We start from the raw sequence: 54557 nt of genomic DNA, 5'->3' as shown, positions 1-54557 counted from the left end.
TGTCGGCCCGCTTGATGGGGCTCGACAGTCTGGGCGTCGCCTCGTACCTGCTGACGCTGTACCACTCCTGCGCCGTTCTGACCGACGACGCACTGGGTGTGCTGGAAAACGTCGAAGTCGGCTACTACCACGACTACGATCATCGGCAAAGCAAAGTCAAGTAAAGCGCCGTTAGGTGAATCGTCTACGAGCGGCCCTTAGTCGGAGCAATCATTGTGGAAGAGATCACTCCCGATTTGATCGCGCAGCTGGCTTCGCGCATCTATAACGAGGCACCTCAGGGCAATGCGGCTCCGTCGCCGAGCGCCGTGCCGGGCGAGATACCGTCGTCGCCGGCGTCGCTTCCGTCCCATTTGGGAAGCATCCCCGTTTCGATCAGTTCGTTGCCGCACCTCTCGGCGATTCCGCGGGTTCCTGGCGCAGAGCCGTCAGAGCACAGCGCGGCCCCCAGCATCCCCTCGTTTTATGAATCGGCGTCTATTCCGGCGCCCGTCGAGACGATGGCGCCGGCCCCCAACTCGTCGGCCGGCATCAGCGCGTTCGTGCAGAAGATCCGTCGCGCACAGCATGCGGGCGTTGACCCCGGAATGGACGTGTTAGGGCAAGATCGCTATCAGCGGGTATTCACTTCGGCAGCGGCTCGCACCGTGGGTAGCAGTCGCCCGCTGGATATCCCTGCGATCCGCGAAGATTTTCCGATCCTACGGCAACGCATTCACGGCCAACCGTTGGCCTGGCTGGATAATGCCGCCACGACCCAAAAGCCGCAATGCGTGATCGACGCCTTATCGCGGTTTTACGAACAAGACAACTCCAATATTCATCGTGGTGCGCACACGCTGGCCGCCAGGGCTACGGACGCCTACGAAAAAGCCCGCGAGAAGATCCAATCGTTTATCGGGGCCTCTTCGGTCAAGGAGATTGTCTTCGTGCGCGGGACGACCGAGGGGATCAATCTGATCACGCAAACGTACGGTCGTAAGTTCCTGCAACCTGGGGACGAAGTCGTGCTCTCGATGCTGGAGCACCATGCCAATATCGTTCCTTGGCAAATGATGGCCAAAGAAAAGGGAGCCACGTTGCGGGTCATTCCGGTGAACGACCGTGGTGAGATTATGCTCGAGGACTATGAAAAAATCCTCGGCCCACGCACCAAGGTCGTCGCGCTAACGCAAGCATCGAATAGTTTGGGCACCATTTTGCCCGTTGCGGAAATGACCCATATGGCGAAGCGCTACGGCGCCCGAGTGTTGATCGACGGTGCCCAATCGGTGGCCCACATTCCTGTCAACGTGCAGCAGATGGGTTGCGACTTCTTTGTTTTCTCGGGACACAAGATTTTCGGACCGACCGGCATCGGGGCCGTTTACGTCAATGAAGAAATGCACGACATTCTTCCCCCGTGGCAAGGGGGCGGCAATATGATCCGCAACGTCACCTTTGAGGAAACAACGTATGCCGACTCGCCGGCCAAGTTCGAAGCCGGCACGCCCAACATCGCCGATGCCGTGGGCTTGGGGGCCGCGCTCGACTATGTCAATCGCCTGGGGTTGTCGAACATCGCCGCCTACGAGCATTCGCTGCTCGAGTACGCGACTGAAGGGCTGTCGCAGGTCAACGGCCTGCGCTTGATCGGTACGGCCCGCGAGAAGGTTGGCGTGCTATCGTTTGTGCTGCCGAATCGCCGCACCGAAGATGTCGGCCGGCTGCTCGATCAAGAAGGCATTGCCGTCCGCGCCGGCCACCATTGTTCGCAACCATCGCTACGGCGCTTTGGTGTCGAGACCACAGTGCGACCATCGTTATCGATCTATAACACGACGGGCGAGATCGACCGGTTGGTAGACGCGCTGAAGCGCATCCAGCACATCTCGACGCGCTAGTCTTGGTCGCGCGACTTAGACGCACAACAATGTGCTGCGGCGCAGGTTGTCGTCGGAACGGATGGCGAAACGCCGCGTTCCTGCGATATTTTGTCGCGACGATCGTCCGCTCAGGCAAAAATATCCCAAGCCACATTGCCGGCTACATCGGTGAGACGGAAATCCCGTCCGGCGTAGCGATAGGTTAGTTGCTCGTGGTCCAAGCCCATGAGCGCCAGCAGCGTCGCATGCAGGTCGTTGGTATGCATGCGGCCTTCGGTGGCATGTATGCCAAATTCGTCAGTGGCACCGTACGAGAAGCCGCGTTTCACGCCTGCCCCGGCAAGCCACATGGGATAGCCGGTAATGTTGTGATCGCGGCCATCGGCTCCCTGCGCCGTCGACATGCGGCCGAACTCGCTGCCAAACAGCACCAGCGTCTCGTCGAGTAGTCCACGGCGTTGCAAATCGTTCAGCAGGGCTGCCGTGGGCTGGTCCGTGGCGGCGCAATTATTGATCAGCCCTTTGTGCAAATTGTTGTGATGGTCCCAGCCGGGCTGGCAAATTTCGACGAACCGCACACCGGCTTCGCTCAGGCGGCGCGCCATCAGGCACTGCCGGGCGAAGCTGCCCGCGGCCCCAGGCTTTACGCCGTACTCGTCCAAGATGTGCTGCGGTTCTTGCGATAAATCCAACAGCTCCGGCACCTTGCCCTGCATCTTGAATGCCAGCTCATAGGACTGAATGACGCCATCGAGCTCGTCTGGTGCGCCCGGCGTGCGCGCCAAATCGCGATTCATGGCTTGGATCAAATCGATTTGCTTGCGCTGTAAAGACGTGGCGACCTGCGGCTTCAAATTGGGCAGGTAGCCCATATCGTTGATCTTTGTCCCTTGGAAGTGGGCGGGCAGGAACGCACTGCCGTAGTTTGCAGCGCCACCGAAATTGGGGGGCGGATTAATCGTGATGTACCCCGGCAGGTCCTGATTGTCTGTTCCCAGCCCGTACATCAGCCAAGCCCCCATCGAGGGGCGCGTCAAAGAGACGATCGCCGCACCGGTGTGCAATTGCATGACCGCTTCGGGGTGAGCGGGCGTGTCGGTGTGCAATCCGCGCACAAAGCATAAATCGTCGACGTGCTTCGCCAGGTGCGGATAAAGCTCCGAGACCCACGTGCCGGTCTGGCCATGTTGCGCGAACTTGAATTTCGACCCGGTGACGGTGCCGCCGCCGGGCCCAACCTTACCATCGTCCTGCTGAACCCGCGGCTTGTACTCCCAGGTATCCATTTGCGAGATCGCTCCCTGCATAAACAGGAATATGATCCGCTTGGCCTTGGCCGGAAAATGAGGCGGCTTGGGCGCTAACGGCGCCAAGGCATTTGGTTTGCTGGTTGCCGCGCTAGCCGCACTTGTGCCCTGATTGCCCATCATGCCCGCAAGTGCCAGATAACCAAAGCCGGCGCTGGCGGTTTGCAAAGCCCGGCGGCGCGTGAGCGGAACGTCGCTTGCGATTTTGGAGAGGCGAATATTTGGCATGTATATCCTGCAAGAATACTTGAGTCGGTGCAAAGTCATGCGCGGCGCGGCTTAACTACTTTTCTACTTGAGATATCGGAATTCGGCCGAGCCAAAGAGCGCCTGGCAAAAACTTGCCCAGGCGGATGCTCTAGGGTTCGTGGCTTGAACCTTCTCGGCAATCACAGGTTCGTCGGTTTGGTCCGCTTCATCGGGATTGGCCGGCGCCGGCTTGGCCGCTACTGCGACAGTATTGGCATCGGGCGCGGCCGGTGCGGGGGTTGGTGAAAACAAGTCCTTGGCCACGTTCTCGTAGTCCATGAGGTAGGCCTTGGTCCGTTCGATTTCTTCGGTCGTAGCCCCACGACCGAGCGTGAAGCGATAAGCCCAATCAACGCGCGACGTATCATCGAGATCGTCGCGACGGAGCAATCGCTCGGCGAGGTTCAGCGATTGGCGCAACACGAAGGGATCGTTCAGCAGGTACAGTGCTTGCGGCGCCACAGTGGTCGTATCACGATGCCCGGTGACCATGCCTTGCTCGGCGAAGTCGAAGGCGGCAAGAGCCGTAGGTGTTAGATCGCGCAGCAAAGGAAGATAGATGCTGCGTCCCACATTTGCGGCCACGATACTGGCAAGTTTTCGTGCCTCGGGGCCATTGTTGCGCAACTCGGTCACTGGGAGGTCTTGGGCAGGCGAACCGGTGGGGGGCACCAAATCCAGCTTGCCGCCCATGGCCAACAGGGCATCGCGGATCTCTTCGGCGCCGAGTCGTCGCGGATTGTGCCGCCACACGAATCGGGCACTGGGATCAACGGCCATGTTGCCTGGCAGCTCATCGCTGCTCAGTCGATAGGTATGGGTCAGGACGATCGCACGTACGAGCTTTTTGGTGGACCAACCATCAGCGATAAATCGCGCCGCCAGCAGATCAAGCAACTCGGGGTGCGATGGCGCGTCGCCCGTCACACCAAAGTTGTCGACACTCTTTACCAAGCCTTGGCCGAAGAGATGATTCCAAACACGGTTGACGAACACGCGCGGTGTCAGCGGATTCTGCGGACTGGTCAACCAATATGCCAACTCCAGGCGGCCGCTGTGCAGGGGATCTATTCCCGGTACACCGGGAACGGCAAGCAGGCTGAGAAACCCTCTCGGCACTGCGGGACCAAGCTTTTCGGCTTCGCCGCGGACGCGGATCTCGGTGTCGCCGATGGTCTTGGCATCGCGAATGCCTAGCGCTAGTGGACGACCATTGGCGGCCGGATCGGTGAGGGCACTCAATTCGAGTTGTAATTTGCGCAGTTTCTGCCGGGCCATGGCACGCTTCGGACGGCCATTGGGGCCTGGCTCGTCTCCGGCCGGACTGCCGCGCAGTGCCTCGAACTCTTCGCGGGCCGCGGCGACAGCACTCTTAGCGGTGTCGATTTTTATTAGCACCTCGGGGTCAGGTGCTCGTTCCGGACCGAGTGGCAGCAGCATCTGAGAATCGTAATAGTCCAGTCCTCCGCCCCCCATCTTGTTGCGCAAGCCGGAGCATAGATCGCTACTATGAAAGATGCCAGCCAGGGCGTAGTAGTCCTCTGTGGGAATCGGATCGAACTTATGGTCATGGCAACGAGCACAACTGGCCGTCAGCCCGAGCACGGCGCGACTTACGGTATCGATCTGCTCATCAATATTGTCCATCACGAAGCGAACTTTGTAGCGTTGATTGACATCCTTGACTCCGAGAGCCAAAAAGCCGGTCGCGGTGAGTTGTTCGTCACGCTGCGTAGCCGAGTCGGCCGGCAGAAGATCCCCGGCGATTTGCTCGCGCACGAATTGATCGTAGGCCTTGTCTTTGTGGAGGGCATCGATCACGTAGTCGCGATAACGCCAGGCGTGAGGGTACGGCAAATTGCGAGATGAGCCAGTCGATTCGCCGTAGCGAGCCACGTCCAACCAATGCCGTCCCCAATGCTCGCCGAAAGCATGCGACGCCAACAGTCGATCGACGAGCCGCTCGTAGGCATCGCTCGCCGCGTCCCACAAGAAGGCATCGATCTCCTGGGGCGTCGGCGGTAAACCCGTGAGGTCAAACGTCAGGCGGCGGATAAGTGTTTTCTTGTCGGCTTCGGCGACAGGCCTTAGGCCATGCGCCGTGAGTTGCTCGTAGAGGAGGACATCAATGGGACTGTTGCCCCAATCCGGATCGCTTGCCACCGGGACGTGCGGCGCGCGAATCGGCTGCCACGACCAATGCGATTTGCGCAAGGAATCGTATTCGGGATTCGGCTCGCCGATCGGCACCTGGACGCGCGAACCCGGCCACAGGGCGCCATCTTTGACCCACTGCGTCAGGTCGGCCACCTGATCGGTTGAAAGCCGTTTCTTGGGGGGCATTTTCAGATCGCCGTCGGTGTGACTGACGGCGCGAATTAGCACGCTGTTTTCCGGATCACCCGGTACGATCGCCGGACCGCGATCACCGCCGACTAGGAGACCGTTGCGATCGTCGGCGCGCAGACCTCCTTGAGAATTGGTGCTGGCCGAATGGCAGTTGTAGCAATTGTCGACAAGCAGGGGCCGGATCTTCTTCTCGAAGAACTCTTCGGCCGCCGCGTTGTCTGTGGATGGCGTTTCGGCCCACAACGCGCGTGAGAACGCGACACATAGTATCAACAGAGTCGATGCGGCAAACGACAAACGAGCGACCATGAACGGCCTTTCTGGAATACAATCACGCACAGACTTAAGGCAACTTGCGCAATAACACTAATTGAACAAACTACCAGCGCGAGGACGACAAAGCGCCTAGCCAGGCATCAGGCGACAATGGGGACAGCGAGTATGAGGGCGATGAGCTGCCCACAGAAGGTAGCGACGAGCTGCCAACAAGAGCTTGAAAAGGACCGAACGATTGAGACATGACATGCTGCTTCCTTGTGAGAAGACCGCGTGTGCCTCCGGATGCTCCAGTCAGCTACGCTTGGTTGCGAAAAGCGAAGATGCTCCCCCGAACAATTCGTCGAATGATCATTAAGTTGATCAAGTAGTGATTATTGCCATTTCGCGGCGAATGTCAATAGTGGTTCGCACTTCTAACGTCAACGCGTCAAAGGGAATGCACCGGCCGGGTAGATTCGTGCTCATTCCCTTTACGGTGACTCGCGGCAGTCCGAGATCATCTCGGTATTGCCTCGTCGATAGGAAGATGATATTCCATGCGCCGCGCAACGCCGCCGCGACAAATGCACGTCCCAACGAGACTGAACCACCGCTTGCATCCGCGCTGCTGAATGCAGTGGCCATGTCAAGCCGGACGTCTCGACACATCGGGCGATTTCGGGTGCAGAGTTCAAAGCGGGACGGCGGTGCGCTGACCACCAATTTTTGGGCGACGCAGGGATTCCCTCGCCGCTCAAAGCACTTCTCTATCGCCACTTTCTTCAGTTCGATCGCCTACGGCGGTGACGTCGATGGTTGTTCATTTCCATTGCAGGATTCATCACAGGAATGCCGCACCGTGTTTAGTCTGCGTTCAGTCGGCATCGTTTACGAAAATCAACGCCGACACCGAGCCTTGACGGCGCGCCGTTGCGGCCCCTTTTCTGATTTCCAGACGCATTCTCTTCATAGATCGCTGAGCCTATGAAACGCCTCTTTTGGTCAAAGCGTGCGGCTGCCAGGCATCATCCGAAGCGCCGCTTGAGATTCGAAGAATTCGAGCCGCGGCATATGTTTTCGGCTGCCGGGCTGACTGCTCCGAACGCCAGTGGTTCGATTGACCCGCCGGGCATCGTGGGCATGTCCGCCGCGCAATTGCAACAAAGCGCGTCTGGTTTAGTAGTGCCTGGCGCAGCTACTAGCGACGATTTAGTCGCTATGTCGGCGCCCGGCAGCTTTACGGGGGGCGCTGTTTCGCCGACGCAGATCTCGCTGACGTGGACGGCATCGGGCGGCGCAACCGGATATAGCCTGTACGAGATGGAAAAAGGCCTGCCGGTTCTACTCAATACCTATTCGTCGTCGACAACCTCGGCCGCGATCAACGGGCTGGCGCCGGCAACCGCTTACCAATTCAACCTGGTGGCCTTTAGCAATAGCGAAGCGGCCGCGACGTCGTGGATTAGCGCAGCCACCGATGGGGGCTTGGCGGCACCTGGCGATCTGACGGCAAGTGCAATTTCGGGCACTCAGATCGGCTTGACCTGGACCGCTTCTAGCAACATCAACGGATACAGCCTGTACGGATTGGAAAATGGGCAACCGGTTCTGATTAATACATACTCTCCCACAACGACGTCGGCCACGGTAAGCGGGCTTTCGCCTGCCACCGCCTACCAGTTTAACCTGGTGGCCTTTAACAACAGTACTTCGGCCGCGACGCCGTGGACAGGTGCGGCCACTGCCGGAGGCGTGTCAGCGCCCGGGTATCCCATTGCCACCGCGATGTCGAACACCGAGATGGGCTTGAGCTGGACGCCATCTGCCGGCGCCACTGGTTATAGCTTGTATGAACTGGAGAATGGGCAGCCGGTGCTTCTCAACACGTATTCGCCGACGACCACCTGGGCGACGATCAGCGGACTCTCGCCGAGCACCACGTACGCATTCAACCTGGTGGCCATCAACGACAGTACATCGGCGGCCACACCGTGGATTTACGGAGTGACCCCCGGCGCGGTGTCGGTTCCGCTCGATACAACAGCCACGGCCGTATCGACGAATCAAATTGGATTCACCTGGACCGCTTCAAGCGGCGCCACAGGATACAGCCTGTATGAATTGGAGAATGGGCATCCGGTACTAATCAATACTTATCCCGCGTCAACCACGTCAGCAACGGTCGGGTTCCTTTCGCCCGCCTCGACGTACCAATTCAACTTGGTGGCCTTCAACGACAGCACGTCGGCGGCTACGCCATGGATCAGCGGCACCACGGACAGTATCGTTTCGGCGCCCGACAGCTTTGCAGGCACCGCATTATCGACAACCCAGATCAGCCTGAACTGGACGGCAGCCAATGGCGCCACGAGTTACAGTCTGTACGAACTCGTGAACAGGCAGCCCGTCCTGATTAATACCTATACCGCATCGACCACCTCGGCAACGATTAGCGGACTTGCGCCTGCGTCGGCGTATCAATTCAATCTGGTCGCCTCGAACGGTACCGTGGTGGCGGCCACACCGTGGATCGGCGCAACCACGTCCGGCGGTGTGTCGGCGCCCGACGGGTTTACCGCCACGGCGACTTCGACGACACAAATCAGCTTGAATTGGACGGCGGCGGCTGGTGGCACCGGCCTTAGCCTCTACGAGCTTGAAAACGGACAGCCGGTTCTGCTTAACACTTATTCGTCGTCGGTGACTTCGGCGACGCTCAATGGGCTGACGCCCGGCAAGACATACGCCTTCAACCTGGTGGCGTTCAATTCCAATGCCACGGCCGGTACGCCCTGGATCAGCACAACCGTTCCCCTCGGGATCACGGCGCCCGACAGTTTTACGAGTAACGCGATTTCGTCGACGCAAATAGGCCTGAATTGGACGGTCGCCAGCGGCGCAACCGGATATACGCTCTACGAGTTGGAGAATGGACAGCCAGTTAACATAAACACATTTGGCGCGTCGGTTACTACGACATCCATCAGCGGGCTGAATCCCGCCTCGACGTACTTGTTTAATCTGGTGGCCTTCAATTCCGCCGCGACCGTTGCCACGCCCTGGGTTAGCGCCACTACGGGGGGAGGCGTGACTGCCCCGGATAGCTTCGCCGGCGCCGCGGTATCGACGACGCAACTGAATTTGAACTGGACGCCGGCCAGCGGTGCGACAGGCTACCATTTGTACGAACTTGAAAATGGGCAAGCAATTCTGATCAACACCTATTCTTCCAGCACGACCTCGGCGTCGATCATTGGTCTTTCGCCCGTCACGACGTATCAATTCAATTTGGTGGCCTTCAATGCCAACGCGACAGCCGCGACACCTTGGGTTGGCGCCACCACTGCGGGAGGTGTGACGGCGCCCGACAGCTTCACCGGCACCGCGACTTCGACGACGCAACTGAATCTGAATTGGACTGCGGCCAATGGTGCGACGGGGTATTACTTGTACCAACTCGAGAATGGGCAGCCGGTTTTGATCAATACGCTTTCGGCGTCGGCGAACTCGGCGACAATCAGCGGACTTTCGCCGGCCACGGCCTACGTGTTCAACCTGGTGGCTTTCAACGCCAACACAACGGCCGCCACGCCATGGATCAGCGCCACGACTGCCGGAGCGGTGACGGCACCAGATAGCTTCACCGGCACCGCCTCGTCCACAACACAGATCTCTTTGAACTGGACAGCCGCTAGCGGCGCGACCGGATACAATCTGTATGAACTTGAGAACGGGCAGCCTGTGCTCATTAACACATATTCTGCGTCGACCACATCCGCGATGATCAGCGGACTCTCGCCGGCTACCGCGTATTTGTTCAACTTGGTGGCTTTCAACGCCAACGCAACGGCCGCCACGCAGTGGATCAGCGTGACGACCGGCGGCGTCGTGACGGCTCCGGACAGCTTTACCGGCACGGCCTCATCGGCGACACAGATCGATTTGAATTGGACGGCCGCCAGCGGCGCTACCGGATTTAATCTGTATGAAATCGAAAGCGGACAGCCCGTGCTCGTGGGTAGTTATCCGGCATCCACCACGTCAGCGTCGATTAGCGGACTGATGGCGGCTACGTTGTACGACTTTAATCTGGTGGCGTTCAACGCCTATGCCTCGGCTGCGACGCCGTGGATCAGTGCGACGACCACGTCGTAGCGCACATCGATACGCGCGTATCGATGTCGAAGGTACTTTCGTTTCGACGACAGTACGATTGGAGCCGATTAGACCGGCTGCTGAGCGACGGCCGATGCCTTGACGATCTCGCCGACGACGCGAGCTTCTCGTCCGGCGGTGATCTGCTGCTCACGACCGCTGTGCAAGTAGCTCAATCGCTGATGGTCGAGGCCGAACAAATGCAGCAACGTCGCCTGGAAATCGTTCGGCGTGACGATATTCTTGACCGCGCGATGTCCGAACTCGTCGGTCTCGCCGTACGTCATGCCCGGCTGAAAGCCGCCACCAGCGACCCAGATACTAAAACCCTGGCCGTTATGGTCCCGGCCAGATTTCGTGGGATCGCCGTGGTTCTCGGTGACCGGCAGGCGGCCGATCTCACCTCCCCAATGGACAACGGTCGAATCGAGCATTCCGCGCTGCTTGAGATCTTTGACCAGGGCCGCGGCGGGCTTGTCGGTTCTTTTGCAAACGGCCGGTAAGCCATTGCGGATGTCGCTGTGGCTGTCCCACGGCTGCCCGCCCAAAAACAACTGCACAAACCGCACGCCACGCTCGACCAACCGGCGGGCGATGAGGCAGCGCGTTCCATACTCGCGTGTGGCGGGATCGTCGAGCCCGTATAGGCTGAGGGTGGCGGCGGTTTCGCGCGAGATATCGAGCGCCTCGGTGGCTGCCGTTTGCATGGCGGCCGCCAGTTCGTAGCTGGCGATGCGCGCTTCGAGATCGGCCTCGCCGGGATGTTGTTCGAGGTGTTGACGATTCAGTCCTTGCAAAAAGGCTAGATTCTGCTGCTGAACTGCGCCGCGCAAATGTGGCGGCGCTTCGAGATTCAGAATGCGCGGTTCCTTGGGACGTAAAACAGTCCCTTGAAACAACGGCGGCATGAAGCCATTTGTCCAGTTGCTCACGCCATCGACCGGATGGCCGCCGGGATCGGTCAACACCAGGTAGGCCGGCAGTTCCTGGCTTTCACAGCCTAGTCCATAGGCAAGCCAAGAGCCCAGCGTCGGTCGACCGACTACACCGGGGATTCCGCCATGAAAATAGCGAATAGAAACTTCGTGTCCGTTGGCGCCGGTATGCATCGAGCGGATCAAACAAACGTCGTCGGCGATTTCACTCAGGTTGGGCAGCAACTCCGAAATCTCGGTGCCGCATTCACCACGCTTGCTGAATTTCCAAGGGCTGCCGAATAGTGTTTTGCTGGCCCGATTGACGAAGCTGAACACCACTTCGCCCGGATAGTCGGCACCGTTGAGCCGCGTTAGCTCAGGCTTGGGATCGAACAGATCCACATGCGATGGGCCGCCATGCTGGAAAAGCGAGATCATGGCCTTCGCCTGCGGCGCAAAGTGCGGCGCCTTGGGCTTCAAGTCAAAAAACAACGGGTCCTTGGGCAGCTTGGCCGGCACAGCCGCGGCTTCTTGCGAAGTTAACCAAGCTAACGCCAGGGCACCAATGCCCATCGCGTTTTCAGCGAGAAACTTGCGGCGGGAATATCCGGGCAACATCGTTTCGATCGTTTTTTGCGCGTTCGGCATGGCAATCAGCTGCGCCCATTTTTGATTGGCGCGCGAGAGGGTTTTTGTTAGTCGACGTATAAGAACTCGTTAGAGCTCAACAGCGCCTGACAAAGATTCACAAAGGCCTGCGACTCGGGCGATCGGCCGGCCACAGTGTGCTGCAGATGTAGCCGCAGGTAATCGACCTGGTTCGTCAGAAAGGCACAGGTGGTCTGTAGTTCGTCACGCGTGGGGATACGCGAATAAGCCAGTTCCCAGGCGCGCACTACGTTGGCAATCTCGACATTGGTCGCTTTGGCGGTAGGCCCATGAAATCCTTCGTGCGAGCGGAAGGTAACCGCATCTCCCCCATCCTGAGCGAGCGTCAATTCGGCGCGCCAAGTGAACGAATCCGACGAGACTTCTTGCAGACAATCGGTCACGAAATCGAGCGTGTCGCCTGCCTGCACTGTGATGCGTTCGACGATCGTCGGCGCCTCGCCGTGCCGCGTCAGCCACTCGCCGACGATGCCGTGGGAACTCGACACCAAACGGCCGCGAACACCGTCGCCATTCTCACTGCCATGGGAAAGCGTTCCGCGCAGGCTCAGCACGCCCGCGGCGGGCGCTGTCCAACGACGAATCGCCGCGTGGCCGGGGTTATTGCCGGGATGTCCGCCATCGGCATGCAACAATACCCAACCGGTTTGTTCGTCGGGCAGCATGGCGCCTCCCTGCCAGCTAGAGCCGGTCCAGTGCGCGAGCGGCGTAAATGATTCCGTAAGTCCAGAGTTCGCATCGTAGCTACCATAACCAAATTGCCACGTCGGCGCAGCCGACTTCCAACTCTGTGCCAATCCGGCAAGCTGGTCGATTGGCAAGCTCTGAGCGGGTTCTCGTAGGGAACGGTCCGCCAGCGCCGCGGCCTGGCCGAGCCAGAATTCGCCGTTCATCAGCATCAACGATTGTGTGGCGACGGTCGATGACGGGCGCGACTCGCAGTTCGTCTGCATCGCCGGGGCATCGAAGGCCTGCATCAACGCCACGGGCTGGCTGCGGCGCTGCAATAGATACAGACTACGGCGCTTTGCGTCGTCGGCCACCACAACTTGACCACTGTCGTCTTCCTTAACCGGAACGGCTGGGCCGAACAGTGTGCTGTCGAGCGTTCCGCTGGCAGCCAATACGCGATCGCGTAGCGCCTCAGCATCAAGCCGAATCACATTCTGACGGCCATAGTAACGATTGTCGCTGTCAAGGGCCGATTGTGCCGGATCGCGCCGCGATGACTGCCGGTAGGCGGTCGATAACATGATCGAACGGTGCAGTTGCTTCAGGCTCCAGCCCGACTCGCGAAATGTGGAGGCCAGCCAGTCAAGAAGTTCCGGATGGGATGGCAATGTCCCCAGGCGTCCAAAATCTGCCGGAGTCGACACGATTCCGTGACCGAAATGATGCATCCACACACGATTCACTAACACCCGCGCGGTGAGTGGATTGTCGGACCCCATCAGCCAGTTCGCAAAGGCCAGCCGGCGACCCGTGGTAGGTAGCGCGCCGCTCTTGGCGGCAAATTCGGCGGGACGGTTGTCTGGTCCGCACACCGAAAGGGCGCCGGGTCCCACTGATTGCTTGGGTTGCCGATAATCACCGCGATAAAACAGTTTGGTTTCTGGCGCGTGATCGGGCGGCTCGACAAGCGCCCGCAGGAATTCTTCTGCAGGTTTTTGCGATCTGACGGCGGCAATGCGTTCGTCGTATTTCTTGAGATCGTCGGCCGCCGCCTGATTGTATTGATAGAGCACGCCCGGCGAAATGTTGACGCTGGGATACGTTTCGAGCAACTTCTTTTGCGCGTCGGTCCGCTTGTCGGCGGCCGCTTGATAGGCCGTGCGCAACTGTTCGCGCAACGGCTCTTCGAACTTCATCAATTCCTTTTCCAGCGCCTCGGCCATGTACACGGTTTGTTTTGCGGCGCGCTCGGTAGCGATCGTTTGTGCCTCGGCCTCGATCTCGGTCGCCTTTTGGCGCTGGGCGGTCGTGTAAAGCGAGATATGACGTTCATTGGGTGTTTTCCACGCTTGCCAATCGAGCGCTGGCTCGAAGACCGCGCGCAGAGCGTAGTAGTCGGTCTGTGGAATCGGATCGTAACGATGGTCGTGGCATTGGGCGCAAGCCACGGATATGCCAAGCAGTGAACTGGTCACGATCTTCAACGTGTCGGTGACGACCTGGTTGCGCGCTTCAGGGCTGTTATCACCGCTGCCCGAACCGTCGGCCGCCATTCGCAAGAAACCTGTGGCGGTCAGCAACTCGATCTGCTGGGGCGACATGTCGCCGGCAATTGGCCCAGTCGCTTCGTCGCCGGCCAGTTGTTCGCGCACAAATTGGTCAAACGGCCGGTCTTCATTGAATGCGCGGATGACATAATCACGGTACTTGAATGCCCAGCTGCGAATTGCGTCTTGTGTCGTGGCGCCGTCGCTATCGGCATAGCCGGCTGCGTCGAGCCAATGTCTCGCCCAGCGTTCGCCATAGTGCGACGACGCCAGCAATCGATCGACCAGCTTTTCGTATGCATCGCTCGAAGAGTCGGCCAAAAACTGACCGACCTCCACAGGAGCCGGCGGCAATCCGAGAAGATCGAAGTACGCGCGTCGAATCAGGGTGCGCTTATCAGCGTCGGGCGAGAAGGCGACCCCGGCGGGCATCGCGGCACGCAGCAGCGCATCAATGGGGGTTCGCACACGCGGATCCGGGGTTTCGGGAATTGCCGGAAGATGGATTGGCTGGAAGGCCCACCACGAGCGTTCCTCTTCGCTGATGCCCACGCCCGGGGCGATCGACTCTGGCTCGGCCCGTGCGGTTTTGGCGCCGGCCGCTACCCATTTTGCGATGGTGTCGATTTCGCGCGGCGTCAGCTTGGCGTCGCCCGGCGGCATCTCGCCAGCGCGAATCCGCGTTACCAGCATGCTGGCCTCGGCGTCACCTGGCTTAATCGCCGGTCCCGAATCGCCACCGGCGAGCTGGAACCGCACGAGCCGTAGATCAAGGCCCCCTTGCTTCTCGTCGGTTGCACCGTGGCAGTCAAAGCAATGGGCACGAAGCAGGGGCCGAATATCGGTTTCAAAGGTCGGCGCCGCGACCGTGTCATTTGGTTCGCTGGCGGTCGCGCGCGCCGCCGTGACGGCAAACAGCGCAATACAAAAGATTCGCGGCCACAGGTGCATGGCAAAGCCCATTGGAGGGAAGTAGTGTGCTGGGCGGCACGCTGGGTTGTTCGACTCAGGCAGGGTATCTGGTAGGCAGACCCTATTATCAACATTCACCGATGTGAATTGCAACCCCCAACCGGAGCCGAGGCGATACTCGGCGGGGGCCCTAAGTACCGATCCGAGAAGGCACTAGGTAGAGTGGCTGGGCTGATCGGAACCCGTCGAACTCGACCGGTGTAGGTGCCCATAAGTCGAGAGGGTGAGGGCGCGAGCCGAGGCAATTCGGAATTGATGTCGACGCTGCGGCCGCGTCGCGAGAATTCCAGGCAGGTCAGCCTTCTACCGGAATCCAAATTTCGAATCCACCGAGTCCGGTAAGGGGATTGAACTCCGAGCCATAACGTTCCAGAGTCGGGGCCTCGACGGCCTGACATCCAGATCCCGGAAACCAATGCTTCCAGATCGTGGAGCAGACCGCACGAATGCTGGCGATATGGCCATGGTGCGCAAAGACCGCATATTTCCGTCCCGGCACTCGTATGCTTGTCAGACCGCTGGGCAGGTTCGATACCGTGGCGATTTCCACTCCACACAGGTAGTCAAAGTTGCCATCCGCGTCGAAGTTGTAGATCACGCCGTACGTCGCGGCGGCAACCTGATGGGGAATGCTCCCGAGAAAAGGGGTAAACCGTTGCCATTGAGCTGGAATTCCAGCGGGCGATTGGCAACCATAACGCTCCACAAGGCCGGCAAATATTGTCGCCTCCAAGGTCTCGAAACGGGGTGGCGCAAGATCGATCGACGGTGATGAAGTCATGGCGATGGCCTCGACGAAATGAGTTTTGTCAAAACCTCCCCGGGCACGCACTTGCTCGGGTGTGAGGAGAAATTGATCGCGGAACGCCCGAGTGAATGCCTCGTGCGAGTTATATCCCGCGTCGAGACCAATGCCGAGAATGTCGCGGGCCCCGCCAGCGAGTTGGCGCGCCGCCTCACTCAAGCGGCGAGCCCGGACATACTTCATCAAGGACAAGTCCATCGTGGCCGCAAAGGCGCGGGTTAGATGGAACGTTGACACGTGGCAAGCCCTGGCAATGTCTTCCAGCGCGAGGGATTCCCTGGAGTGACTTTCGACGAACCAAAGTGCCTTCTGAACTGGGTCCACGGATTCTCCTCACAACGGTTTCCCCAACTGTACAGGCATCGGCACGGAACCGCTTGATAGTTCTTGCGGTCTTTTCCGCGAGGTGGATGCCGTGCGAAGGAGAGTGCGAACCGTCTCGTCGGCGGTTGAAGCCGCGACGAGGCACAGGCCTGTTAGAGTCAGGCCTGCCATTGATCGTCAGACGCGCGACCGCCTGATCGGCATTTGCCGAATAAGTTGTGGGCTTCGTGAGGACCGCGCCGGCGCCAGAAAAGGGCAGGAATTAGTCGTATCGATACGGCCGGCAAGCGCGGCTGGCTAGCTCGGACGTCAGGACGTCTTCGAACGCCTACTCAGATCGATGCCGACTGATGGCGTGCTGTCCGCTGGTGCCTGAGCTAGCAGTACGTGCGCCGAGTTCGCGGTCGATATCCAACAACGCTGCCGGATCCCCCTTGACGAGATGGAACTTGCCGACGATCTCGCGGGCCGTCTCTTCCTCTTCAACCTGCTCATTGATGAACCATTGCAGTTCGACCAACGCAGAGAAGGACTTTTCCTTTAGCGCCAGTTCGTACAGGTCGTCGATTTGTTTGCTGACATGTTGCTCCTGCTCCAGGGCTTGCTCGAAGACGGCCGCAATCGTGGCAAAGTTTCCGGCTGGCTGAGGGACCGTTTTCAGGGCAGCGGCGCCATCGCGTGCCAAAAGGAAATCGAGCAGCCGCATGCCGTGGCCGTTTTCTTCCTTGGCTTGGACGCGGAGCCAATGGGCACAACCCACGAAATTTTGCCGCTGGCAAAAGATCGACATGGCCAAATATGCATGGGAAGCGCTGAATTCGTTGTTGATCTGATCGTTGATGGCTTGTTGCACGCTGCTAGCCAACATAAGGACGCTCCTGCAAATGGCATGGCTACTTGAAACGGGGGGCTCTGACACTCGGCGATTATCGCTTTCCGCGTCGAAATGTAAACCGCTGTCTGGCGTCGCCTGATAGCGAACTGGACCTGGTTCGTTTGATATCTCCAGGCATCGACGAAGAGTTATGGCTTTGCAACCCGCCAAAAAAGGAGAGGGAGGGGCCAGCTGTTCACACTGTTGCCCCCGGAGGAGCGTTGTGAAATGGATGCAGGTTGACCAAACTACGATAAGGCGTCGATCCGCGGAAAATGTCGCACGCACACCGAAATATTTCATCCAGGACCAGCTGAACGGCTTTGCCCGGAGAGGCTCGATGCGGAAATTGCTCTTAGCATGGCAACGGCAGCGCCAAGGGATGGCAATTCTGGCTGTGTTGACCATCGTTGCGCCGATAGCACGCGGTGCGGGACTGACCGAATCGGCTGAGCAGGGAAAACAGGACGTTATCAAACGACTGGAGGAAGCCATTCGGTATGAGGTTGCGGCCAAAAGCCTGCCGGCCTTGTCGATAGCATTAGTCGATCGAAGCGGCGAGGTATGGTCCGAAGGTTTTGGCTTCCAGGACGCCGCGCAAAACGTACCTGCTACGGCGGACACGATCTATCGCGTCGGTTCCGTCTCCAAGCTATTCACAGACCTGGCCGTTATGCAACTCGTCGAACAGAAAAAGCTTGATCTCGACCAGCCCGTGCAGGATTACCTGCCTTCATTCGCGCCCGGCAACCCTTTTGGCGGGCCAATCACTTTGCGGCAGCTGATGTCGCACCGCGCGGGCCTGGTTCGTGAGCCTCCCGTGGGAAATTATTTTGATCCCACCGAGCCCACGCTGGCCGCAACTGTCGCCAGCCTTAATGCGACATCGCTTGTCTACAAGCCAGCCACGCGCACTAAATACTCCAACGCCGGTATCACAGTGGTTGGTGCCGTGGTCGAACAGCAGTTAAACACTGCGTATTCGCGGCGCATCGACGAGGCCATCTTGCGCCCGCTGGGCATGACTAGTAGTAGCTTCGTGCTGACGCCGGCCCTAGAAGCCCGGCTGGCGTATGCCTCGATGTGGACCTACGACGGGCGGCGCTTTGCCGCGCCAAAGTTCGCCTTGGGCATCGCGCCGGCTGGCAATCTTTATTCCAGCGTTCGCGACCTGGCGAAGTTTCTAGCTTGCATCTTGCAAGAAGGTCGGGTCGGCGATGGCGTCCTGCTGCGGCCTGAAACATTTAAGCAGATGACGTCGCCCCGGCCAGAAATCGATGGCAAACCACAAGAATTTGCCATCGGTTTTCAAGTTGACGAACTCGATGGGCAGCGGCGCATTGGCCACGGCGGAGCGGTGTACGGTTTTTCGACTGAGGTCGAAGCGCTACCAGGTCGCCATTTAGGTGTAGCTGTGGTCGCCGCACTTGACGTGAGCAACGGTACGGTCGAGCGACTAGCGGAATACGCGTTGCGACTGATGCTGGCCCAGCAGGATGGCACGGCGCTACCTGAGTATCGGACCACCACGCCGATTCCGGTGTCGCGCGCTCGTGAGCTGGCAGGTGAGTATGGATCCGATGATCGGTTGGTGCCGGTCATCGAGCTGAACGGCCGCGCATGGATGCACCCGGGCGTGTTTCGGCAAGAGTTGCGCGCGGGAGGAATCGATGGTGCGCTGCTGACGGACGATCCGATCAATTTTGGCACAAAGGTGCGGCTCGACGAGCAACGCAGGCTGCTCGTGAAGGACGAGGTATTCGATCGCCGGCCGGACGAACCTCCGCCGGCCGCGCCGGATCGCTGGCACGGACTGATTGGCGAATACGGTTGGGACCACAACACGTTGAATATCCTGGAGAATCATGGGCGGCTCGTGGCGCTGATCGAGTGGTTCTATGCCTATCCGCTAAAGGAACTCGACGACAACGAATTTGCCTTTCCGGATTACGGCCTGTATCACGGCGAAAAGCTGAAATTCACGCGTGATGCGGCGGGCAACGCCACGCACGTCGTGGCTGCCGATGTGCGCTTCGAGCGTCGCGAGTTGGGCACCAAGGACGGCGAGACGTTCCACATCGTGCCGGTCGAGCCGGTCGACGCGTTGCGCAAAGCGGCGCTGGTCGCAACCCCACCGGTCGAGACGGGGGATTTTCGCGAATCAGATCTCGTCGAGGTGGTGACGCTCGATGCGACGATAAAGCTCGACGTGCGATATGCCACGACCAACAACTTTGCCGGCGCGGTGTTCTATAAACAACCGCGGGCCTTTCTGCAGCGGCCTGCCGCCGAGGCATTACTGCGCGTACAGCGGCGGCTGCGGCCACAAGGACTTGGTCTGCTCGTGTACGACGCGTATCGACCGTGGTATGTAACGAAAATGTTTTGGGATGCGACACCGCAAGAATTCAAGAACTTTGTCGCCAATCCCGCCCAGGGCTCAAGACACAATCGTGGTTGCGCCGTGGATCTGTCGCTCTACAACCTGGCCACGGGGAAGCCGATTTCGATGGTTGCTGGCTACGACGAATTCTCGCCGCGCTCGCTGCCACTGTATCCCGGGGGGACGTCGCGACAGCGGTGGTATCGCGACCACTTGCGACAGGCGATGCAAGCCGAGGGCTTTGCCGTCTACGAGTTCGAGTGGTGGCACTTCGATTATCAAGACTGGAAGCATTACCGGATCGGCAATACAAAGTTTGAGGATTTAATGCGCGGCGACCCACGGTAATGTACAGGCCGGCGAAGGACAGTTAAATCGCTCGGCTGACTGGCCCTGGGCTACCGCCCTACTGCGTCCCTCAACACATTTGTTAATAGCATTCCATGACGACCAAGCCTCGACCGTCGCTGACGGGATACAAAGTGCTGCACGACCCCCATCGCCTAGCGCTCGTGCGAGGCGTTGTAGCGTCCCGCGAGACTGGCAATCACCGCCACTAGTTCGACGGGATCCACCGGTTTGGGAAGATGCATCTGGTAGCCGGCTTGAATAGACCGGATTCGATCTTCGGGACGGGCAAAGGCCGTCAGGGCCAGCGCCGGCGTTTTTAATCCTTGCGCGCGAACGCTGCGCATAAATGCGTATCCGTCCTGATAGGGCATGCCGATGTCGCTAATAATTACGTCGGGCGAAATGGCCGGCAGCAGCGATATGGCTTCAGAGGCTGATGCAGCCAGCGTCGGTATGCCTTCGCACTCGATTAAAAAGCGTCGCACTAGCTCCCGCGCATCGGGCTCGTCATCGACCACCAGAATCTTGAGCCCTTTGAGTCTCGGCCGGTCGCGGGACAAATCATGCTTCGAGATAGAGCCGGGGTGAATCGCCGGGCCAGGTTCTGGACCATTTACGACGCGCAATGGCAGCTTAATGAGGAACGTGGCCCCCTGGCCTATCCCGGCGCTTTTGGCGCTAATCGTGCCGCCGTGCATTTCGACGAGGCTCCGCACGATGGATAGTCCCAGGCCGAGTCCGCCATGCTTGCGGGTGGTGGACGCGTCGGCCTGCGTGAATCGCTCGAAAAGTTGCGGGAGAAACTCGGGGGCGATGCCCTCACCATTATCCGTAACACTGACTTCCAAGTGCGAATTGACGCGCTCTGCCAGCACGTGCAGCTTGCCACCTTTCGCCGTAAACTTGATCGCGTTCGTTAGTAGATTCCAGAGCACCTGCTGTAGTCGCCCCGGATCGCCGCTGACCGAGCCAATCGACGGGTCGACCACTTTCTCCAAACGTATTTCCTTGGCCGTAAGCGCCGGAATAACGGATTCGAGCGCCGCATCAATAACCTCCGAGAGCGCCACGTGTTGCACGTCTAGACGAACCTTTCCGGAGATGATTCTGCTCATGTCGAGCAGATCTTCGATAAGCTGCGTTTGCACCCGAACGTTACGATCGATAACGCCTATGCCTTCCTCGACCATTTCTCGATCGCCGGAGTTCATTTTGATCAGCTGGGCCCAGCCGACGATGGCATTGAGCGGCGTCCGCAATTCGTGGCTCAAAGTTGCCAAGAACTCGTCCTTGATGCGACCTGCTCTATCGGATTCTTGCCGCGCGGTGCGCTCGCTTTCCAAGAGCTGCTGTCGCTCAATTTGGCCAAGTCGAATGGACTCGAGATGATCGCGAATCTGATATTGCCACTGCCGGCTGCGAATTGCGGACTGTACGGCGCTAACGACCGAACGTGTGGGCGCCGGTCGCTCCAGCAGAGTGACATTTCTCAGGTCGCGCAGCACCTTTGCGGCGACTGGTGATGTGACGCTACCCTTCATTAACATGACGATGGGCAGGTTCGACCAGGTGGGCTGATGCTCCAAGGCACCGAGCAATTGCTGAATGCCGTTGGCACTAATGATTTCTTCTGTGATCAGGACGGCGCCGGCTCCTTTATAGATTTCGTCGGCCAGATAGCGCAAATCGACGCATACTTGGCAAGCGATGCCGGCTTTGGCCAACAACGATGCAGTGACGTCACCATCTTTGCGTGTGGGCGTCAGCAAGAGGACGCGCTGACTAAAGTCTTCGGGAGTCATTGCGGCGTCCATCGACGACTTCATGTGGAGAGAGCTGGTCCTCGCCGACGTGCACGGGAGTGCCGGTCAAAATGCCGCGGAATTGTACAAGCGGCTCACTCAGATGAATGCCTTTGTCGTCGAAGCGGAGTTCGCGAATCGACTCTTCATGCGCCCCACTGCGTTTTTTAACAACGGAAATGGCCTTTTTTACCTTGCCCGAGTATTCGAAGTAGCGGAGCAAGACGACTGAATCGGCCAGATAGCTCGTATCAACGGGTGATTGCATGTTCGTGCCCAGCATCCCGTGTTGAGCGACGACCAGGATTGTGGTGACGCCCTGTTTGCCCAGGTAGCTTAGAAGTTCATGCAGTTGCGCGGTGAGGAACTGCTCCTCGGGCATGGCATTCATGTAGCCATTCAAGCTGTCAATAACAATCACCCGAGCGTTATCCTGTTCGACGGATTCTTGTACTAACGAGGCGAACTCTCCGGGCGATAGTTCCGCAGGATCGATCTGATGCAGCTTTACCTGGCCCGCTTCGGTTCCTTCCTTGAACTTAATCCCCAGCGCAGCAGTGCGAGCATCTAACGTCGCCAGGCTTTCGTCGAAAGCAAAAATGGCAGCGTGATCGCCACGTGCAGCGGCCGCTACGGCGTATTGCACGGCGAGCGTCGATTTGCCAGAACCGGCTGGACCCATGAGCAGTGTACTGGTGCCTCGATCGGGGCCACCACCCAAGAGCGTGTCGAGTGTCGTGACTCCGCTCTTGATGTGCTCAGGAACGAACGGTTCGTTATGTTCGGACGCCACGATCCGCGGGAACACCACGAGCCCCCCTTCGCGAATCGCGAAGTCGTGGTAGCCTCCGCGATAAGAACTTCCGCGCATTTTCATCACGCGCAGCCTGCGCCGCTCGGCTCCATAAATCGGCGCCAGCTGATCCAGCGAAATGACCCCGTGCGCGATGCTTTGCAATTGCAAATCAGAGCCTTCTGACGTGTGATCGTCGAGAAGCAGAACTGTACATTTACGACCGATAAAAAACTGCTTCAGCGCGAGGATTTGGCGACGATAGCGCAGAGAGTTTTGTGCCAAGAGTCGCAATTCAGAAAGGGAATCGAAGACGACCCTCACTGGATTTATCCTGTCTACAGCCGCCAGAATCTTTGATGTGGTTTCCGTGAGCTCGATTTCGGAGGGGTGATACATCGTCACTAGCGACTCGCCATCGAGTTCCTCGGCTTCAGCAATAAGCTCGACGATCTCAATGCCGTTCAGCGACCAACCATGCGATTTGGCGCCCGCAACCAGTTCTTCCTTGGTCTCGGAAAGCGTGATGTACAGAGATCGTTCGCCTGCTTGCAACCCCTCGCGCAGGTATTGTATCGCCAGGGTGGTCTTACCCGCACCGGGATCTCCGTCGATAAGATAGAGACGGTGCGGTATCAGGCCGCCGTTCAGGACCTCGTCTAAACCTGGAATTCCGGTTTTTGATCGGATGATCGACGAACTGTGCGCTAGTTGAGCCATGCCGCTCTCCAGAACCCTGAGAAGTTGCCGCCTGAGCTCGGACGAAGGCTAGTTGACACTCTCTCTATCCTTGGGGGAAGGATTCAAGACGGCCGAGTGGTCGTTTCTGGGCCGCCACCTGAAGTTCGTCCGACCTTCCTCTTACGCCGTTTTTACCATATCGAAGGGCTCTAGAACGACGACCCCGCTTCAGTTTGGTCGTCGCCAAAGGGTGCTATTGGCGCTCGTGCTTGACGCCGTAAGTCTTGTTGTAGGGCGCGGCATCCGAGAGGGTTTCTTCGTCGAGCGACGGCGTACTACCTGCGACCGGGATATCGACCCCGCGGTGGTCGCCCCTTGTTGATTCAGCAGTCGATCGGTCAGGGCGGGCATCCTCGGCCATGCGGCGTTCTGGTTTCCCTTTTGCCTGCGGATTCTTTGCGGTCGCCTTTGCTGGGACTATTTTCTTTGTCATGTTCGTAGCTCCTTCGGTAGAGATAAATCCTGGCCCTGGATGTATTCCAAAGCGGCTACGATATTAGCAAACGGCGTGCCGGGGAACGCCCTTGCATACCCGCACTTGAGGAGGACGTTCTAAACGCCTTCTATCTGGCCAATGCGAAACCATCGCGCTCGTTCGACGCGCAGCGGAGCACCGATTGTGGTTTTCGACCGGTGGGTGCCAAAACGGAAATTCCCAAGGCACCGCTCACGTACCACAGGGCAAATTTCCGGCCAGAGGCGCAAGAAAGCGCGTGCCAGCTCGGGGAATACTTTGCTGCGATGCGTCCAGTACCGGAGGGAGGTCGGCCCAGGCGCGACCGGCGACCGTCCATTGATACCCTCGGTCGTAGAGGTTGCGCATAGATGCTTCGTCGAACACCATGCCGTCCTCCTGGATGGGCCAGTCCTGGGGAATGGCGGCAACGCGAAAGTCCATTCCGGTAAGCATCGTCAGCGTGTAAATGCGCACCAGGTCATTACGCGTCTGGGCATGGGTCAGCGCACTCAACGATCTACTGGCGATCTTCAACGCGCGATCCTCAATGCATTTGGGATCTGGAAAGGCCTTGCCGGCGACCACGACGTAAACTCGCGAGCCGGTAAGGGGGCGCCGGCCGCCACTGAACTCGGCCGGGTCGATCTGTAACATCGACGAGCGAAAGAAGACCTGAGCCGTGGTCCCGCCATCGACGTGCATTTCCGAATAACTTTGGCCATTTACAGAGACGTCGATGTTAACGGGGGGAAAGAACCCAGGTGCCGAGGCCGATGCCAAAATGATCTTGCGGTAAAGCACGAGTGATTCAGGATCGCCCTTCGAGGCGATCGCCCCCATATCCCAGATGACCAGACGACCGGTGTCCAAGTTGGTGGTGCCGATAAAAAGCCGCCGTCCTTCAGCGTGCGCCTGAGCCACTTCGCAGAGCAACTGTGGACTGACGCCGCGTTCGATGGCGCACTGCAGTGGTGTGGACGACACAAATGAGTCAGACCATAACACGGCTGGCTTAAATCGCTTGTGGTAGACGTCGGCAGTAGTGGTCGTGGTATAAAACTTGCGCAAGGCCTCATCGTAGCGCGGGCCCAAAAAGGCATAGGTAGCGATCAGCGCGCCCGTGCTGACGCCGCTGACAATGTCAAACTGGGGCCGCTGGCCGCTGGCGGTCCAACCATTGAGCACACCCGCCGAAAATGCGCCGTAGCTGCCGCCGCCGGACAATGCCAAGGCGTTGTACTTCTTGGCGTTCGAGGCAAGTTCCGGCGATCGCGTGGATTTCAAGCGGGTGAGAGTTTCGGTCAAGACTTCTCGTTCGAGAGAGTGATGCCCTTCCGTCGTGGAATTCAGATCGACGGTCGCGTCGGGAGTAAGCAAACCTGTGGGGACACAGGGGCCCGTATGCTGCACCTGCACGCAGCCAAGGCCCGAAGCGACGCAGAGGGTCGCACAGAGTGCGAAAGTCCGGGGAGCGGCGCGTGCGGTGGAAACCAGCGGGGGCCTTGGCATTCTTCGTTCCATCGAACCGCCCGCGCGCACGCCGTGACAACCAATTGCACAACTAGGGTCCAGGCAAATATACCCTCAGTATTTTGTGGGAGTCGGCGCCACGGCGCGGGTAGATCGAAATGCGCGGGTGCTTTGCAAGCGCTGCGCGGTAGAGGCAAGAAAGTTTCCCCGGGCAGCAAACCTTTACTGGCCGTCAAGGACTGCGCAACCGGAACGCGATGGAAACAACCGGGCGTGCCGCAGTTGCGCTATCGTGACGACATCGAGACGGGGCCGGTCTTTGTCCATGCCATTGCTCATGGATCACCGCTTGCCGGCAGATCGTGGGCAGACGGGACATCGTCGATCTAGCAATGGTCTGCGGTGGAGGCGATACAATCGCTCTCGCGCTAACCAATAATCACTTTGGGATGGAGCTTGGGATTCGGTTCTGCCTTGCGAATCAGATCGCGGACGAGCCAGGGAACGTTTCCTTCTCCGAAGAGGAAGAATCCGATGCTGGCCGCCAGTTGGTTGTCGTCAGACCAGCCGAAGTGGATCTCGGGAGGCTTGCCCACGCGCGAAAGCTCCAAAGCGATGGTCGCCACGGCATGTGCGATCGAGGCGCAGCGCGTGACGCTGATCACGAACCGGCCGTCATGATCGATCACTTCCATCAACGGGCTGTGCTGAAACTCGCTGGCGTCCCCCAGCTCGGCTTCGATGAACACCATCGGCATGTCGTCGGGAAGCCGATGGCGGCGGCGGATGCTGGCCTCCTTTTCGTCCAAGCCGCGCCGGCCGGGACGATGAGGTACGAGCACCGGAAACTCCAGGTGCTTCAGGCTGTCCCACAGAAATCTAGACTCGCTGTTGGCAAAGTCGAATGCCTTGAAACGCAGTTCGGTGCTGCGTTTGACCCGCGATGCGAACGAACTGATCACGACGGCGATAATGAACCAACTGGCGATCTTGATCCCGTCGGGCCGCTCGATCATGTTCGCGCCCGTCGTGAAAAAGAATACGAGCGTAATAAAAACGAAGATCCACGGCGTGCGCGTTAGCCAATGCCCACTGCGCTGGCGATACAGATCGATCACCGTAGCCAGGCAGGCGCTGGAAATCAAAACTAGCACGCCCGTGGCATACGCGCCCCCTTGGGCGCCGACGTCGGCGTCGAACATCCAGGTGACGAACAAATTGATGGCCGTGAACAACACGACCAGCGGAAACACAACCCGTGACCATTCGGGCGCCATGCCATATCGTGGCAAGTATTGCGGCACCAGATTCAACAGCCCGGCCATCGCGCTAAGACCGGCAAAGCTGAGAATGAGGACGGTGCTTAGGTCATAGATCGTTCCAAACGTCTCGCCAAACAGGGAATTGAGCACGGCAGGTCCCTCGCCATGCGCCAAGTAGGCCAACGCGCGGTCGGCTGCGGGGCCGTCTTTGTGCAATGCCTCGGGCGGAATGAGCGTGGCAGTTACAAGTGACGAGCAAAGCAAGTAGATCGACATGATCACGGCTGCCGTGATTAATAGCTTGCGCGTGTTGCGAATTCGGCCGCGGGGATTATCTGCCGTGTCGCTGGGGTCTCCGATGATTAACGGCATCACGGCGACGCCCGTTTCGAAACCGCTTAAGCCCAGCGCCAATTTGGGAAACAGCAACAAGCTGATGGCTAGAATGCTCCAACCGCCCGTTCCGGCGAGTGGAGCATGCTCTAAATGCCAATGTCCAGCAACTACGTTCGTATACCAATCGTGCAAATAGTGGGGATTCGCGAACAGGTGTCTCAGGCCGCTGCCGATGACCAACACATTCAATATCAGGTAGCCGCCGACGATCACCACCGCCAGCCCGATAGCCTCTTTGAACCCGCGTATGAACGTGGCGCCCAATATGACGAGCAATGTCATAGTCAGCCAATTGCGCTGCTGCGTTTCGGTCATTTCGCGAATGATGGGTGGAACGTTTTGCCAGATGGGATTGTCCATCAGGTGTACGGCGGCGTCGGCTGCCGACAACGTCTTGGTGATGACAAAGTCAGTAGCCGCGAATCCTAACAGTGCAAGGACGATGGCTTTTCCCGTCCATCCGTGCATCAAACGTTCGAGAACGGCGATCGAGCCCTGGCCATTGGGAGAGCAGGAAGCGACATGGGCATACACCGGCAGAGCGCCGAAGAGCGTAACGGCGACTAATACCACAGTGGTTAAGGGCGCCAACAGGCCTGCCGCCTCGAACGCTATCGATGGCTGATACGCCAGCGTGCTGAAATAATCGACGCCGGTCAGGCACATCACCCACAGCCAAAAGGTCTGGTGGCGAGGCTTCTCGATAGCTATTTCACCGGAAATCTTTGCCGGTGGTGGCCCTCCATGCTCTGGCGAGGTCGGATCGGCATGCGAGACGATTCTCGATGGCTGCAACGGCGACCGCTTGATTGACCACATTTCCGTTCACCACGCTGGCTGCGGGCGTTGCATGCGCGAGCCCGGTTTCCTAGACGTCCCGCGAGCGAAACCCATCGCAGCGCCGTCATACTATAGCCAGTGTTCAGTCCCCATCACTATCAAGATTCTAAAATCCCAAAAGAACTGCCCAATTCTTCCTCCGGAACATTGGCATGAACAAATTCGATGCGCAACGTCTCTTAGGTACGTGATGCAAAAGAAGGGACAAGGAGCGAGTCAACCGCGTCACCGGACCAGTTTTTGAATCGCCGAGTCTGGAAAATCCAATGTTGGAGCTCACCATAAGGCAGCTTTCCAGACGGCATCAGCCTGTCGTCAGCGGATAGACATATTGAAGCGACGGCACCTAAAGGCTTTTGCGAGTGGCCGCCGCATGGACCATTGCTACATTACTAAAGCTTAATCATCGTGGCTGACCGGACATCAGCCAGGGTTGGGTATCCGTCGATGGCCATCAACAGATCGGCTTCGGCGAGCAAACATCGCAATACATGGACGATGCCATTCGTCCCATCCAGGGCCACACCCCAGGTGCAGGGTCGCCCGATACCAACTGCCGTGGCGCCCAGCGCGATTGCTTTGACGATGTCGGTTCCCGTTCGAACTCCGGAATCAAATAGCACCGGAACAGTACCCGCTGCTTCGACAACCGCCGGTAACATTTCCAAACAGCCGACGCCGCCATTGGCTTGCCGGCCCCCATGAGTGGAGCAGTAGATGCCGTCGACGCCGCCGTCGATCGCTCGCCGAACGTCGTCAGGATGACAAATGCCCTTGAGCAATAGTGGAAGCCTCGTGAGCGACCTTAACCAAGGGAGGTCGTTCCAAGTGAGCGATGCTCCGAACGTCTTTGCCCAAAATTGAATGGCCGCAACGGGATCTTCCTCGGGAGGCTTGGCCAGCCGCGAGCGGAACACTGGATCGGTGAAATAATTCGCCAGGCAGTGCCCGCGCAATTGCGGAAAGTTTGACCGCGTCAGATCCCTTGGTCGCCAGCCTGCAATCCAAGTATCGAGCGTGACGACGATTCCCTTGAACCCTGCCGCTTCTGCGCGATGGACAAAACTCTCGGCGACGCCGCGATCGTTCGGCGTATAGAGTTGAAAGAAGCCCGGCACGCTACCGAACTCGGGGACGATGGCCTCGATGGGGTCTACGGTCAGAGTGGATGCCACCATTGGCACACCCGTCTTGGCGGCGGCACGCGCGGCCGCCAAATCGCCGTGGCCATCCTGGGCGCAGATCCCCAGAACTCCAATCGGGGCCATGAAGATCGGAGTCGGCAGCTTCATGCCAAACAACTCGATGGATAGGTCGCGCCTTGAGGCGTCGACCATCATGCGAGGGACGATGCCCCACCGCTCGAACGCCGCGACGTTGAGGTTTTGGGTCCGTTCGTCTCCACAGCCACCCTGCACGTACGAGGAGATAGTCTCTGACCAGGACTCGACGGCCTTCTTTTCGAGCGTGGCCATGTCGATGGGAAGCTTGGGCAAGATTCCGCGCAGCCCGGCCGCGTAAATTTCTAATTCGTAGTCGCCGTACATCTTTAAAACGATCTCCTTGTCTTTGCAACTTGAGAAGGCAAGTGCCTCGTGGAGGTTCAACAGTTGTCGGATTCTAAGCCCTAAGCACGTTCGATCGGTTCTTATTGATTCACGAGCGAACGAATTGGATTCCTAATCTACGCCGACTGACGAGACTTTTATATGGCACCGCTTCGGGACCTTCAAAGCGTTCTCGCGGCTGATTTCGACGCGGCGAGCCTGCCTGCCTGGTTTGAATGGCTGAGAGTCAGCGGGGTGCCTCAAGCGGCAAGCAGTGAAAGCTTCGCGAGGCTCGATCGCCACAGCAAAGCACATATCGGCAAGAATCGGCGAAATATCGCTTTTGCCGAGAGGGGCAGATAAGCGGCGAGAGGCCGGCAGTCCGTATTCAGCTGCTTCAACGCTGATACTTTTTGAGAAAGCCAATCAGCTCGGGGAAGTTGGGCGGCTTGACAATGTAGCCATCGAATCCGACTTCCGCCGCTTTCCTTCGCGACACTTCGTCCGTCCTCGACGTCAAGGCACAGACGGGATGGTAGGGAATCGCGGGATCGGCTCGCATCCTGCGAACCACCTCGAATCCATCCATATCAGGCAAGCCAAGGTCGCAAATGACGACATCAAGTGACTCTTTGCGGGCCATATCGAGAGCCTGCGATCCATCGTGTGCCACCACGGCCCGGTGACCGTGTACATTGAACAAAGCCTGGAATACGCCTGCCGCCCCCTTGTTATCTTCGACGATCAAAACATTGAGGGGCCGACCCCGATCGACAGTTGCCATGACGAAGGTCCTCCTGACTGATGGCGTCGCAAACCATGTGCCGTTTCTACTTTGGAATAGAGAAGTTGGAGAAGCGTGCATAACTGTCGACGCGATCTTTTCCGTCTGGCAACGCACCTCCGAGCGGCCACGGCGGTGCCAATAGCACTCAGCCGAGACCACGTTCAATGCGTCTGCCCGCTCCCGGCCCGCAGGACGCCATCGGGGTTGTCGAAGGTCTCCTTTAAGCTTGCTGAAAACGTCAACCAAGCCGTGAGTGATGAATAACGTCGAGCCGCCAGCGGCTAGACTTGCAAGATGTCCCACACGGATTCGCATTGTCCATCGGCTGGGGCGTACCAGTGGAAACGATGTTGCCTATAATGCGACTGGTCCGACACCAAAGAGTCAGAGATAAGGGGGGACACCCGCTGTGACAAAAGATAAAAGCAGCCTATCGTGTCAGGCGCAATCTGTGGGCCGTCGCCGTTTCTTGCGAACCGCAGCGATCGCCGGCACGGCAGCATTCGCCGCTCCAGCCATCCTGCGGGCTAGAAACCTGAACGAGAAGCTCAACATCGCCGTCATCGGCTGCGGCGGACGTGGCGCGAGCAACATGCAAGCCGTCGCGTCTGAGAATATCGTCGCGCTATGCGACGTGAATTCCGACAACCTTGCTCGCGCGGCAGAAGCACATCCGCAGGCGCGTCGTTTCGACGACTTTCGCAAACTTTTCGACCAAGCCGGCGAGGTCGACGCCGTCGTCGTCAGCACCTGCGAACACGCGCATGCCTTTGCCACACTCCCGGCGTTGCAACTCGGCAAGCATGTCTACTGCGAGAAACCGCTTACCTACAATGTTTGGGAGGCGCGCGTTATTCGCGAGGCAGCCGCACGCGCCAACGTTGCCACGCAAATGGGGACGCAAATCCATGCCGGCGACAATTACCGCCGTGTCGTAGAACTGATTCGAACCAGCGCAATTGGGCCTGTGCGAGAGGTTCACGTTTGGGTTAACAGAGCCTGGGGCTGGCAAGCCCGTGAAGCGGATGCCACGCAGGCCGGCGACATCGTTTTTACGGAGAGCCGGCCCGCCGAGACACAGCCGATTCCGCCTGACCTGAATTGGGACCTGTGGTTGGGGGCTGCGCCCGAACGGCCGTTTCACAGCGTCTACTTTCCCGGACCAAAATGGTATCGCTGGTGGGATTTCGGCAACGGCACGATGAGCGATTTGGGCAGTCACTGGGTCGACCTGCCGTTTTGGGCGCTCGACCTGAAAGCGCCACTGGCGATCGAAGCCCAAGGGCCGCCGCCGCATCCGGAAATCGCGCCGGCTTCCATGCAAGTCACCTATCAGTACGGATCGCGCGACTCATCACCAGCGCTCGAGTTGACCTGGTATCAAGGCCGTAACAAACCGAAGATCTGGCAAGATGGCGGGATTCCCAGGTGGGACAGCGGAGTGCTTTTCGTCGGCGACAAAGGAATGTTACTGTCCGACTACGGCAAATATTTGCTATTGCCGGCGGACAAGTTTGCAGGGTTCGCGCCACCCGAGCCATTCATTCCCAAGTCCCTCGGACATCATGCGGAGTGGTTGCACGCCTGCAAGACGGGCGCGCCTACGACCTGCAACTTCGAGTACGCCGGCTGGTTGACCGAAGCCAACCATTTGGGTAACGTCGCCTTTCGCGCAGGTATGCGGCTCGAATGGGACGCGGCGAATATGCGTGCGACAAACTGCTCGGACGCTGAACGCTTTCTGCGTCGCGACTATCGCTCGGGATGGAAATTAGCCTGAGTTCAAGAATCCAAGGCGACGTACGGCGATCCGACGAACGCCGCCCCGCACAGCCGAATGTCAGGGGCGAGCCGTGGACTCGGCACCGTCCACATATTGACGCAGAAAAACTTTGCGTGCTCGGGCTCTCCGTCGAACAGCTCCGCCTATTTCTTTAGACGATGGTTTTTGTAGAGGGCGTTAGGCAACGAACAAGTTTTTGCGTGCGGCCTGTGAAATGGCGACAACCGCCGGATGTCGCAACCGTCTTTCGACAGAAATCGCATAAAAGCGTTCCTTTGCCTCGGCCAGTTGCCCCAAGACGCATACGTCGTGTTGCTTGCAGATCACCTTTTCCACGACGGACGGCGCTGCGAACAGTCCGACGCCTTCCTGCCCCAGGACCTGCAAGATGGCAGTGTCCTCGACCTCGCCCACGATTTGGGGCACCAAATTGCGTTCGTAGAACCATTGGTCCAAAGTTCGTCGCAGTGACGTATTTGTCGTTTGTACCAGCAGGGGCGCACCGTGCAACGACTGGGGGAAATTGCGCCGATATTGTCGAGCCAACTTTCGCGTCGCGAAAATGCTCACGCCGCTCTCACCCAGCAGGTGCGTGAAGGCGCGGACATTCATGTCGGGACGGGCACGACCATCCACCAGTACCAGGTCCAGGCTGTGCTCGGCTAACTGCGTGAGCAGACGGTCGGTCTTGTCGATCTTCATCACGATCCGCAGGCGCGGTTCGAGAACCAAAGCCGGCTCGAGCAGCTTGTAAGTGGTCATTTTTGGTAGCGCATCCGAGATACCCACCGCGAAGCGCGTCGTCGCGGCCAATTTGTTACCGCCGACGACTTCCGTCAGTTCGCGTCCCAGAGCGAAGATCTCCTCAGCGTATCGCAACACCTGTCGGCCGACCTCGGTCAGCACCAGGCCTCGACCTTGCTTCTGGAATAATCTCTGCCCGAGGGCCCGTTCTAGCGCGCGCACCTGAGCCGAGACGGTGGGCTGGGAAAGGTGCAGTGCTCGTGCGGCACGAACGACGCTACCCTCGCGCGCCACCTGCCAGAAGTAGAGAAGATGATGATAGTTCAGCCAGTCCACGCGCTTCTCCTGCGGAAAATTGCTCAGGGCTCATCCCGACACCGACGGATTGTCGGGAGTGCCGGGAAGGGCAGCCGTTGTAACGGCAACTAGGCGTCTGTTTCCTACCGACGTCCTATAACGACATTCAATAAATATAATTGGTTACATAGGAAATGCCTATGGACCGAAATCATGATTTGTCCGCATTTTTCACGGGCCTGCCAATCCTCAGCCGCCAGCTGTTGCTCGGATTTCAGCGATTTGCTGATCCATAGAGTTTTTCGATGGATCCCATGGACACTATCTATTGGCTCTGATGGTTTGATCGCCGATAAGATTCACTAGCCAGGTGTCGCAAAGTGGATGTCGCCGATCCGATGCCTTGTAGCGGACGAGTATCCAGCCGAACGAGGTTAGCGGCTCTCCATGACAGTGAAACGTCTTCTGAGTCTCGGCGGCGCACCGAGCGTGAGCCTGGTCCGAGGCAAAGATTGGAAATCGGCCCAGTTATAGCGCCAGGGACAGCGACGTCGAGATAAGAATTAGTCGAAATACAAATTAAGGGAACGAAATGGTAGTGCGTATCCACCGCTGTGCAGCGGTTTTTGATCTCAAAGCCCTGCAAGTGGCACGCTGCGGCCGGGGGTGGACTCGATGAGCACGCTCAACTATCCGAACCAGGCGACGAGAGCAGACGAGCCAGGAAGCCGGCGCCCTGAGACGCCGGATGAGGTATTGCTTGCCCTAGCGGAAGGAAACCAGCGTTTCGTCCGCGGCGAGACCTTGGCGTCGCATCGAAATATGGCGCGACTTAAAGAGGTCGCGGCGCTGCAAGCTCCGATTGCGGTCTTCCTAGGCTGTGCCGATTCGCGAGTTCCCGTCGAAATCGTATTCGACCAAGGGTTCGGCGATTTGTTCGTCAACCGCATTGCTGGAAACGTAGCCACTCCGGAAATCATCGGCAGTTTGGAATTCGGTACATGCATTCTCGGGGCGAAAATCATTTACGTGTTAGGGCATACGTCTTGTGGCGCAGTAACCGCAGCCATGAAGCGCGAACCACAGCCGGGCCAATTCAGTTCGCTGTTTCAGCATTTGCGTCCGGCGGTGAAATCGTCGGGGAATGATGTCGACCGCGCCATCCGCGAGAACGTCATCAATCAAGCCATGACCGTGGTCGAGGCCTCGCCCGACATTGCTGCACTCATCGACGAGGGCAAGCTCAAGATGGCGGGAGGGGTCTACGATCTGGCCACGGGAATCGTCACAACCTTACCGGTTATGCCCAGGTAGTTCCTCTCGACCTGAAAGGGACGGTTTGAAAGGCTGTCGGCGGGGATAGGCCGAGAGTTTTGCACCTAGCCGTCGTTGCGGCTCCTGTTGGGCAAAGCCAAACAAATGTTCGCATTGAACGCGTACCTTGCGGTAGCATTCGCAGGATTCATTCTCGATCCACGCGCCGACGGTGAAAATCCGTAGAGATCACGCTCTCGACGGCCATCAATGCGCGGCGATCAATCGCCGTGACGCAATGCGCCGCGCAAGGAGCGCCATCCCTGCGATCCGTTTCGACCGAGAATATGCGCCCCTTTGCTGGGACGTTCCTTTTGTACAGGACGTGGGATTATCTCGCGCGGATTTGTACGTGGCGCCTAGCTGCGCGCCCCGTGGAGCCTGTAACCGCGGCGCACTACGAGCGCACCGGCGGCGAACGCCGCCAGCAGTAAGCTCGACGGCTCGGGCGCCGGGACCGACAAGGTACCACCGGTAAAGCTCGACGCTGTGTGGCTGGTCGGCACTCCCTGACCGTCCAAGTTAGACACGTAACTTCCCCAAGGGCTTCCACTGATCGGCGTAATGCCGATCGATGAGGAGACCAATTCGGTCCGCTGCACGATAAATGTGCCAATCAACGTCGGATCACCCAGCGCATCCTGCGATCCTGCGCCGGGGCGACCTGCTTCGCCATACTGCCGATTGGCGGCTTCGGCGCTCGCTGCTTCGACGATAATGGCTTGCAGATCATTAGGATTTATTCCGAAATCGCCGTTCCCGTTCTGCCAGTGCATCTCAATGCCGCCTGCCGTCGCTCCGTTCGAATCATATTCGGCGAGCGATGGCGCGCTTGGGTAGTACCCGTTGGCTTGCGCCGTGCCGGGATCCATCCAGCCCGAGCTGTTTGTCAGCCCGGGGCCCAAATTGATGTTGAAGGCCGCGGTCCAGAAATCCTCGTCTGGGGCCGCATCCGTAAAAGTGAGCCGTACTTCGAATTGCAGATAGCCGTCGAGCGGCGTCGAGGCACCGTTGTTGGCGAGCGTTCCTAAGGAGGTGAGTGAACTATCGAAACTCTGTACGTAAACCGGCGTCAACGATACTAGAGACGCGCGCGCCGTCACAGGCGTAAAAATTACGAACGCACACAGCAGCAGATGTCGCAACATGGGAGATGTTTCTCGTGGTTCACATTTTGCCTTCGATACGCACGCACTAATTCTTCTTGCCGCTGGCAGCCGAACTTTGGTTCGTTGCCAGTAAATTGATCAGTTCTTCAAACGAATCGTCAAATGCCAAATCCGCAGACGGTCTTTGCGCCACCGTGGCGGCCAGAACCTGGTGCAGCGCACCAGCGTCGATTGCCGTTGTCGCGGTCAGGACGCTGGTCCTGGCGGATGATTGCGCGAAAGGAAGCGGTCCCAGCACAACTGTGCGATCGGGTGCGCTAGTCGAGGAGCCTTCCGCCGGTTCCGCGGTCGCGTTGATTGCGGGACCCTGCGCCGGTGTTGCCGACGTCACGGTTTTTAGAAAGCGCGGCAGCAGCGGCCCTACGAACCTCGCGATTGCGCTCGGGGTAACGGGCGTTGCAGTCGGCGGCGTACCGAGTGTGTCAACTGGGTCGGCGATGGTCGGGCTTGCCAACGGGTTGGAGACTGCGCCGGCTTGCGAGATAGTCTGCGCGCCAGTGGCAGCCGGCGTTTCGCCCACGGCGGCGGTTGGCGTGATCGCCATGGCCGGAGCGGCGGCAGGCGCCGTAGTCGGCGACGCCACGATGGTCAGTTGGACCAGGGGGCTCGACGGGCTCGTGGCGCCCGTAGTGCTGCTCACGGTTGACGCAAAGCCCATATGGCTTCGGACGACCGCCAGATCGGCAACGTCGACGAAACCATCGCCGTTGAAGTCGCCGCTGGCCCAGTCCGGCCCGGACAACGTGCTCCCTGTTTTCGTCCGCACGATTGCCAGGTCGCTTGTATCGACGAAACCGTCGAGGTTCGCGTCGCCGTATTCGGTGTGCAGAATGTTGTGAATCAGGAAATCAAGATCACTCTTGTCGACCTTGCCGTCGTTGTTGAGATCACCGTGCGTGTTGCCCGTGGCAATGAAACCGAACAATGTGTCGATGTCCGTGGCATCGACCTTGCCGTCGTCGTTCAGATCGCCGGGGACGACCTGCTTTGGGCTGACATTGATCGTCAGTGTGCTCGCGACAATGCCGTCGCTGAGTCGCAACTGATATTGCCCATCGATCGGCAGCGTCAGTCCCTTCAACACCAGGTGACTCTGTTGATCGGGACCAACATAGTACGACGTGTTTGTGCTCACACCATTCGGATCGGTGAGCGTTGCTAGCACCAGCCCTGTATAACCAGCGGCCGGATTGCCGGCGACATCCGCAGCCACGATGTCGAGATCAAAGACATCGGTATCGGAAACCTCGCTGGTGGTCGTTGTGAACTGGATGGCCTTCGGCACGGTCACGACAAAGGAGCCGGTTGCCGTCCCGTCAATGCTCGTGGCGGTGAACGTATAGCTGCCCGGCGTCGGTAGCGTCAGCCCCGTGAACGTAACGATCCCTTGCACGGCAGAAACGGGACCCAACTGATGTGTGCCGCCGCCATCGGTGTAGCTCAACGTCACCTGGCCGGTGTAACCGGCGGCGAACAGTTGGCGGTCGTCGTCAGCTTGCATGCTGAGCGAGAACGTTTGTCCCGCGCCCGCTACAACGGTAGTGCTGCTCGTCGGACCGAAATGCACGATCGGGTGTACGGTAAAGGATGCCTGAGTCGACAGATCGTTCGACACGACATGCAGGGTGTACGTTGTGGCAACGGAACCGGCGGTCGCGAGCTGCGGAAGTTGGAAGGAGTAGACCCCGCCACTGAAGTTGCCGCTCGTCGTGAAGACCGTGTTGCCGCTACCGTCGTCGACCTGCACCGACACGGGCCCGGCAAAGTCGGCGGCCGGATCGCCCGCTACAGTGGTGGCGCTGATCGTCACCGTGGGGGATGTGCCGGCAAACGTGTCGGCCGGCGTGACGATATTCAGTGCGGTGGCCGTTCCGCCGGCATTAGCAAACGCGGGTCCCAGAACCCATAGTTGATTCGTGGGATCGCCAAAACTGTCTTGCACCGCTGTCGACCCGCCCGAGAAGTACACCACTCCTTGGTCGTCGGCTGCAATCACGCCGGGATCAGTGTACGGATTATTGGGATTCGACGGTACCTGCGTGAGTTGGCTTGCACCGCCGGCGCCAGACCACAACTGGTAATGACCAGTCGTCGCGTCATAAATCTCGGCGTACAAGCGTCCGCCAACTGAGGATAGCTGCGCTTGCTGACCGAGGTCGGACACCTTGACGGGCTGTCCGCTCACCGAATCAATCGTCCATAGATTCACCTCGCCCTCGTCATCAGAGGACAAGAAATTCAACTGGCCGCCAACGTTTACGAGCGAAAACGGCCGTTGATCGTCGGGTTGCCCGTCTGTGGTCAGGGCCTGAGTGCCGCCGGCAGTGCCATCGGACACCCATAGTTGACTGGTGGACAATTCGTTGGCGTTCGTCGTGAAGTAGACTTTCGAGCCAACCGCAGTCAGATCGCCAATCTCCACGTTCGCTTCTGCGGGCGCGATATCGATCTTTGTTGCCGTGGGATTCGCGTCGCCAGCATCCGAAGAATCCAACGAATACAGCGATGCCGGACTGTTGTCGCCGGCACGCGTGAAAATCAATCGGGAAGTGCCGCCGGGCCCCTCGATGACAGAGAGCGACGAAATGTTTGGAAAGTTCTGTGCCGCATCAATGGCGATTTCCTTGACCACGGGAGTCGCGCCGGCCGTGAGCAGGAACACTTCATCACTTGGTTCGAGGCCCTCTTCGTACGGCCCGACCGTGGCAATGAAGGCCAGACCTCCGGCAAAGGGCGTCAAAGCCCGCATCGCAAAAAAGTTGTTGCCCGTCTCATCAAACAGATTTGTAACCTGCGTGATAACCGGATTGCCTGTGGCATCTAGACGCACGCTGCGCAACTGGTTCTGTGCGACGGAATCTCTCGCCGAGAAATACAGCGTGTCGCCGACGGCCGCTAAATTATCAATTGGGTTCAGCCCGTTGGCCGCCGAAACGATCAACCGGGCGCCCTCGGGCGTGACGGCCCAGATGTTGCCAAGACTAGGGTCGACCATTGCGACCCACCGTCCGTCGACGTCGATCGTCGTGCCGATCGTCGTGCCGATTCCGGTCAGTTGCTGGTTGGTGCCCTGAATCATCACGGGCGCCACGCCAGAACCGTTGTATTGCCAGGCGTCCCCAGCGTCGATCTGCGGATCGAGAGTCGTGAAATACGTGAGTGCGGGCGCGCCTGCGAGGTTCGAGAACGTGACGGGCGTGATCGTCTCGATGCCCTCGTTGTGCGACGGGTCGACCAAACCAGCCAAGAACGGAGTTCCGGCCGGCGTGCCCGCATTGAGCGCGCCGACAGAGGAAGCTGCCACGATCGAGGTTTGGGCCGTCGCGCTGACGCCGGTTATGAGGTCGCTAGCGGTAAGCGTTATGTTGTACGCGCCAGACTGTTGCGGCGCGAAGTTGAAGCTCGCGCCGGTCGCGGTCTGCACGACGCTACCGTTGAGAGTCGCTTGCCACGTGCTTTCCGCCGAAGGCGCGAGCGTTCCCGCCAAATCGCTGCTGAGCGTCACCGCTTGGCCCGGCGAGACTTGTGCCGGTGCGTTGCCAATTGCCGCTGTGAGTTGCTGGACGCCGGGGACAAGATAGGCCGAGATCGTGCCGTCGAACGCGGGAGTGTACTCGCCGATCTCGCCATCAACTAAATCGACAACGATGCTTCCACCGCTGATGTGAGCAGACACATTGCCCGAGCGGCCGAGCAAGTTGATCCATACGGAGCTACTGTCGGCGAGCAGTTCGTCGAGATTGACGCCGTGCGGTGGCGTGATCGTAATTTCCGCGTCGTCCCCTGCGTGTAGGCCGTCGACTTCAAGCTTGATCCCACCGAGCGGGAACAGGTAGCCGGCGGCCGGCGCTCCCATGCTGGTGGGGTCAAAGTACGAAGCTTTCAGTTGCGCGCCCCCGGAAGAAACGAATGAGATCACGCCGCCGTCGGTGCCGGCCAGGTCGGCGTGCTTCGTACCGGCGCTATCCGAAACAGTCCAGGTGAAATTGACCTGGGTCGTATGCACTCCGTCAGTCGCACTGACGGTCACTGGAGCGACGATCGGGCTCACGGTGCCCGGCAGATAGGTCCCGCTGATTACGCCCGTCTGCGGATTAATGGATAGTCCCGGCGGCAGATTCTGCGCGCTAAACGTGACGTTCGTGCCGAAGTTGTTATTGAAACCGATCGCCAGATTGGCGTTGTTAAAAAAGCTGCTGACTTGGCTGCTGGGATTCACCAGCCCGAAGTCCGATACAATCGTCCACGTGAAGCTTGCCGAGGCGGTGCCGGTCGTGTCACTTACCGTGACCTTGGTGTTGAAGACCGTATTGTCCGCCACGGTGCTGGCGACCGTGCCCGAGATGATGCCCGATTGCGGATCAATCGTAAGGCCGGTGGGCAGGCCCGTGGCCGAGAACGTGCGCGTTCCACCGCCACCGGTGACCTGGATTGCGAGCGGCGTGATCGGGTGGGCCTTGCCGCTTGCCTGATTGGCTGGAGTTACGACCCCGACGTGCGTCTGGACGTCGACGGCCTCGAAATTCGTGGCGCTGCCGCTGATCTTGGGAAGAATGCCCGCCGCAATGTTGATCGTCTCGGTACCATTAAGCACGCCGAGTGAGTAATGCGCCGTGTCGAAGCCCGCCCCCGCGTCCACGTTACCCGAGACGGTGCCGCTGGTGGACGTAAAGAAGAAATCGTCGGTGCCGGATCCGCCCTTCAAGTTGGCGAACTTCGAATAGGTGAATGCCGAGTTGAGTACGCCGGCGTTGGCGCCCGTCAGTTGCCAATTGTTGGCACTGTCGGGGCCAACCAGCGTATTCGAGCCGGTGCCACCTTTGAGCGTGATCGCTACCGAGTTTCCCGTCAGTTGAATGGGCGACGACGTCAGACCGGAGATTTGCGTGTTGCCGGCTCCGTTTGATCCAAGAGTCACAATTGCGTTCGTGGTATCGGCCGAATCATCAATGATGATCGGCAACACGGGTAGTGCCGCATTGCTCGCCACAACGGTTACCGCGCCGTGAATGCCTTGGAGCGAGCCGCCGTTGCCCAAGGTAACGGGGCCGCCATTGCCTTGGTCGATTTCTAGCGGCCCGTCGGTGCCCAACACACTTACCGAAATCCGTCCGCCGCTAATCGTCGTTCCGGCCGAGCCGCTGTCGGCCACGGTGACGGTTCGATCGTTGAGCCCTGGGAAATCCGTGATGTAAGTCAGATGCGTCGTATTTCCCTGATAGGTAATCGGTTGAGCGGTTCCGTTGTTCGTAAAGAACGAGAAGAAGCCGCTCCCGGCCGTGTCGATCTTCAGATTGTCCTGGAAAGTATTGCTCAAGTTGACGGTTAGATTCGTGACGTCGGTTGGCCGCGCCGGATCGGCTGCGACCTTGAATTGCGCGGACGAGGTAAGATTCACGCCATCTTGCCCGTCCATCAAAATCGATCCGGCGCCAAGAACCGTCATAGGCGGGAACCTGCCCGAGGTCTTCCCTCGCGTCACGGATACCTGACTGCCCGTGTTGGCGAAGAGCTGAGTGTTTGGCTGCGTATCGTTAATCGACCACTGAGCATTTGCGGCCCCGTGAATATCGAAGTGCGATGTAGTGGGAATATTAAACTGGAATACGATGCTGCCGGTCGACGGACCTCCCAGCGCGATGTTGTCGAAACTGGATTGGTCTTCCAACGTCATTTGCGGTGCGGTGGTGTCGTTGCTGTCGTCGATGGTCGTTAGCGGCACCGCGTAAGAAGCGCCAAGGAAGAGATTTCCGTTGATCGCCAACATCGAACCGCCGCCAATGTTCACGCTGGCAGCGGCGAAGTTATAAAATTCGTCGGAAGCTGAATGCGACAGATCGCCCAGTGACAATGCGCCAGTGGTTCCTTGAACCGTCACGTTGCCGATGGCATTGGTTAATGTATCCAGCTCCGTGCTCGCGCCGCTGGGAGTATTTTGAAATTGGACGTCGCCGCCGCCATAAGTGGGCATGCGGATCATCAAACCGGGGAACTGCGCCACCTGAGACAGCGATCCGAACTGGGTGATCATCGCGTAGCCGTCGGCCAAATTGCCGTAATGAATCGTCGCTCCGGCAATGCCCGTGATCTGGCTATCGGTAACCACGACTTGCGGAGTCGTGCCGGGCGAGGCCGATCCGGCGACGTTTGCGTGAATGGTCAGGCCGACGTGACTGACCGTCAGGGCTCCTAGAAGGGTCGTCAGCAAGCTATTGCCGCCAGTCACGTTGCCCCAGCCGGGCAAACCGCCGGTGGTCCCGAAGGCCGATGCGGCGCTATGCGAATCCGTTGGATCGACATCGACGCGCGTGAACGAATCGCGGCCGACAATTGTCACCGGACCTACCGTCGCCCCAACCTCGATTTGCTCCCACCCATTCACACTGTTGGGATTGGAAACGTAATTGAACGGCAATGGCAGCGGATTATTTAGAACAACCGGCGAGCCAACCCTGCCGATGTTTAGCGGCGAGTTGCCCGTCAGAAGCGGGCCATAGTCGAACACTTCCAAATTGGCGCCATAAATCACGTCACCCAAGGCCCGGTAACGTAAATCGGCTTCCCCGGGAAAATTCGAGTTCGACTCCAACCCGTCGGTAAAACCGACGCCGTTGACGACGGCGTTCGACGTGTCAAACGTAAAGGTGCCCTGGGCCGCGCCAACATAGTTCACAAACAATGGCAGACTTAAGTTAAACGGAGGGGTGAATGACAGCCACTCGTCAAGTGTGAAGCCCGGCACAATGTCGACCAGGCCGCTGAGCGTTTTCAAACCCTGCAATTGGCCGTCGAACAGGAACGAACCGTCATAGGCCGTCGAAAATATGCCTCCGGTCACGGCGAACTTATCGGCGAGATTGTAAAGGTTATCTACCTTGCCGACGTCCGTTACGGTTCCGTCGGCATTCAATCGGCGACCAGCGTACACCGAAAAATGTCCGTTCACATACAAGGGCGCGGTCGTTTTGCCCATCAGGTACACGCCGGGCGCGGTTCCGTCAGTCGTGAAGTTTTCAATCGTGGTCTTCATCGCCGAGTTCGGCGTGTCCTCCACGTCGAATTGGTCCAGCGCACTGCCCGACACTGTAAGCTCGCCCTGCAGCGTATCCATCGATAGCGTGGGCTTGGTTCCCGCGATGGTCGCCCAGCCGGTATACGTTGTGGAACCCAACGTCAGATTGTTCGCCGTCGTTCCTAGACGATCATCCACATCTTTCAGCCAAGCCATGTGGACAGAAACATTCCCTTGAATGTTGGCCATCACCCCGTTGCCGATCGATACGTCGGTCGAGGCGACATTAACAATCGGTGGCTTAGGCTGAATGTTTATGGTATCCAGCGCGATCTCGGTTGAGTTGAATTCGGTTCCCGTAATCGCCTGGGTGCCACTGATATTAACGCTCAATTCCGGATTCACATTCGACAGCACAACATGCGTCTGCCCGTACGAAGTGACCGGAAGAGCATTGTCTACTTCTGAATCAAATCCAGTGCTGAGGCCGCCGTTAGCAATCTTTGCCGCGTCCGAGTAGTCGGGCTCGGACACGTTGAAATTGAAAACACCGCGCAATTGCGAGGCGTCGAAGTTGACCAGATTGTCGGTCGCCTGCGGATCGGTGTTGATAAAGAACTCGCGCACATTCACTGTGGCGGTGAGGGGGTGACCCATCGCATCCACGTGCTCTGTGCTTTGGTAAGTCAATGTTGTATCAAAGAAGGAGACGCCCAAGCTTTCCAACAAATCATCATCCATCAAGCCGGGGCGTGGCCCTGGCCCGGAGTTGATGGTGAGTGACGCGCCGTTCACGATATAGAAAGCGTCTGGCGGCGGATTGGCAACGACGTAGGGCGAGAAAACGTCGAATTGATCGGCCAGGCCAAGGCTAGTGTTTGGAGTTCCCAGGGACGTTGGTGCAAGTGCGATCGTGGTCGGCGCCGTCACGTTCAACGTATCTTGCGGCTTGGCACCGAGGATGTTGACCGTGTTTCCGGCTTGCAGCACTGAGTCGAAGGTGCCCGTGGGGCTGAGCGTAATGGCTCCCGCCCGGACTTTGGCCGAAATCGCGTTGGGCGCGTCGGGATTCGTGCCCACCAGGCGCGCCTGCCCGTCGATGGTAATCGTGCCTGGGCTGGTTTTGGTCAGATTTGCATCGACCGTGCCGCCGGGTAAGTAGATATACGCTAGATCATTTGCGCGGTAATTCTCGATCAAGACATCAAGGTTTTCGGTAACGTTTTCGATATTGAGCTTGCCGGCGCCGTCCATTAGACCGCCGCTGATCGAGTACGCGGCGCCGGCCGGATCGAGATCGCCGTCGAAGATCGTCTCCGTGCCGTCATTGTTGTCAGGGTCGTCCGTGTGAAAATTAAAGATGATCTGGACGTTCGAAATCGGCGCCAAGCTCTTCAGTCGCACGCTCGTTCCATCGGGATTCAGACGGCGCCCCAAGTAGAGATTGAAATCGCCGTTGATCTGGATGTTGTGCGTCGCCGCGACCACAAAGATAGAATTCCGCGTGGCCGTGGCATTGTCGATAACGAGCGTGTCGATTTGTGAGGGGTTCGCCTCGACATCAAGCTGGTCCCCCGCGGCCGTTAGCAACGTCAGACTGCCCACCAAAGGAGCTAGGTCGTTGCCCAGAAATACTGTCGGCTCGAACGAAGAACTGGGAATCGTCCAGCCGGTAAACGTGTTGGCGGTCAACGTGAAGATATGAGGAGCGGTGTTCGTGGAATTGTCGATCGTCAATTCCGCGGCTTCTACGCTGACGTTGCTTTCGATGTGTGACAGTTTACCGTCGCCGACGGTAATTTCGGCCGGATTTGCGGGATCGGTCCCGGCGACGATCACGGTCATGTTTGCGGCAACCTGCAACAGCTTGACCGTGGCGCCGCCCACTTCAACGTGCAGCGTCCCTTTCATCTGCGAGGCATCGACTGTGGCCAGGTTGCCCTTGTCCTGCGTAGGAACAATGAACGTGGTGATATCCTGTGCGCGATGACTGTCGATTTCCACATCATAAGGCGTGACCGAATTTTCCAGTTGGGCCACGGAATTGCCCAGGGGATCGGGCGCTATAGTGACATTTTCAGCATGGGTAGTGACCGAGATGTCGTCGACCGCCGTGGAATTGGCGGGCCGTACGGAACCATCGATCTTGACCAACCCCATGCCGGTGCCGTCGATGTCGCCAATATTTACCTGCCCACCGTGCAGTGTCACATCCAAGCTGTCGGAGGCGGTGAAACCGAGCATCTTCAAGCTAGCGCCAGGCTGGTCGCCACTGGGGCCTTGCAAGACGTCGAGACTGAACAGATTAGGATTGGCGACAGGATCAACCGGGCCGCTTTCGGAAATCTCCAGCGGATCGTTTAATCCCGTCAAGGGCGTGTCGAGCAGTACTTTTGTAGGCGCGTTAGCCGAGGCACCGCGGTTGACCAGGAAGTGCACGGGACCCAGCGAACTCATATCGCCGATATCCAAGGTTCCACCGTCCATATCGACGGCTAGAGTAAACGCACTACTGACCGTGATGTCGGTTAGATAGCCAGTGATGTGGATATTGTCGCTTTCGGCCCGCAACGTCACATTGTCGGCAACCGAAGCCGGCAAACCGGTACGGTCAACGATCACCGTATTGTCTGCTGCGGGTTCGGCGATAATGTCGCCTGGAATTACCGGCGCGTTGGGGTCGGCGAGCTTCGCCTCGATCCTGAATTCGTTCTGTCCCGCGCCGCCGACATAGGTAGCAACCGATCCGCCTTCGAAAAAGTTATCCCATGTGCCGCCCCCCAAAAACACGTTCGCTCCGGCACCGGCCAGCACGTTGCTGGTATGTGCCGGCGAACCACCGGGCGCCACGACATGCGCTAGAATTTGCTGTCGCGTTTCATCGGGCATCGCAAAGTTAATGTTGTTCACATCGAACACGTTGGGATCGATATCGTCGCCGAATCCATCAACCTGTTGGGCCTGTTGATTGAAAGCCCGCAGCTTGTCGTCGCCGCCGCCGCCGATCAAAACTGCCTTGCCGGCACCTTGATATTCCAAAATGTCGTTGCCGCTGCCGCCGATGAGAACCGCATTTACCGGCGTGCCATCGGCATCGCCCATTAGGTTGCCAACCGAGATGGTTTGGTTTCCGGTTTCTGGCTCCGGGTCGTTGAGAAAATCGAGGGCTGGCGTCGTAGCTACCAGGTTGTAGTGAATGGGAGTCCAACCATCGTCGGGCGTGCCGTTGGTAATAGGCTGAAATACGGTGAATAGACTGTCGCTGGTCTGCTCTTCCAGATCTTCACCGACCAGATTCCCATTTACATGCTGGAAATAACCGACGGGGTATGACTCCTTGTGATCCGGGTACGAAACCACGATGGCCTCGACATAGGCCTTCGGATCGGCCCCCGAGACATTGAACTGCGAAAGGCCGGTGTCAAAGCTCGCAGGATCCTCTTGCTCCATCTTGACGTCGATGTTTTCGTTGTCGGAGTCTTTGTCGATAAAGATCGTGTTATTTGTGGCGAACAGGGGCGAATCGTCGTTGCTGTCGAAGTCGACCAAGGTGATGTGCGCGAGCTGGACATCGGCCAGCACAATGTCGCCGACGAATGCGGGAATGACGATCTGCAAATCGGCCTCGACAAAAATGCTGCCGCTGGCCGTGAACGGATCGCTGCCGTCTCCCAGTTCGTCAGCCAGCGCCCCCAATCGCACACGTTGTTGGGCATCATCAAGTGACGGATCCAAATGCAAATCGACATCGGCAAACAAGCCGCCGCTTACCTTAATGATCAACGCTTTGGCCGCGAGCGAAACGCCTCCTGTAATGTCGAAGCCCGTCGCGGCATGGCCAGCGCTGTTCGTGGAGTTGTCGAGATAAAAACCGTCGAGAATATCGTCGGTTAATTTTCCGGCGTCGGCGCCGCTCGCGGTATCGGCCACAAATTCTCGCAGTCCATGCGTGTCGTACCCCACGCTCAGATCGAACGAGAAGGCGACACTCACATCTGCGAATAGCCCAGCAAATGGCGGAATGGCCAGGATCGGAATCTCGATCGACAGCGGCACGGTCAGCGACGGCATCTTGAAGCTGAACAGCGTGGCGTCTTGTCCGGTCAGCATGGCAAACACACTGTGCAGCGGATCGGTCAGAACCGGGAACTGGAATCCCGACGCGCTGTCGCCGCCAACCTGGTTCAGCGAACTGCCGGCATCGGTTTGGGCCTGCTGCATAATGTCGCCGGCCACGTTGCTGGTGTTGATTGTTGGGCCGTTGAGCCGAATATCGTTCGTCAGCGTGAAGCTGCCCAAATCGATCGCACCAGTTCCGCCCAAGCTACTAGGATCAATGTTGTCGATGGCCGTGATGGCATCGAGGGCATCGTCGTATCCGCTTCCTTCAATGCCTAGCAGCGACCGCAACGTGACATTCAAACCTAAATCGCTTAAGCCAGGGATCGGCGTATTGATCACGTCGATGATCGGCTGCATCGGCTTGGTGAAGTGCTGAATATCCGTCACCAGGCTGGCAAGGTAGCTGCCAAAGAAACTGCCCACATCGATCGAGACATGGTCGAAGCCGATGTCGCTCATGGTGCCAAGGGTGTTGGCGCTTAAACTTCCCGTCAGCGTCGTGCTCGCGAGCGACCAGTCGAAATGGAAATCGCTGGTGATTTTTGGATTGAATGGCAAATCGCCTGTGCCAAATTCGAGCGAGGCGTGCAAGCCTAGGTGAGCCGTGGCGGTCAGCGATACATTAACTTGGCTGGCCGAGGCGATGTTCACCCCATACGTGCCTGTGAATTGCGTGCCATCGTCGGTGGCAGAAAGGTGCAACAGACCCGCCAGCGTGCCATTAATCGAAAACCCGGCGCTCGGTGTGGCCGACACCTCCAGCGCCAACGGAGCGTTAGGCAGCGTCGGATCAACCGTTGATAGATTCGTCGATTCTAAAGCGATGGCGCTCGTCGTAGGATCGAAAGTGAACTGCAGCAGGTAATCCATTCCCACTTTCAGATCGATACTGCCGCTGCTGCTCAGGCTGAAGAAGCTGCCTAGATCCGCATCGAATTGGGGATGGACGCTGGACGTCGCCAGGTCTTGATGTAGTTGTAACTGGAAGCGCCAGGTCCCGTCCGGATTGATGTCGGGCGTGACAACAATGCCCGTGGCGACGGAAGACAACTCGCTTTTCACAAACCCGGCGATGACCAAATCCGACGCGCCGGGATGGCTGGCAATGTCGCTGGCGACTGCTTGAAACCCGCTTTGCAAGCTGTTGGCTTTGCTGCCAATGGCCTGTGTCAGGCCGGGATTGTTTCCCAGGTTCGCGCCCAGAATAGGAATCGACGGCGCCTGGTTCACCGCCGTCGAGACGTTGGTTTCCAAAGTGGACAAGGTGCTCTGTAGATCACCCGCCAGCATCGAAAAGTCGATGGCCAGCATCCGACGATCTTCCAGAGCCTCGATATGAATTACACGCGATGCGGGACGGCTTGCGGCGGATGTAATGGCAAACGGTTGCAAATTGCGTGAGATCCGTCGCCTCGTGCGACCATTCTTCTGGCGGAGCCGTGCGAAATAGTTGATCATCGTGTTGGTGTCTTGCGCATCAGAGGTGCTGGGGGGAGAGGCATCCGGCTTCCGTGCTCGAGTAGCCGCGGAACGTTTTGCGGGGACTTGCGCACCGGCATCCGTAGCCGATTGCGGCAATTCGTCCCAAGAAAGGCGCTCAGTCCCTTTCAGCGCCCGACCTGTGTCGTTCCCTCCGTTCGGTGGTTTTGCTCGCTCCAAAACGCCAGGAATCGACGGGGAAATCTTGCCCAGAGGTCTGTTGCCAGTGGCGAACTTTCAAGAAAGCGCTTTGGGTGGGATGAAACCGCACCCCGCGAATGTTAAGATGGCAAAGGCCGAAAAAAGGAAATAGCTGGATCCGTGCAACACCTATATCGCCAACCGGCGAAAAAACGCACAAAATCCAACTGCGGGTGGAAAAAAATCTGACATGGGCGGACAGCCAACTAGCCCAGCCGAACGTCTCCGGGGCCGCCGGTCCATGCCCGAGATCGCCGATTTCGTTGAGTTTTTGCGCCGAATTCGCGCCGGCGACGACGACGCGGCCAGAGAATTGGTCGACCGCTTCGAGCCTTTGATCCGCCGCGAGGTCCGATTGCGAATTGGCGACGACCGTCTCAACCGGGCATTCGATTCCGTCGATATCAGCCAGTCGGTGCTAGCGAGCTTCTTCGTTCGCGCTTCGACGGGCGAATACGAGCTCGATCAGCCCGATCAACTTGCCCGTCTGCTCGTCACCATGGCTCGCAATCGCGTCAGGTCACGCGCCCGTCGCGAGCGGCGCCAGGTGCGCGACGTCCGCCGGCTGGCCGCCAAGCCAGGTGTGCTGAACGACATCGCCGATCCTCGTCCGTCGCCGTTTGACGTCGTCTCGCGCAAGGAGCAACTCGAACGGGTCAAGTCGTCGCTGACCGTCGAAGAGCTGGCGATCTTCGAATTACGCAGTATCGGGCTCAGTTGGAGTGAGGTGGTCGAGCGCCTGGGGGGCAGCATCCAAGCTCGCCGCATGCAATTGTCGCGCGGCATCGAGCGGGCTGAGTGGCAACTCAATCTTGTCGAATAACCATGCTGGCGTGTCGCGCGCATTTGGCGAATAATCGACGTCACACGTCCTCTCGCGCACCGCCAGAATCGTCGCAGTCGCCATGAGCCGTACCGATCAACCATCGAGTGCACGCCGGGACGACCACGACGACGCGCGGACTCAACTGCGTTCCGTAACCGAAGCCTTTAAGCGCGCCTTGCAACGCGAAGGCACGCCCGATCTGGCCGCCTTCGTGAATGAGCGCGGCGACGCATCACCGCGCGACCTGGCGACGCTTGTGTGCATCGACCTCGACGCGCGTTGGCGCCGCGACGATCCTTGCCAGGCCGAAGAATACCTGGAGCGCTTCCCCCAACTCGCCGCTGATTCCGAATCGGCAATTGACGTGATTTACGCCGAGTACCTTGCGTGTGAGCGCGCCGGCAGTCGACCGGATGTCGATGAATACCGGCGGCGTTTTCCCAGGTTCGCCGACGTGCTCTGTGCCCAGATTCAATTGCACGACGCGATCGAATTGGTCGATGACGAGCCGATCGATCCATGCGGCGAGTCGACACCGAATGTTGAGCTGCAGGTTGATGAATCGAGAGACGCTGCTGCGGATCAACCTACCTACGAGATCCTGGAAGTCATCGGCCGCGGAGGCATGGGGGTTGTCTACCGAGCGCGACAGACCGCGCTCAACCGCTTCATAGCGCTCAAAATGGTACGCGCCATCGACGCCAGCAATCTCGATTTGCTAGCGCGATTCCGCTCCGAGGCGCGCGTTGTCGCCGCCCTCGACCATCCGCACATCGTGAAGGTGTTCGACTACGGCGAGCACGATGCTCTTCCGTACATCGCGATGGAGCTGATCGAAGGTGGGTCCTTGGCCGATCGCCTGGACGGCACGCCCTGGCCGCCGCGCGCCGCCGCCGAATTAATCAGCAAGCTGGCCGCGGGCGTTAGCTACGCCCACGAGCGCCAGGTCGTGCATCGCGATTTGAAACCTGCCAATGTGTTGGTTGCCTCCGACGAAAGTCCGCTGGAAGTCAAGATTACCGATTTCGGTCTGGCCAAGTTCTATGCCGACGATTCGTCGTCGCACACCAAAACTAATGCTTTCTTCGGCACCCCCAGTTACATGGCCCCCGAGCAGGCCAAGGGGCGCTACAACGAGATTGGTGTTGCCAGCGATATCTACTCGCTAGGGGCGATCTTGTACGAATTGCTCACCGGACGTCCGCCATTTTGCGGCGAGTCCCCGATGGAGACTTTGCGGTTGCTGATTTCCAGCGAGCCGGTGCCAACGCAGCGCATGATGCCGCACATACCGCGCGACCTGGCGACCATTTGTGATAAATGCCTGCACGGCGCCAGCGCGCGCCGTTATGCATCGGCGCGAGAGTTACGCGAGGATATCGAGCGTTATCTCGCCGGCAAGCCGATTCTTGCCCGTAAGACCGGTGCGCTCGAGCGCACCTGGCGCTGGTGCAGGCGCAATCCGTCGTTGGCGACGGCGCTTGGATCCGTGGCCGCGCTGCTATTTGGAATTGCGGTGGTTTCGCTGTGGTACTCCGGCCAACTCAGGGACGAGCTTTCCAAAACGCTCTTGGCCAACCGCGCGGCGCAGGAGCGCCTATGGGACGCCTATCTCACCGAGGCCAACGCGCGCAGTAGTAGCCAGCAGGTTGGCCAACGATTTGCCTCGCTGGACACGATCGAAAAGGCCGCGGAGCTGCTGTCGGCGATCGGTCGCACCCCGGACCGCCAACTGCAGCTGCGCAACGCCGTACTCGCTTCGGTGGCGCTGCCGGATCTGCGCGCCGCGCGAACCATTGCGACGATTGCCGACAATTCCTACGCTGCCGACATGTCCGTTGCCGCTGATTGCTACATCGTCGCGTCGACCAATGGCACGCTCACCGGATACGGCCTCTCGGACGCGAAGCAACGATGGTCTGTCCCCTGCCCAACTTCGATCATCGTCCCCGTGCTATCGCACGATGGTCGTTTCGCGGCGAGCGTCGGCAACGACGTTACGCAAGTGTGGCGTGTCCACGGCAGCCAGCCACAATTGGCCTGGCAGGCGCGCGGCGCGCAACATTTAACCTTCGATCGTGATGGCCGCTTCGCCGCGTGCAGCGACCCAGTACAAGGTATGCGGCTCGTCCATACCGACGACGGCAGCGAAGTGCGCGCGCTGGGCAAAGGCGCAGCGCGATCGAGCTTCTCCTTTCACGAGCCAACTGGTCGGATCGCGGTCCGTGTTGGCGGTAACGTGCAAGTCATCGATCTGCACAGCGGCCAGGTCACATGCGAAATACCGATCGGCACCGAGTTGGAGCAGCGCATTGCCTGGCATCCGAGCGGTGAGTATCTGGCGACTTGGTCGGACCAGGAAATCGTGATTTGGAGCATGCGCACGCATACCAAAAAGGCTCAGTTCGCGCATCGTGGTGTTCCCTCGCAGTTGGTTTTCAATGAAGATGGGTCGCTGCTGGCGTCGCAAAGCTTGTGGGACAGCCGGCTCCTGGTGTGGGATCCGAGCACCGGCGAGAGATTTCTGGAGGTGCCCAATTTCGCGGTCATGGCGTGCGACGCCACGAGCCAGCGCCGCATCGTTTTTCTATCGAAGAGCAACAGCGCGCTGCTACTCACGCAGCTCGAACCCGGTGCCTGCCGGTCGTTGGCTCAAACGCTCGATCCACCGCTCGGGTGGTGGTACAACGCCTCGGTCAGTCCCGAGGGACGAATCATCGCCTTCTCTTGCGATCAAGGGCTCGAGTTGTGGGACCTGCAAACCGTGCGGCGACTCTTGGCTTGGCCGGTCGGGGACTGCTGGGCCGAATTCGATCGCCAGGGCCGTTTGATAGTCTCCTGCGTACAAGGCGTCTATCGCCTGGAGCGGCGCGACGAGCAAGTTGCAAAGAATGTCGATGGCGCCGAAAGCACGGTCATCGCGTCGGACGCGTCGTCCAATCGTCGCACGGTGGTGAACTTCGGCCCGCCGGACCAATTGGCAGGTCCGATCGTGCCATCGAGTTTGGCGCTCAATGATGGTGGAGAGACGCTGCTCATGCAGGATGGCGCCGGCTGGATCATGCACCGTCCCGACGCTCCTGGCTCAGGTTTCCGTTTGCAAATGATCGGCGATCCACGCAAGGGTGCGGTCAGCAACGACGATCGTCATGCGGTCGTCGCCAATTGGGAAAGGGGGGGCGCGAGGGTTTGGGATGCGCGCTCCGGCACGCAAGTCGACGATCTGGCGATCGGCCGACACGGCATCGTAAAGTTCAGCCCCGACAATCGGCTGTTGGTCGCCACTCCGGATGGCGTGACCGTATGGGACACGCGCAATTGGACAAAGCTCACAGACCTTCACGCCGTCGGCACGACGCCAACGGGCTTGGGCATTGCCTTCTCGCCCGACAGCCGCGTGCTGGCCGTCGGGCAAATCAACGGTGTGCTGAAGCTGGTCGACCCGCTCACGGGTGACGAGTGGGCGCGTCTCTCTTGGCGCGACCTGCGCGCGGCAACGACGATTGCGTTTGGTCCAGAGCAACGACTGATGATCACCGCCTCGATCGAAGCGGGGTTTCCCGCTCAAGTCTGGGACTTGGTGTCGATGCGCCGCGAGCTCGCCCAGCGCGGATTGGACCTTCCCGCCGATGTACTAACGGCCGGATCCGAGCCGTCGAGCTTTGCCGGCGAACTAGAAGTGCGCATCGACGACGGCAATCAATTCGAAAAGCGACCCTTGTCAATGGCCGATGAGTCGCCGGGTGACCCCGCGGGTGCTTCGCCCGTCGACTGAACGCCCAGCGCTACTGGTGTGAGCAGCGATATCCTCTCTGGAAAAGACGGTTTCGAGCGGATAGGTAATCAACCCAAGGCACGCCACCGCCGATGAACGAGCCGATTCCAAGCATACGGCAGCTTGGCTGCTGCGAATGGCTGGGCGGTTTGTTGCGGCACTACGAGCGCCGCGCCGCATAGCCGACTGACTGGCTTCCGCGGACCTGGGCCGACCCACGCGCTGACGGTAAAAATCGTCGCGCTTACGCGTCAAAGGCCGTCAATCACGCGCCGCTCAGTCCCCATGACGCAACGCGCTGGACAATGAATCTTGTCCCTGCGATCCGATGCGACCAAGAATTCACGACTTTTGGCAGCGGCGATACTTCTTGCATTGGGCGGGCGACGAATGAAGCTAAAGTCGGGTACAAACCAGTGGGTCTCCGTCGTCTCAGCGATCTCGATCGACTCTCGCCATATGCGGCGAGGACGGATATTAGGCTTCTGTTTGGACTTATTCGTACCTTGCAATCCGCACTTTGCGTAGCTACCTTCGATCGTATTGGCTCGGCACCTTTCCTCTCGACGAGCGAGATTGGGCGCACCCTCTAAAGGAACGCCACTGAGCGTTATCTAAAGCCGGACTTCTCGCAATCGTTGCTCTACACGTGACGATTGATCTCTTGCTGGCGTCCTCGATCCCCTGCGAAATCGGCAGCTTGCTGCCTGCGTTCGATCCATGATCCGACGGTCTTTTTTCAAGGGAACAAGCCCATGTTCAAAGCATTCGCCATTTTTCTGCTGGCTGCATCAACGTTCGCCGATGCGAACTCCAGCGCGAAGTCCGCAATGCTGTACTTTGACACCACCGGTATGTTTGGCAGTCAAGTTGTTCCACCCGACGCTTCACCAGGGATCGGTAATGCCTTTATGGCATTAGATGACGTAACGGGAGCCCTTTCAGTTAATGTTGGGGACTTTGAACTTCTTGAAGGCATTGCCACTTCCGCGACTCTGAATGACGCGCCGCCCGGAAGCAACGGCCCCTTAATCACCACGTTCACCATCACGACTCCAGGACTGCCCGCCGGAAATTTTACAGGGGGCGCGGTCCTAAATGCCGGTCAAATTAGCGACCTCAAGGCGGGCGACATGTACGTTGTCGTTAGTTCCTCCGTCTTTCCGTCGGGCGAGATCCGCGGCCAACTTACTCAGGTTCCAGAGCCAAATGGACTTGCGCTCGCCGCGCTCGGAGGAGTCGTGCTGCTGGTTGTTCGTCGACGCGTGCGATGTGCCAGCCGTAGGAAGTTTGCGGCGTAGGCGGCTGTACAACAATCACAAAACCATCTGCCTGGCGCTATCCCTGTTGACGGTCATGTTTTCCAAGGAAGAAAGCTGGCAAATTCGGCGCACGCCCTCCTCGCGAACGGGTCGACACTGGGTATAAATAGCTAACGTCCGGTCTCTTTATCACGCGATCGCTGAACGCTATTGGCTCTAACATCAGGCAACAACGTGCCGATCCCCGCACGGGCAGCTGAAGACGGCATCCTCCCAGGGACGGAATCGAACCACCGCCATACGAGTTAACGGCAGTGAGCCAGCCCTGGCGACTTCAAAGGCGCAAGCTCTCACGCACAATTAAGTTACCATAGTTTTTGTACAGGGCGATTTGTGACACGGGCCACCGAACATCCGAAGGCCGAATGGGTTGTTGAGCGGACAGGAGAGTTCGTTCGGCACACGCAGGACAACAAACTCGCCATCGACCTAGTGTTCCACGACGCGGACCGAAAGTTCGGCAAGGCCTTTGACGCCTGCCTGCGAAAGTGTGGTTTGCGACCACGCCGGCTGCGTCCTCGCTCACCCAACCTCAATGCCTTCGTGGAACGGTGGATCCAGGCCATTCAAATCGAGTGCTTGGACCATTTCGTGGTGCTGGGCACGGCGCACTTGAACTACCTGGTTGAAGAGTTCGTTGCGCACTACCACGAGGAGAGACCACACCAGGGACTCGACAATAAACTGATCGTTCCTGGAAAACCACCGCCCGAGGACGAGA

At 58.8% G+C, this 54557-nt stretch carries 25 protein-coding genes; 9 read left to right on the top strand and 16 right to left on the bottom strand.

From position 1 onward, the window contains the following. Positions 1–215: 215 nt before the first annotated feature. Positions 216–1883: a SufS family cysteine desulfurase gene (locus VGG64_15380; GenBank protein HEY1600984.1), complete on the top strand. Its 1668-nt coding sequence runs from the start codon at positions 216–218 to the stop codon at positions 1881–1883. Positions 1884–1993: 110 nt separating this feature from the next. On the opposite strand, the gene VGG64_15375 is transcribed toward VGG64_15380, so the two are convergent. Both VGG64_15375 and VGG64_15370 read right to left on the bottom strand, forming a co-directional pair. Next, complete coding sequence (locus VGG64_15375) at positions 1994–3400, bottom strand: DUF1501 domain-containing protein (protein HEY1600983.1); 1407 nt, start codon at positions 3398–3400, stop codon at positions 1994–1996. 63 nt (positions 3401–3463) lie between these two features. Further along, the gene (locus VGG64_15370) at positions 3464–6079 is read right to left on the bottom strand and encodes a PSD1 and planctomycete cytochrome C domain-containing protein (GenBank protein HEY1600982.1); all 2616 of its coding nucleotides are present in this window, start codon (positions 6077–6079) and stop codon (positions 3464–3466) included. Positions 6080–7012: 933 nt separating this feature from the next. On the opposite strand from VGG64_15370, the gene VGG64_15365 reads away from it, so the two are divergent. Further along, positions 7013–10183, top strand: a complete 3171-nt coding sequence (locus VGG64_15365) for a fibronectin type III domain-containing protein (protein ID HEY1600981.1) — start codon at positions 7013–7015, stop codon at positions 10181–10183. Positions 10184–10251: 68 nt separating this feature from the next. Here VGG64_15365 and VGG64_15360 read toward each other — a convergent pair whose 3' ends face one another. The 4 genes from VGG64_15360 to VGG64_15345 all read right to left on the bottom strand — a co-directional run bounded on the left by VGG64_15360 (position 10252) and on the right by VGG64_15345 (position 16957). Beyond that, complete coding sequence (locus VGG64_15360) at positions 10252–11748, bottom strand: DUF1501 domain-containing protein (GenBank protein ID HEY1600980.1); 1497 nt, start codon at positions 11746–11748, stop codon at positions 10252–10254. 47 nt (positions 11749–11795) lie between these two features. Continuing rightward, positions 11796–14939: a PSD1 and planctomycete cytochrome C domain-containing protein gene (locus tag VGG64_15355; protein HEY1600979.1), complete on the bottom strand. Its 3144-nt coding sequence runs from the start codon at positions 14937–14939 to the stop codon at positions 11796–11798. Positions 14940–15255: 316 nt separating this feature from the next. Further along, positions 15256–16089: an AraC family transcriptional regulator gene (locus tag VGG64_15350; GenBank protein HEY1600978.1), complete on the bottom strand. Its 834-nt coding sequence runs from the start codon at positions 16087–16089 to the stop codon at positions 15256–15258. Positions 16090–16417: 328 nt separating this feature from the next. Beyond that, complete coding sequence (locus VGG64_15345; GenBank protein HEY1600977.1) at positions 16418–16957, bottom strand: ferritin; 540 nt, start codon at positions 16955–16957, stop codon at positions 16418–16420. Positions 16958–17303: 346 nt separating this feature from the next. Here VGG64_15345 and VGG64_15340 point away from each other — a divergent pair, with 346 nt between their 5' ends. Continuing rightward, positions 17304–19694, top strand: a complete 2391-nt coding sequence (locus VGG64_15340; GenBank protein HEY1600976.1) for a serine hydrolase — start codon at positions 17304–17306, stop codon at positions 19692–19694. A 155-nt stretch (positions 19695–19849) separates the two neighbouring features. On the opposite strand, the gene VGG64_15335 is transcribed toward VGG64_15340, so the two are convergent. The 7 genes from VGG64_15335 to VGG64_15305 form a co-directional block, all read right to left on the bottom strand. Next, positions 19850–21511, bottom strand: coding sequence for an ATP-binding protein (locus VGG64_15335; protein ID HEY1600975.1), 1662 nt, complete (start codon positions 21509–21511; stop codon positions 19850–19852). Then, positions 21480–23012 carry an ATPase domain-containing protein gene (locus tag VGG64_15330; protein HEY1600974.1) on the bottom strand — a complete coding sequence of 511 codons (1533 nt, stop codon included), beginning with the start codon at positions 23010–23012 and terminating at the stop codon, positions 21480–21482. Before VGG64_15330 ends, VGG64_15335 begins: the two co-directional genes overlap by 32 nt. 214 nt (positions 23013–23226) lie before the next feature. After that, a complete protein-coding gene (locus VGG64_15325; GenBank protein HEY1600973.1) occupies positions 23227–23466 on the bottom strand; it encodes a hypothetical protein in 240 nt (79 codons plus the stop codon). Between the two features lie 234 nt (positions 23467–23700). Continuing rightward, positions 23701–24999 (bottom strand): patatin-like phospholipase family protein, encoded by a 1299-nt coding sequence (locus VGG64_15320; GenBank protein HEY1600972.1) that lies wholly within the window; start codon positions 24997–24999, stop codon positions 23701–23703. A 389-nt stretch (positions 25000–25388) separates the two neighbouring features. After that, positions 25389–27437: a hypothetical protein gene (locus VGG64_15315; GenBank protein ID HEY1600971.1), complete on the bottom strand. Its 2049-nt coding sequence runs from the start codon at positions 27435–27437 to the stop codon at positions 25389–25391. A gap of 413 nt (positions 27438–27850) precedes the next feature. Next, positions 27851–29005 (bottom strand): alpha-hydroxy-acid oxidizing protein, encoded by a 1155-nt coding sequence (locus VGG64_15310; GenBank protein ID HEY1600970.1) that lies wholly within the window; start codon positions 29003–29005, stop codon positions 27851–27853. Between the two features lie 397 nt (positions 29006–29402). Beyond that, a complete protein-coding gene (locus VGG64_15305) occupies positions 29403–29789 on the bottom strand; it encodes a response regulator (protein HEY1600969.1) in 387 nt (128 codons plus the stop codon). 454 nt (positions 29790–30243) lie between these two features. Between VGG64_15305 and VGG64_15300 the strand changes: the two genes are divergently transcribed. Further along, the gene (locus VGG64_15300; GenBank protein HEY1600968.1) at positions 30244–31572 is read left to right on the top strand and encodes a Gfo/Idh/MocA family oxidoreductase; all 1329 of its coding nucleotides are present in this window, start codon (positions 30244–30246) and stop codon (positions 31570–31572) included. 180 nt (positions 31573–31752) lie between these two features. On the opposite strand, the gene nhaR is transcribed toward VGG64_15300, so the two are convergent. Next, the gene (nhaR, locus tag VGG64_15295; protein HEY1600967.1) at positions 31753–32655 is read right to left on the bottom strand and encodes a transcriptional activator NhaR; all 903 of its coding nucleotides are present in this window, start codon (positions 32653–32655) and stop codon (positions 31753–31755) included. A gap of 636 nt (positions 32656–33291) precedes the next feature. On the opposite strand from nhaR, the gene VGG64_15290 reads away from it, so the two are divergent. Beyond that, a complete protein-coding gene (locus VGG64_15290) occupies positions 33292–33930 on the top strand; it encodes a carbonic anhydrase (protein ID HEY1600966.1) in 639 nt (212 codons plus the stop codon). 359 nt (positions 33931–34289) lie between these two features. Here VGG64_15290 and VGG64_15285 read toward each other — a convergent pair whose 3' ends face one another. Both VGG64_15285 and VGG64_15280 read right to left on the bottom strand, forming a co-directional pair. Beyond that, positions 34290–35078, bottom strand: coding sequence for a hypothetical protein (locus VGG64_15285; protein HEY1600965.1), 789 nt, complete (start codon positions 35076–35078; stop codon positions 34290–34292). A gap of 46 nt (positions 35079–35124) precedes the next feature. Continuing rightward, on the bottom strand, positions 35125–47691 hold the full coding sequence (locus VGG64_15280; protein HEY1600964.1) for a putative Ig domain-containing protein: 12567 nt from the start codon (positions 47689–47691) through the stop codon (positions 35125–35127). Positions 47692–48154: 463 nt separating this feature from the next. Here VGG64_15280 and VGG64_15275 point away from each other — a divergent pair, with 463 nt between their 5' ends. The 4 genes from VGG64_15275 to VGG64_15260 form a co-directional block, all read left to right on the top strand. Beyond that, entirely contained in the window at positions 48155–48736 is a 582-nt protein-coding gene (locus tag VGG64_15275) for an ECF-type sigma factor (GenBank protein ID HEY1600963.1), read from the top strand. An 82-nt stretch (positions 48737–48818) separates the two neighbouring features. Then, entirely contained in the window at positions 48819–52514 is a 3696-nt protein-coding gene (locus VGG64_15270) for a serine/threonine-protein kinase (GenBank protein HEY1600962.1), read from the top strand. Positions 52515–53269: 755 nt separating this feature from the next. Further along, entirely contained in the window at positions 53270–53815 is a 546-nt protein-coding gene (locus VGG64_15265; protein ID HEY1600961.1) for a CHRD domain-containing protein, read from the top strand. Between the two features lie 354 nt (positions 53816–54169). Then, a partial coding sequence (locus tag VGG64_15260) for an integrase core domain-containing protein (GenBank protein ID HEY1600960.1) occupies positions 54170–54557 on the top strand: 388 nt, incomplete at its 3' end.

This window comes from Pirellulales bacterium, from assembly GCA_036490175.1.
In the GTDB taxonomy this organism is placed as follows: domain Bacteria; phylum Planctomycetota; class Planctomycetia; order Pirellulales; family JACPPG01; genus JACPPG01.
Note: the sequence above shows the minus strand (reverse complement) of the source record. Positions and strands in the feature narration are given on the sequence as shown.

Bases quoted from the DNA above. Each gene is read 5' to 3' on its own strand.
- VGG64_15375 (HEY1600983.1), bottom strand. From the start codon at position 3,400: ATGCCAAATATTCGCCTCTCCAAAATCGCAAGCGACGTTCCGCTCACG.
- VGG64_15370 (HEY1600982.1), bottom strand. From the start codon at position 6,079: ATGGTCGCTCGTTTGTCGTTTGCCGCATCGACTCTGTTGATACTATGT.
- VGG64_15365 (HEY1600981.1), top strand. From the start codon at position 7,013: ATGAAACGCCTCTTTTGGTCAAAGCGTGCGGCTGCCAGGCATCATCCG.
- VGG64_15360 (HEY1600980.1), bottom strand. From the start codon at position 11,748: ATGCCGAACGCGCAAAAAACGATCGAAACGATGTTGCCCGGATATTCC.
- VGG64_15355 (HEY1600979.1), bottom strand. From the start codon at position 14,939: ATGCACCTGTGGCCGCGAATCTTTTGTATTGCGCTGTTTGCCGTCACG.
- VGG64_15345 (HEY1600977.1), bottom strand. From the start codon at position 16,957: ATGTTGGCTAGCAGCGTGCAACAAGCCATCAACGATCAGATCAACAAC.
- VGG64_15340 (HEY1600976.1), top strand. From the start codon at position 17,304: ATGCGGAAATTGCTCTTAGCATGGCAACGGCAGCGCCAAGGGATGGCA.
- VGG64_15335 (HEY1600975.1), bottom strand. From the start codon at position 21,511: ATGGACGCCGCAATGACTCCCGAAGACTTTAGTCAGCGCGTCCTCTTG.
- VGG64_15330 (HEY1600974.1), bottom strand. From the start codon at position 23,012: ATGGCTCAACTAGCGCACAGTTCGTCGATCATCCGATCAAAAACCGGA.
- VGG64_15325 (HEY1600973.1), bottom strand. From the start codon at position 23,466: ATGACAAAGAAAATAGTCCCAGCAAAGGCGACCGCAAAGAATCCGCAG.
- VGG64_15320 (HEY1600972.1), bottom strand. From the start codon at position 24,999: ATGCCAAGGCCCCCGCTGGTTTCCACCGCACGCGCCGCTCCCCGGACT.
- VGG64_15315 (HEY1600971.1), bottom strand. From the start codon at position 27,437: ATGTGGTCAATCAAGCGGTCGCCGTTGCAGCCATCGAGAATCGTCTCG.
- VGG64_15310 (HEY1600970.1), bottom strand. From the start codon at position 29,005: ATGTACGGCGACTACGAATTAGAAATTTACGCGGCCGGGCTGCGCGGA.
- VGG64_15305 (HEY1600969.1), bottom strand. From the start codon at position 29,789: ATGGCAACTGTCGATCGGGGTCGGCCCCTCAATGTTTTGATCGTCGAA.
- VGG64_15290 (HEY1600966.1), top strand. From the start codon at position 33,292: ATGAGCACGCTCAACTATCCGAACCAGGCGACGAGAGCAGACGAGCCA.
- VGG64_15285 (HEY1600965.1), bottom strand. From the start codon at position 35,078: ATGTTGCGACATCTGCTGCTGTGTGCGTTCGTAATTTTTACGCCTGTG.
- VGG64_15280 (HEY1600964.1), bottom strand. From the start codon at position 47,691: ATGATCAACTATTTCGCACGGCTCCGCCAGAAGAATGGTCGCACGAGG.
- VGG64_15275 (HEY1600963.1), top strand. From the start codon at position 48,155: ATGCCCGAGATCGCCGATTTCGTTGAGTTTTTGCGCCGAATTCGCGCC.
- VGG64_15270 (HEY1600962.1), top strand. From the start codon at position 48,819: ATGAGCCGTACCGATCAACCATCGAGTGCACGCCGGGACGACCACGAC.
- VGG64_15265 (HEY1600961.1), top strand. From the start codon at position 53,270: ATGTTCAAAGCATTCGCCATTTTTCTGCTGGCTGCATCAACGTTCGCC.